The organism is Gilliamella sp. N-G2, from assembly GCF_002142215.1.
Classification (GTDB): Bacteria; Pseudomonadota; Gammaproteobacteria; order Enterobacterales; family Orbaceae; genus Gilliamella.
Genome location: NZ_NAST01000001.1, coordinates 1 through 57671, shown reverse-complemented (window position 1 = coordinate 57671; position 57671 = coordinate 1). Strand labels below are relative to the sequence as shown.

54 protein-coding genes and 1 tRNA gene (1 of these 55 running past the window's edge) are annotated in these 57671 nt (G+C 33.7%); 35 read left to right on the top strand and 20 right to left on the bottom strand.

Translation table 11 applies throughout. The features are described from left to right. Positions 1-205: the 5' portion of a fluoride efflux transporter CrcB gene (gene crcB / locus B6C99_RS00275; RefSeq protein ID WP_086357986.1), read on the bottom strand. It extends 173 nt beyond the left edge of the window; the window shows 205 of its 378 coding nt (coding positions 1-205); the start codon lies at positions 203-205; its stop codon lies off the left edge, out of view. Positions 206-399: 194 nt separating this feature from the next. Between crcB and B6C99_RS00270 the strand changes: the two genes are divergently transcribed. The 10 genes from B6C99_RS00270 (at position 400) to hxlB (ending at position 8624) form a co-directional block, all read left to right on the top strand. Beyond that, positions 400-1008, top strand: coding sequence for a riboflavin synthase subunit alpha (locus tag B6C99_RS00270; RefSeq protein ID WP_086357985.1), 609 nt, complete (start codon positions 400-402; stop codon positions 1006-1008). A gap of 101 nt (positions 1009-1109) precedes the next feature. After that, a complete protein-coding gene (locus B6C99_RS00265; protein ID WP_086357984.1) occupies positions 1110-1664 on the top strand; it encodes a YbhB/YbcL family Raf kinase inhibitor-like protein in 555 nt (184 codons plus the stop codon). Between the two features lie 25 nt (positions 1665-1689). Further along, positions 1690-2490 carry an AraC family transcriptional regulator gene (locus B6C99_RS00260; RefSeq protein WP_086357983.1) on the top strand — a complete coding sequence of 267 codons (801 nt, stop codon included), beginning with the start codon at positions 1690-1692 and terminating at the stop codon, positions 2488-2490. A gap of 226 nt (positions 2491-2716) precedes the next feature. After that, positions 2717-4693 (top strand): transcription antiterminator, encoded by a 1977-nt coding sequence (locus B6C99_RS00255; RefSeq protein ID WP_086357982.1) that lies wholly within the window; start codon positions 2717-2719, stop codon positions 4691-4693. Next, positions 4683-5138, top strand: a complete 456-nt coding sequence (locus tag B6C99_RS00250) for a PTS sugar transporter subunit IIA (RefSeq protein WP_086357981.1) — start codon at positions 4683-4685, stop codon at positions 5136-5138. Before B6C99_RS00255 ends, B6C99_RS00250 begins: the two co-directional genes overlap by 11 nt. A 29-nt stretch (positions 5139-5167) precedes the next feature. Further along, entirely contained in the window at positions 5168-6505 is a 1338-nt protein-coding gene (locus B6C99_RS00245) for a PTS galactitol transporter subunit IIC (RefSeq protein ID WP_034883654.1), read from the top strand. 14 nt (positions 6506-6519) lie between these two features. Further along, positions 6520-6804, top strand: coding sequence for a PTS sugar transporter subunit IIB (locus tag B6C99_RS00240; RefSeq protein WP_034901958.1), 285 nt, complete (start codon positions 6520-6522; stop codon positions 6802-6804). Positions 6805-6895: 91 nt separating this feature from the next. Continuing rightward, the gene (locus B6C99_RS00235; protein ID WP_086357980.1) at positions 6896-7411 is read left to right on the top strand and encodes a YjbQ family protein; all 516 of its coding nucleotides are present in this window, start codon (positions 6896-6898) and stop codon (positions 7409-7411) included. 15 nt (positions 7412-7426) lie between these two features. Further along, a complete protein-coding gene (locus B6C99_RS00230; RefSeq protein ID WP_216819321.1) occupies positions 7427-8077 on the top strand; it encodes a ribulose-phosphate 3-epimerase in 651 nt (216 codons plus the stop codon). Between the two features lie 10 nt (positions 8078-8087). Then, entirely contained in the window at positions 8088-8624 is a 537-nt protein-coding gene (hxlB, locus tag B6C99_RS00225; protein ID WP_065613021.1) for a 6-phospho-3-hexuloisomerase, read from the top strand. 268 nt (positions 8625-8892) lie between these two features. Here hxlB and mmuM read toward each other — a convergent pair whose 3' ends face one another. From mmuM to mfd, 5 genes are all read right to left on the bottom strand, one after another. Continuing rightward, positions 8893-9837 carry a homocysteine S-methyltransferase gene (mmuM, locus tag B6C99_RS00220; protein ID WP_086357978.1) on the bottom strand — a complete coding sequence of 315 codons (945 nt, stop codon included), beginning with the start codon at positions 9835-9837 and terminating at the stop codon, positions 8893-8895. Beyond that, positions 9837-11228, bottom strand: coding sequence for an S-methylmethionine permease (gene mmuP / locus B6C99_RS00215; RefSeq protein ID WP_086357977.1), 1392 nt, complete (start codon positions 11226-11228; stop codon positions 9837-9839). Before mmuP ends, mmuM begins: the two co-directional genes overlap by 1 nt. Positions 11229-11295: 67 nt before the next feature. Continuing rightward, complete coding sequence (locus B6C99_RS00210) at positions 11296-12681, bottom strand: YdgA family protein (RefSeq protein WP_086357976.1); 1386 nt, start codon at positions 12679-12681, stop codon at positions 11296-11298. Positions 12682-12775: 94 nt separating this feature from the next. Then, positions 12776-14302, bottom strand: a complete 1527-nt coding sequence (locus B6C99_RS00205; protein WP_086357975.1) for a DUF945 family protein — start codon at positions 14300-14302, stop codon at positions 12776-12778. Between the two features lie 32 nt (positions 14303-14334). Then, positions 14335-17796 carry a transcription-repair coupling factor gene (gene mfd, locus B6C99_RS00200; RefSeq protein ID WP_086357974.1) on the bottom strand — a complete coding sequence of 1154 codons (3462 nt, stop codon included), beginning with the start codon at positions 17794-17796 and terminating at the stop codon, positions 14335-14337. Positions 17797-17955: 159 nt separating this feature from the next. On the opposite strand from mfd, the gene lolC reads away from it, so the two are divergent. The 3 genes from lolC to lolE are packed head-to-tail and all read left to right on the top strand — an operon-like array spanning position 17956 to position 21108. Further along, positions 17956-19158 (top strand): lipoprotein-releasing ABC transporter permease subunit LolC, encoded by a 1203-nt coding sequence (gene lolC / locus B6C99_RS00195; protein ID WP_086358136.1) that lies wholly within the window; start codon positions 17956-17958, stop codon positions 19156-19158. Then, entirely contained in the window at positions 19151-19849 is a 699-nt protein-coding gene (gene lolD / locus B6C99_RS00190) for a lipoprotein-releasing ABC transporter ATP-binding protein LolD (protein ID WP_086357973.1), read from the top strand. Before lolC ends, lolD begins: the two co-directional genes overlap by 8 nt. Positions 19850-19869: 20 nt before the next feature. Further along, complete coding sequence (gene lolE / locus B6C99_RS00185) at positions 19870-21108, top strand: lipoprotein-releasing ABC transporter permease subunit LolE (RefSeq protein WP_086357972.1); 1239 nt, start codon at positions 19870-19872, stop codon at positions 21106-21108. Positions 21109-21150: 42 nt separating this feature from the next. Here the strand turns inward: lolE and B6C99_RS00180 are convergent, their stop codons facing one another. The 6 genes from B6C99_RS00180 to yihU form a co-directional block, all read right to left on the bottom strand. Further along, positions 21151-21879 (bottom strand): rhomboid family intramembrane serine protease, encoded by a 729-nt coding sequence (locus tag B6C99_RS00180; protein WP_086357971.1) that lies wholly within the window; start codon positions 21877-21879, stop codon positions 21151-21153. Between the two features lie 46 nt (positions 21880-21925). Further along, complete coding sequence (locus B6C99_RS00175; RefSeq protein WP_086357970.1) at positions 21926-22420, bottom strand: GNAT family N-acetyltransferase; 495 nt, start codon at positions 22418-22420, stop codon at positions 21926-21928. 240 nt (positions 22421-22660) lie between these two features. Further along, the gene (locus tag B6C99_RS00170; RefSeq protein ID WP_086357969.1) at positions 22661-23572 is read right to left on the bottom strand and encodes an aldose 1-epimerase; all 912 of its coding nucleotides are present in this window, start codon (positions 23570-23572) and stop codon (positions 22661-22663) included. A gap of 211 nt (positions 23573-23783) precedes the next feature. Beyond that, complete coding sequence (locus B6C99_RS00165) at positions 23784-25799, bottom strand: alpha-glucosidase (RefSeq protein ID WP_086357968.1); 2016 nt, start codon at positions 25797-25799, stop codon at positions 23784-23786. Positions 25800-25969: 170 nt separating this feature from the next. Next, positions 25970-26845, bottom strand: coding sequence for an aldolase (locus B6C99_RS00160; protein WP_086357967.1), 876 nt, complete (start codon positions 26843-26845; stop codon positions 25970-25972). Between the two features lie 19 nt (positions 26846-26864). Then, on the bottom strand, positions 26865-27749 hold the full coding sequence (gene yihU / locus B6C99_RS00155; protein ID WP_086357966.1) for a sulfolactaldehyde 3-reductase: 885 nt from the start codon (positions 27747-27749) through the stop codon (positions 26865-26867). Positions 27750-27899: 150 nt separating this feature from the next. Between yihU and B6C99_RS00150 the strand changes: the two genes are divergently transcribed. The 9 genes from B6C99_RS00150 to B6C99_RS00110 all read left to right on the top strand — a co-directional run bounded on the left by B6C99_RS00150 (position 27900) and on the right by B6C99_RS00110 (position 37466). Then, on the top strand, positions 27900-28799 hold the full coding sequence (locus B6C99_RS00150) for a sugar kinase (RefSeq protein ID WP_086357965.1): 900 nt from the start codon (positions 27900-27902) through the stop codon (positions 28797-28799). A gap of 24 nt (positions 28800-28823) precedes the next feature. Beyond that, entirely contained in the window at positions 28824-29603 is a 780-nt protein-coding gene (locus B6C99_RS00145; protein WP_086358135.1) for a DeoR/GlpR family DNA-binding transcription regulator, read from the top strand. Positions 29604-29944: 341 nt separating this feature from the next. Continuing rightward, entirely contained in the window at positions 29945-31087 is a 1143-nt protein-coding gene (locus B6C99_RS00140; protein WP_086357964.1) for a glycerol dehydrogenase, read from the top strand. An 11-nt stretch (positions 31088-31098) separates the two neighbouring features. Then, positions 31099-32088 carry a dihydroxyacetone kinase subunit DhaK gene (gene dhaK, locus B6C99_RS00135; protein WP_086357963.1) on the top strand — a complete coding sequence of 330 codons (990 nt, stop codon included), beginning with the start codon at positions 31099-31101 and terminating at the stop codon, positions 32086-32088. A gap of 12 nt (positions 32089-32100) precedes the next feature. After that, on the top strand, positions 32101-32679 hold the full coding sequence (gene dhaL / locus B6C99_RS00130; RefSeq protein WP_086357962.1) for a dihydroxyacetone kinase subunit DhaL: 579 nt from the start codon (positions 32101-32103) through the stop codon (positions 32677-32679). 15 nt (positions 32680-32694) lie between these two features. After that, positions 32695-33081: a dihydroxyacetone kinase phosphoryl donor subunit DhaM gene (gene dhaM / locus B6C99_RS00125; protein ID WP_086357961.1), complete on the top strand. Its 387-nt coding sequence runs from the start codon at positions 32695-32697 to the stop codon at positions 33079-33081. Between the two features lie 46 nt (positions 33082-33127). Further along, the gene (locus tag B6C99_RS00120) at positions 33128-34375 is read left to right on the top strand and encodes an AGE family epimerase/isomerase (RefSeq protein ID WP_086358134.1); all 1248 of its coding nucleotides are present in this window, start codon (positions 33128-33130) and stop codon (positions 34373-34375) included. A gap of 152 nt (positions 34376-34527) precedes the next feature. Continuing rightward, positions 34528-35985 carry an MFS transporter gene (locus tag B6C99_RS00115; RefSeq protein WP_086357960.1) on the top strand — a complete coding sequence of 486 codons (1458 nt, stop codon included), beginning with the start codon at positions 34528-34530 and terminating at the stop codon, positions 35983-35985. 83 nt (positions 35986-36068) lie between these two features. Continuing rightward, entirely contained in the window at positions 36069-37466 is a 1398-nt protein-coding gene (locus B6C99_RS00110; protein WP_086357959.1) for a glycoside-pentoside-hexuronide (GPH):cation symporter, read from the top strand. A 200-nt stretch (positions 37467-37666) separates the two neighbouring features. Here the strand turns inward: B6C99_RS00110 and B6C99_RS00105 are convergent, their stop codons facing one another. After that, a complete protein-coding gene (locus B6C99_RS00105; protein WP_158092407.1) occupies positions 37667-38560 on the bottom strand; it encodes a LysR family transcriptional regulator in 894 nt (297 codons plus the stop codon). Between the two features lie 225 nt (positions 38561-38785). On the opposite strand from B6C99_RS00105, the gene B6C99_RS00100 reads away from it, so the two are divergent. The 3 genes from B6C99_RS00100 to B6C99_RS00090 all read left to right on the top strand — a co-directional run bounded on the left by B6C99_RS00100 (position 38786) and on the right by B6C99_RS00090 (position 41657). Further along, positions 38786-39988: an MFS transporter gene (locus tag B6C99_RS00100; protein ID WP_086357957.1), complete on the top strand. Its 1203-nt coding sequence runs from the start codon at positions 38786-38788 to the stop codon at positions 39986-39988. 33 nt (positions 39989-40021) lie between these two features. Further along, positions 40022-40813 carry a hypothetical protein gene (locus tag B6C99_RS00095; protein WP_086357956.1) on the top strand — a complete coding sequence of 264 codons (792 nt, stop codon included), beginning with the start codon at positions 40022-40024 and terminating at the stop codon, positions 40811-40813. 193 nt (positions 40814-41006) lie between these two features. Beyond that, entirely contained in the window at positions 41007-41657 is a 651-nt protein-coding gene (locus tag B6C99_RS00090; protein WP_086357955.1) for a hypothetical protein, read from the top strand. 382 nt (positions 41658-42039) lie between these two features. On the opposite strand, the gene B6C99_RS00085 is transcribed toward B6C99_RS00090, so the two are convergent. Further along, the gene (locus tag B6C99_RS00085; protein WP_086357954.1) at positions 42040-42621 is read right to left on the bottom strand and encodes a YigZ family protein; all 582 of its coding nucleotides are present in this window, start codon (positions 42619-42621) and stop codon (positions 42040-42042) included. 60 nt (positions 42622-42681) lie between these two features. Here B6C99_RS00085 and nfi point away from each other — a divergent pair, with 60 nt between their 5' ends. Both nfi and B6C99_RS00075 read left to right on the top strand, forming a co-directional pair. Next, positions 42682-43347, top strand: coding sequence for a deoxyribonuclease V (gene nfi / locus B6C99_RS00080; protein WP_216819335.1), 666 nt, complete (start codon positions 42682-42684; stop codon positions 43345-43347). Further along, the gene (locus B6C99_RS00075) at positions 43337-44083 is read left to right on the top strand and encodes a tRNA1(Val) (adenine(37)-N6)-methyltransferase (RefSeq protein WP_086357952.1); all 747 of its coding nucleotides are present in this window, start codon (positions 43337-43339) and stop codon (positions 44081-44083) included. Before nfi ends, B6C99_RS00075 begins: the two co-directional genes overlap by 11 nt. Before the next feature lie 15 nt (positions 44084-44098). Here the strand turns inward: B6C99_RS00075 and B6C99_RS00070 are convergent, their stop codons facing one another. From B6C99_RS00070 to apt, 3 genes are all read right to left on the bottom strand, one after another. Next, positions 44099-45508: a basic amino acid/polyamine antiporter gene (locus B6C99_RS00070; protein WP_086357951.1), complete on the bottom strand. Its 1410-nt coding sequence runs from the start codon at positions 45506-45508 to the stop codon at positions 44099-44101. Between the two features lie 44 nt (positions 45509-45552). Then, a complete protein-coding gene (gene ddaH, locus B6C99_RS00065) occupies positions 45553-46323 on the bottom strand; it encodes a dimethylargininase (protein WP_086357950.1) in 771 nt (256 codons plus the stop codon). A 242-nt stretch (positions 46324-46565) separates the two neighbouring features. Further along, the gene (gene apt / locus B6C99_RS00060; RefSeq protein WP_086320681.1) at positions 46566-47111 is read right to left on the bottom strand and encodes an adenine phosphoribosyltransferase; all 546 of its coding nucleotides are present in this window, start codon (positions 47109-47111) and stop codon (positions 46566-46568) included. A gap of 270 nt (positions 47112-47381) precedes the next feature. Here apt and B6C99_RS00055 point away from each other — a divergent pair, with 270 nt between their 5' ends. Genes B6C99_RS00055 through B6C99_RS00045 form a run of 3 tightly spaced genes read left to right on the top strand, consistent with a single transcriptional unit; the run spans position 47382 to position 50861 of the window. Beyond that, the gene (locus B6C99_RS00055) at positions 47382-48728 is read left to right on the top strand and encodes a VWA domain-containing protein (protein WP_086357949.1); all 1347 of its coding nucleotides are present in this window, start codon (positions 47382-47384) and stop codon (positions 48726-48728) included. A gap of 2 nt (positions 48729-48730) precedes the next feature. After that, a complete protein-coding gene (locus B6C99_RS00050; RefSeq protein ID WP_143413899.1) occupies positions 48731-50173 on the top strand; it encodes a cell wall metabolism sensor histidine kinase WalK in 1443 nt (480 codons plus the stop codon). Between the two features lie 4 nt (positions 50174-50177). Further along, positions 50178-50861 (top strand): response regulator transcription factor, encoded by a 684-nt coding sequence (locus B6C99_RS00045; RefSeq protein WP_086357948.1) that lies wholly within the window; start codon positions 50178-50180, stop codon positions 50859-50861. Between the two features lie 196 nt (positions 50862-51057). Here B6C99_RS00045 and B6C99_RS00040 read toward each other — a convergent pair whose 3' ends face one another. Next, positions 51058-52119 carry a bifunctional transcriptional activator/DNA repair enzyme AdaA gene (locus tag B6C99_RS00040; protein ID WP_086357947.1) on the bottom strand — a complete coding sequence of 354 codons (1062 nt, stop codon included), beginning with the start codon at positions 52117-52119 and terminating at the stop codon, positions 51058-51060. Positions 52120-52454: 335 nt separating this feature from the next. Between B6C99_RS00040 and B6C99_RS00035 the strand changes: the two genes are divergently transcribed. Next, entirely contained in the window at positions 52455-53105 is a 651-nt protein-coding gene (locus tag B6C99_RS00035) for a DUF421 domain-containing protein (RefSeq protein ID WP_086357946.1), read from the top strand. An 82-nt stretch (positions 53106-53187) separates the two neighbouring features. Here the strand turns inward: B6C99_RS00035 and ispE are convergent, their stop codons facing one another. Then, positions 53188-54027, bottom strand: coding sequence for a 4-(cytidine 5'-diphospho)-2-C-methyl-D-erythritol kinase (gene ispE, locus B6C99_RS00030; RefSeq protein WP_254045938.1), 840 nt, complete (start codon positions 54025-54027; stop codon positions 53188-53190). 12 nt (positions 54028-54039) lie between these two features. Further along, positions 54040-54660 (bottom strand): lipoprotein insertase outer membrane protein LolB, encoded by a 621-nt coding sequence (gene lolB, locus B6C99_RS00025; protein WP_086357944.1) that lies wholly within the window; start codon positions 54658-54660, stop codon positions 54040-54042. 159 nt (positions 54661-54819) lie between these two features. Here lolB and hemA point away from each other — a divergent pair, with 159 nt between their 5' ends. The 4 genes from hemA to B6C99_RS00005 all read left to right on the top strand — a co-directional run bounded on the left by hemA (position 54820) and on the right by B6C99_RS00005 (position 56927). Beyond that, positions 54820-56091 (top strand): glutamyl-tRNA reductase, encoded by a 1272-nt coding sequence (gene hemA, locus B6C99_RS00020; RefSeq protein ID WP_086357943.1) that lies wholly within the window; start codon positions 54820-54822, stop codon positions 56089-56091. Positions 56092-56125: 34 nt separating this feature from the next. Beyond that, on the top strand, positions 56126-56380 hold the full coding sequence (locus tag B6C99_RS00015) for a DUF1289 domain-containing protein (protein ID WP_086357942.1): 255 nt from the start codon (positions 56126-56128) through the stop codon (positions 56378-56380). 118 nt (positions 56381-56498) lie between these two features. Next, positions 56499-56741, top strand: coding sequence for a zinc ribbon domain-containing protein (locus tag B6C99_RS00010; RefSeq protein WP_034902590.1), 243 nt, complete (start codon positions 56499-56501; stop codon positions 56739-56741). Positions 56742-56840: 99 nt separating this feature from the next. Then, a tRNA-Leu gene (locus B6C99_RS00005) sits at positions 56841-56927 on the top strand. Positions 56928-57671 lie beyond the last annotated feature (744 nt).

Genomic DNA, 57671 nt, shown 5'->3' with positions numbered 1-57671 from the left:
TTATTAACAATCTCCATTCAGAAGATAGGGTAGAGTGATTAAAAAAGGCAATGGCGAAACCAATAATATAACCAGCAATTAAATTAGCAACTAATGTCCCTAATGGAATAGTAAAAGCAATCACATTTAACTTTAACGATAAAAACCAGCGTAATAAACCACCAGCCACTGAACCGACCGAAATTGCTAAAATAAGTTTTAACATAAATGATAAACCTTTAAATCATTAATTAACCATGATCATATCAGTAGACTAATAAAATGGGTATCTTTTTGCTGAGTAAATTATTTCATTTATTAGCTAGGCTAACCAAAATCATTTGATTGTAATCATTATTATTTTTTATTGGTTTGCGTTAAAATAGCTGATAATAATGATGAATTATAAAGGTTAAAATAATGTTTACAGGAATCGTTCAAGGTGTTGGTCAAATTATTGATATCATCGATCAAGATAAATTACGTACTTATAAGGTAAAATTACCAGCAAAATTAACACAACATATCGAAATCGGTGCATCCATTGCTAACGATGGATGTTGTTTAACCGTGACCGATTTTAAAGATGATTGGGTTACTTTTGATATTATGCAAGAAACGTTATCCTTAACAACTCTCGGTAGTAAAAAGTTAAATGATTTGGTAAATATTGAACGAAGTGCAAAATATGGTGATGAAATTGGTGGCCATGTAATGTCAGGGCATGTCTCTTGCCGAGCCACCATTATTGACATCCAAAAAACAGCAACTAACTGTCAAATGACGTTAGCCATGCCAGAAAAATTTATGAAATATGTTTTATATAAAGGTTTTATTGGTATAGATGGTGCAAGTTTAACTGTAGGAGAAGTAAAAGATAATCAATTTAATATCCATCTAATTCCTGAAACATTAGCGATTACCTCTCTAGATAGTAAAAAAATTGGTGATGAAGTAAATATTGAAATTGACTCACAAACTCAAGCTATCGTTGATACGGTAGAAAGGGTATTAGCAACGAAAAAATAAAGTTAAGCTAATTTGTACCTAAATTGGCTGATAGTGTACTGATTGTTCGTTAATAATGGTTTATTGTTAAACATACATATGTTAATAAAAAAGGAAACAACATGTTTATTGCAAAACACTTTAAACCATTATTATTAAGCTTGGCGATGCTTGCACCTTTTAATTGTTTAGCCGATCAATTAAAATTAATCATTCCAGAATTAGCTAAAGATGGTTTTACTAGTAAATTTATTTCCAATCAATTTGGTTGTACTGGCGATAACATCTCACCGCAAATTGAATGGCAGAATGTTCCAACTAATGCTAAAAGTTTAGTATTGACCATGTATGATCCTGATGCACCGACGGGATCCGGTTGGTGGCATTGGCAGGTGGTAAATATTCCTGTGCAAAGCCAACTTATTACTGAATCAGCTGGTAATCAACCTAAATTATTACCTAAAGGTAGTCAATTAATTCGCAATGACTTTGGTACGATTAGTTATGGTGGTCCATGCCCACCGGAAAACAGCAATCACCGTTATCAGTTTACACTTTATGCTCTTGATATTGATCATATTGATGTGACAGATCAAACAACACCCGCGATGATAGGATTTATTGCAAATGCACATCAAATAGCCAAAACAAGTATCACTTATCATTACACTCGTTAGGCAATAATTAATAGGTAAGACTAAATTGGATTTTAAATTAATCGGGCAGATTATTCATATTACTCAACATTGTAACCATAAGTTAAAATATATTGAAAATAGTCAACCGTTACTGGTATATGTTATTAGTGGTGAAAAATTAGTTGAGTGGAATGGTGAAACACTTAGTGTTAAAGCTGGGCAGATTATTGCTATTCCTGCGAATACCATTTTGAATATGACTAATTTGTCGATTAATAATACACCTTACCAAGCAATATGTTTTAGTTGGTATGATGAATTACTAAATCAATTTGCATCTTCTAATAAACAAATTATTCCTAAACCCCTTAAAAAGATTAAAGTCGAAACTGATTTAAGAGATAATTTTATTAATCGTTTATCACAAATAGAATCTGAATTGATAAATAGCTCAGTGAACGATTCTGGGATGAGTTTGATGTTAGTTAAACATCTATTTTTAGAATTATTAATCAGGTTATCCTCAATAGGCATTGTTTTTAAAGCCAATAATAACACTAGCATCAGTTACCAGATAAGACAAATGATTAGCCAACAACCTGATAAAAAATGGAAACTAAGAGTTATCGCTGATCAATTTGCAATGAGCGAATCAACTTTAAGGCGTTATTTAGCTCGAGATGGGCAAAATTTATCACAAATTATTTTAGATGTTCGTTTAAATTATGGATTGGTCTTATTACAAACTACCCAAAAATCAATATTAACTATTGCTCAATCAGTTGGTTATGATAGTGGTTCTCGTTTTACCCACTATTTTAAAAAACGCTTTGGCATTTCACCTAAGATGTTACGTTCTGAATAAGTTTCTATTTCAATATCTACCAATTATTGGTTATCTACATTAAAACAAATACCCCATCTTAAGCTTGATATTCAGTCAATCTCATCATTTTACATTGATTAAGATCACATTCTATTCCAGATTAATCTGGAAAAAAATGTAATCGTCTTATTTATTTAACTAACTATACTTTAAATCATCAAGTTATGAATGTATTGCAACAACAATTAGAAAAAGGAGTTGAGTAATGGAAAGACAAATCAAATTACTTAAACTACTTTTTAGCCAATCGGAATTTAAACCGGCTGCTTTTTTTAGTTCAAAATTATCAATTTCAACTAAAACTGTATATTACGATATTGAAAAACTAAATGAACAGTTAATAACGGTACCGAATACGGATATTCGAATCGAAAAGTCTCCCCGTAAAGGGCTAATGCTAGTAGGTGAAAAAACGGATGTTGAGCCGATTATTAGCTATTTAGAACAAAAAAATAGTCATAGTTATTTCAATCAAAAATCACGACGCTTAAGCCCTGAATACCGTCGATTAGATATCGTCAAACGCTGTTTGCTTAAAAGCGAATCAGTATCATTGGAACAATTATCGGATGATTATTTAGTCAGTAAAACATCGTTACACAAAGATATTGAATTTATTAATCGGGCTCTTGAACAAGAAAATATTCTATTAAATGTCACTCATAAAGGAATTTGTATTGAAGGTAATGAAAATCAAATTCAACGAGCGATTAAACATTTCTTATCTTTGTATATTCATAAACAAGATAATTATTATCTTAATCAATTGATGAAATCATTTATTGGCGATAACTCTTTTGAACAGATAACTCAATTATTATTTGAACGTTTTGAATCAGTAGTCGTGCAATCTTCAGAGCATTATTTATCTTCATTACTTATATCCATCACCATTCAGCTAAAAAGATTGTGTTTAGGCTATTCAATTCCTGAAGAGAGTGATTTCTTATTTAATCATATCCGATATATGCAATCTTATTTGATTGCCTCGGAACTGGCTAAAACGTTAGAGTTAACTTTTACTGTGACGTTTTCGACCAATGATATTAAATACCTAAGTAAATTGTTTTTTGCTCATCGTATTATTGATGAAAATGTCATTGTTGATGATAGTTTTTATGAGCAAATTATTCGTAGAATTATCAAAAAAATAGGCGATATTGAAAGTGTCGATCTCTCTGGTGATGGAAAATTATTTCATTCATTATTGTCGCATTTCCCACCGATGATTACTCGTTTACAAAAGCAAATTCGTATTATTAATCCAATATTAGATGAAATAAAACAGGAATATTCGAAATTATTTAGTGTGTTATGGTATGCACTTTCAGACTTAGAACGTAAATTTGATATTCATTTAAATGATCATGAAATTTCATTTTTATTGATTCATTTCCAAATAGCCTTAGATAAAGCCGCTGATGCCAATAACATCGTTATTATTTGTCAATATGGATGTTCATCATCAAATTTAATCTTAAATAAAGTCCGCAAATTTTTGCCATCTAAAGATAATATTGAAGTGTATTCTGTGGCTAAACTGAATTCGACTAAGCTTAGTAATGTCGACTTGATCATCACCACTCTTGATATCAAAAATATTAATAAACCGATGGTCAAAATATCATCTTTATTGAACAAACAAGACTATCAAACTATTATTCAAGCTTACGCTAACTATGTCTTGAATAAGCAATCCGATTTTTCAGACAAAGGTAATTATTACCCATCTACCGCCAAATTTGTCAATGCGGATTTAATTGAATTAAATGTTGATATTCAACATAAAAGTGACTGCCTTAATTTGCTGATAAGTAAGTTAGAAGATAAAGGCTTAGTGACTAAAAACTATCGTGACTCAGTTTTATATCGAGAAGAAATCGGCGACACTTCAATCGAAAACGGTATTGCTTTACCGCATGGTTCGCCAATGTTTGTTATTAAATCGAGTATCTCAATTATGACCCTCAAACGACCAATAAAATGGGGCATGATCGATGTCAGTATTATTATTATGGTTAGTCTTTCCGAAGACAATATCAATAGCATTAATGACGTTTTTACCGAAATTTATGAAATTGTTTCAAATAAACAAGCAATTTCATCCTTAAAAAATCTCACAAATTTTAAACAACTTAAACAATTTTTGGATAATCAAAGAGGAATCAAGAATGTACTTTGATCAACATTTATGCCTATTTAACATTGAGGCAAAAACCAAAGAAGAGATCTTAACCACAATGGCACAAATGTTATTGTCACATGGCATTGTTAAACAAGATTATTTAACAGGTATTTTAGAAAGAGAACAGCAATACCCGACTGGTTTATTAGTTAATTCGACTGGTTTTGCAATTCCCCATACCGATTCCTCAAAAGTAAATCAATCGCAAATTTGTTTTGCATCACTAAAACATCCAGTGATTTTTTCTGGTATGACCGATGATAAAGAGCAAATACCGGTTAAATTTATTTTCATGTTAGCAATGAAGCAACCACATGAACAGGTTGAGAATTTACAAAATTTAATCGGCTTATTTCAAAATGAGGAGCAAATAAAATTATTAGAACAATGTCAATCAACTAACGAATTTATCTCTATTTTAAATAGCGCTGGTGTTAAATAGGATGGATTATTTTTATTAAGGAGTAACAAATGGATAGTGTCATTAATATTTTTCAATGGCTAATAAATTTAGGTGGGGTCGTTTTTTTACCTATCATCATTTTTATTATCGCCTTGTTTTTCAGAGTTAGCTTTTCCAAAGCGATAATGTCTGGTATTACCGTCGGTATTGGTATTGTCGGTCTTGGTTTAGTTATTGGTTTATTATCAGATACGTTAGGTGTTGCGATTCAAAAAATGGGTGAGCAATATGGAACGTCATTAAGCATCATGGATATTGGTTGTGGAGTAGGTGGTCCGTTAGCATTCTCAACTACATTGGGATTATTACTCATTCCTGCTTCATTAATTATCAACTTTTTATTTATTTCACTAGGTTGGACTAGAACGTTAAATGTCGATATTTGGAACTTCTGGTTTGCAATTTTCCTCGGCTTAGTAGCTTATTCAGTAACTGGTGAATATTGGGTTGGTATTATTGGTTGTATCACTGCAGTAATGTTGCAATGGTTTTTGGCTGATCTTTTACAAAAACCAATTAGTTCATTCTTTGGATACCCGGGTATTGCGGTTACTCACCTTATGGCATTATCAGGTGCAATTGTTGCAATCCCATTAAATTGGATATTTGACCGTATTCCAGGGCTAAACAAATTAAATGCTGATTCAGAAACATTAACCAAACGATTTGGGATTTTCGGTGATACAGTGGTAATTGGTTTAATCATCGGTATTGTTGTTGGTATCTTAGCTAATTACGATGTTCCACAAATTGGTAAATTAGCAATTTCAACAGCTGCAATCATGAAAATTATGCCGAAAATGGTGGCAATGTTTATGGAAGGCTTACTTCCCGTTGCTGATGCTGCTCGTGAATTTACTAGTAAAAAACTCAATGGCAAACAAGTTAACATCGGTATGGATGCTGCGTTAACTGTTGGTCATCCTGCGGTAATGGCAACTGCGTTAATTATGGTGCCAGTTTCATTATTATTAGCCTTAATTTTACCGGGTAATAAAGTGCTACCTTTTGGTGATTTAGCTTTCTATGCCTTTGGCATCTGTTTAATGGTACCGTTTTTCAAAGGGAATATTATTCGTTCAATTTTAGGTGGCACCATCTATTTGGTCGTCTGCTTATATATGGCAACATGGCTTGCACCAGTTATTACTGATGTATTCCATTTGGCTAATTACGATGTAGGTACTGCTGGTATTGTTACTGTCATTTTATGTGGATTATGGCCAGTAACCTTATTCGTACTGTTGTTAACTCATCTTGGTTTTATTGGTTTAATTGGTTTAGCGCTAGTTATTCTTTGCTTACTTATCTATATCAACAAAATCAAAAAAATTGAAATGTATTAAAAGGAAATAATCATATGAAGAATTTACTTATTATGTGTGGTGCAGGGCATGCAACTTCGACTATCGCAGTAAGCAAAGTGAATAAATGGCTTAGTGATGAAAAATTAACAGATCAGGTAAAAATTTATCAATCTAAGATTGCTGATGAACTTAATAAGATTGACTCTTATGATGTAGTTGTAAGCACAACTATTGTACCGGATTCAATTAAAGCGAAAGTAATTAATGGATTACCACTACTTACTGGTGTTGGATTAAATGAATTTTTTGCTGAATTGAAAAAGCGTTTAGCTATTTAAATTCAACTTTAAGTTTTGATAATGCTTGCCTCATTTATTTTGTGAAGCTTAACAACAAAGTAGATGGGGCTATAATAAGGAATAAACTATTATGAATATTATTCATCATGCCATTGAAATCAACACGGTTGCAGGTAGGCATTCATACCACGATATTACAGAGCAATTAAAACAGTTTGTAAAGCAATCCAATATCCAAAATGGTCAATTAACTATAGCTACTAGCCATACAACATGTTCACTTTTTTTTGAAGAATGTATGCATGATACGAATTTTTTTGGTGATGAATTTCTGCAAGTGGATATCAACAACACATTAGAAAAAATTGCTCCACGGATGACCAGCGAAAATCAATATAACTCACCGGGTCCAAAGCATGTTGAATTTGGTTTAAGCCTTAGTGATCCTAATTATCCAGCTGAAAAATGGGTTATGTTAAATACAGATGCTCATATCAAATCATCACTGTTTGGTCATTTTTCAATTGTATTAATTATTAAAGATGGCCAGCCGTTATTAGGGCAGTTAGGACGAATTTATTTTGTCGATTGGGATGCACTACGTGAAAGGAAACGTAATGTTAATTTTATGCTGATGGGTCGTTAATAAAAGGAGATAATCATGATACTGTCTCCATCGCTATTTAATTCTGATCTTTATCGGATCAAAGAGACTCTAGAAAGTCTACAAACTTTAGGTATTCGCCAACTACATATTGATGTAATGGATAATCATTATGTACCGAATCTAGGCTTTAATGCTAGCTTTGTTAAAAATCTAAAAGCGCATACTGATTTTATTTTAGATTGCCATCTAATGGTTGAAAGACCTGAATTAGCTATAGTTGATTTTATTGATGCTAAAGCTGATATTATTATCTTTCATTATGAAGCGACAGCGCATCATTCATATATTATTAATAAAATCAAAAATAGTAATATTAAAGTCGGTATAGCCATAAACCCTTGTACACCAGTTGAAAATCTGAAGCTCTTATTACCTCAGGTCGATCAGGTTTTAGTTATGACGGTCAATCCAGGCCAAAAAAATGAAAGTTTTTTACCTTTTACGCTACAAAAAATAGAACAATTAAAAAGTTTAAAGCAAATCGGTAATTACCATTACGATATTCAGGTTGATGGCAATATTAACGATCAAAACATATCTTTATGTGTTACAGCTGGCGCCAACAGTATCGTATCGGGTGGCTTTATCTTTAACAATAATCCGCTCGAAAGCAATATAGAAAGATTAAAAGCGGCAATCAAATAGGGAAATAATAATGGATACTAAAGATGTATTATCAAAAATATTAACTGAGATATCAGCACAAGTAAGCTCTATCAATGAGGAACAACTTAGCCAATTTAAAAATGCCATTATTGCTGCACAACATATCTTTCTTGCTGGAACAGGCCGCTCTGGATTAATGATTGGGGCATTTGCTAATCGATTAATGCATTTGGGCTTGAATGTTAGTTTGATAACTGAAATTAGTAAACCAAGAGCAAATGTTGGTGATTTATTAATTTTAGGATCGAGTTCCGGTGAAACCAAAAGCTTAATTGCTTATGCCAATCAAGCAAAAGCACTCGGTGTTAAAATAATATTATTTACTACCAATAGCAACTCTAGCTTAGCCAAATTAGCGGATAATATTGTGGCAATTCCAATAAAAGTGCTTGAACTAAATCAACCCATGGGTAGCACATTTGAACAACTATCATTACTCACTTATGACAGCATTGTTTACAGTCTAATGACAGAATTGCAACAGACGCCAGAATTAATGAAAAACCGTCATGCTAATATTGAATAGTATACAAACTAAACTAACAACCTTGAGATAAAATTCTACTTATTACAATAATTCCGATGCTCGATGGGACTGACGAATATTATGTTATTAAATATGGGTGAAAAATTTTGAGGAAAGCACTTTTTTGAAGCAAAAAATTTGAGGAGAGGGGTTTTTTAGGCTATAAAATTCCTAATTTTATAAAAAACACCGTTAATCAATCTTAGCGATTTAATTAACGGTGCTGATTTATTTGTCTATGGCTATAAATTTAATCTATCGATTATACTTAATTAGCTGCTTTTAAATAGTGAGCAATTTTTGCAATATCATTTGGAGTCGTTTGACAGCAGCCACCAATCAATTTTGCCCCTAACTTGATCCAAACTGGCAATTGATTATCAAAGGTACAATTATGTTGATGATCTTTGTGCCATTGTTTAGTGGTTGGATCATATTGCTCGCCCGAATTAGGATAAACAATTAAGGGTTTCGCTGTTAGTGCTTGTAATTTGGTTAATGCCAGAGAGACCTTTTCTAAAGCAATGCAATTAATACCGATACTAATTACCTGATCAATCTGATTTAGATAATCAATCACTTCGACAAGTGGAGTTCCATCACTAAGGTGATTTGCATCTTTTAATGTTAACGAAAACCATGCTGTCATTGTTGGATATTGTTGTAGCAATTTAGCTAACGCTTTTATTTCAACAAAGTTGGGTAGGGTTTCACAAGCTAAAATATCAACTTTTGCCTCAATGAGTGCTTGCATTCTGGCCTGATGAAAATCAATAAATTCATTTTCACTAAGTTGATAATTACCAGTATATTCTGAACCGTCTGCCAAATAGGCTCCATAGGGACCCACTGAACCAGCGATAACTAATAACTTATCTGACTTAATTTCGTCTAGATATTGTTGTTTGGCTTGTTGAGCTAGCGTTACACTTTGTTTAATCAAATTTATTGATTCGGCAAGTGATATCCCTTTTGGGGCAAAACCTGATGGTGTTGCTTGATAGCTAGCGGTAATAGCACAATCAGCGCCGGCATTAAAATAATCATAATGAACTTGTCTAATAAGATCGGGTTGTTCAATTAATACTTTAGCTGACCATAAACTATCATTAAGATCACAACCACGGCGCTGTAGCTCACTTGCTAAAGCACCATCAATAATTACGTAGTTATTTTGGTTTAATAACTGCGATATAGGATTTTCTTTTGACATTATCGATTTACTCGTTGTTGATAAGCTCGGGTAACATGATAGGCGATATAGCAAACCACTACAAATGGAATACCACAATAAAGGGCAATTCGTTGTTCAGGATCGAAAGCTAGTCCAATACAAGCAATTAAACATAATATAAACCCTAAAATTGGCACTAATGGATAAAGTGGTGCTTTATATTTTAGCGATTGTATTTCAGAGGTTGAGAGTTGTTTTCTAAAAAAGTAATGTGATGCACAAATACTTAACCAAACAGCAACGACGGCAAATCCTGAAATTGCCGTTAAGCCTACAAACACAGTATCGGGAGCAATAACACTGGAGAACAAAGCTAATAATCCTCCAATCATACTAACGGCAATAGCAGTAGTTGGTATACCTTTTGGATTTAATTTACCAAAGCATTTTGGCAATGTACCTTGATTAGATAGCGACCATAACATGCGACCAGATGCATATAATCCAGAGTTAGCTGCGGATAAAATGGCCGTTAAAATGACAAAATTCATAATGTCAGCAGCATAAGGAATACCGATACTTTCAAATACTTCAACAAATGGGCTTTTAATAACGCCAGCTTGTTTCATTGGTAATAGGGAAGCTAATACAAAAATGGTACCAACAAAAAAGATAATCAATCGTAGAATAGTCGTTTTGATGGCTAGTGGAATGGTTTTTTCCGGTTGATGGGTTTCGCCAGCAGCTATACCGATAAGTTCTGTTCCTGAAAATGCAAAATTCACTGATACCATAGTCATAACAATTGGAATAATACCGTTAGGAAACCAGCCATGTTCAGTAATATTATGCAAAAATGGGGCAGGTAGGTTATTTTTCATTGGAATAAACCCAAAGATAGCCGCACTACCAGCGATGATAAATACAATAATGGTAATCACTTTAATAATGGAAAACCAAAATTCACTTTCGGCAAAAAATTGTGCGGTAATAATATTTAACAAGAAAATGACTACACAAAAAACTAAGCACCAAATCCAAACTGATACTTGAGGAAACCAGTATTGCATACATAAACCGGCCGCAGTAAAACTTGAGCCTAATGCCACAGTCCAGGTTAACCAATAGAGCCAAGCAACAGTATAGCCCGTTGCAGGACTAATAAATTTTGATGCATAAGTATGAAATGCGCCCGTTTCAGGCATCGCAACAGCTAGCTCACCCAAGCAAAGCATAACTAAATAGACAACAATTGCACCAATTAAATAAGCAATAATAGCACCAATAGCACCAGCAGTAGCAATGATATAACCAGTATTAAAAAATAATCCAGTTCCTATAACACCACCTAGTGATAACATGATTAAGTGGCGAGTCTTCATTGATCGTTTAAATTGATTTTCAGGCACAGCAGAAGAGTTAGTGTTCATATAAATATTGACTCATTAAATTGTTTTTAAGTGAAATTCCGCCTGATGATAGGCGGAATTTTTTAGATTAGAAGTTTAAATTGTTAAGAAATTCTTGTTTGCTAATTTTATTGCCATTGATGGTTACTTGATCTTTTGATTTTGAGTAATCAAGTTCGCTAAATATACCAGAGGTATTACCTTTTTTAAAGGTGACTAATGGCGATCTGCTCAGTGCCATTTGTGCCATTAATTGTAAATTATTGCTTGCTCTTTGTAGCTGATTATCGGTTATTTGTTCTGACTCAGGAGCTTCTATTTGTGACATGAATCTCGCTATTACAGCAAATGGTGCTTCAAGATTTATTGAAAGTTGGTTAATTTTGTCAATGTCTCTATCATTAATTGTCATTTGATTAAGGTAAGAAATATCAACTAATGCACTAAAATTGAAATCACCAGAAGCATTGTGCCAATGAAATTTTTTAATGTCTATTTTAGTATTGGTGATGTTTGAGTTATTAGTTGAATCTAATAACCAAGATATTTGCTCAAATTTGTCAAAAAATAATTTATCTAACCCTTGAACATTAAGTTCAAAAGTACCATTTCCCATTTGTTGCTTGCCGTAATTAAAAGCTTCAATTGCAATATCCATATTACCTTCAAGACCAGTTGTTTTATTGGCAAATTTATAGTCCATTGCAAAATTTTTAAGTGCAATTGTTGGTTTATCGGTATTAGCCTTTAAATTAACAAATAAATCATCAACACTATTTTGTGCTTCGATGAAATAATTTTTATAATCAATTTTATTATCAACTTTTAAATTTTTTAGTTTAATCTCATCACCATCGTGTCTTTTATAATTTAAATTATCAATAACCAATGAAAAAGAAGGTGTTTCAAATCCTAGGTTACCAGACACACTATAATCAATTTGGCCTAGTTCGAGTTTACCTTCAAGAAATTGATAATTAGGATCTTGATCACTCAAAACAATCGGTTGTGTTGTCAGGTTAATGGTTAGATTATCAGAATAAGATAAATTGATATGCCCTTTTGCAAATGGTTTGTTACCAGCAAGTTTCCATAAAATTGGGTTAGATTTTTCTGTACCTTGATACTCAAGCCAAGCCATTTGTGGCGAAAAAGTACCTTGTTTCAAGGCGGCTAGCGGGAATGGTCCATGATGGATGATAATATCTTCATCATATAGCGTGATAGTCGAGGATGCACTTGCAGATTCAGCGATAATTTTTATATGTGTTTTAGTTGAAAAAATACCCTTTTCATCATTGGAATGGGTGATTTGTACTTCAACCTCATTTTGTAAACTATTAACTTTTTTTGTTAGATTTTTTAATGTGTTATCTAACTCAGCTTCAATTACATTGCCTGTATGCCAAGCTATACCAATATAACCAAGGCCTAATATTGCAATAACGCCAATTGCCAGTGTACTTTTCTTCATGTTTACTCTCTCAATTTTTCTACTTTTAATTATTTTTTAATATAACTTACTTTCATGATTTTTGATTAAAAAATGATGTATCGTCTTTTGTTGATTATTCAAAAAGATCTAAAACCTCACTTTTGTTATAAATTTGACCATTAATATTAGCCTCGTTACTGTCTTTAAGTATATCAATATCGATAAATAAACCTTGTTCTTCACCTTTGCTAAATTTAAATATCGCAGAATCATCGAACATATATACCAAGTTTTTTTGGACCGTTTTTTTCGATTCGTTAAACTGTTCCTCAGTGAGCTCACTATGGTGAGGATCATTATATTGGGCATAGCTGTAAGCAATTACATTAAGGGGGGCATTAACATGCAATGAAAGATTATTAATGCTATCTAAAGGATTATTTTGGTTATAAATATCTTCAAGCTTTGCGATATCAAGTGTTCCTTTAATATTCACATCACCATTAACATTACGCCAGTTTAAATTTTTAAGCTCAAATTTACTGTTAATGGTTTGATCATATTGAGTTTCTTCATCGATAAATTCTTCGCCAAATATCTCTTTATCTAAACCTTGATAATCAATATCTATTTCTGCATTACCTAAATTTTGTTGTCCATATAAGATTGAATCAACACTGCTAATGAATGAGCCATTAAGAACTCGAGTATCACTTAAATCAGTTTTTTGTTTGATAGATAGTTTGTTTAATATGATGAAGGGTCGTTCATCATCTGACTCAGGAATTAAGGTAAATTTATCAAGATTAGCATTTAAGGTAATATTTTGATTGTTGGAATCAATAGTTCCATTTGCTCTTAAATTCTCGATTGAAAAGGTGTCATTATCAGTTTCGGCATAGTCATAATCATCTAGATAATATAAATAAATATCTCTTAAATTTGTTTTTAAAGAATCTAAATGCAAATTATAACCAATCATAGTTGACTGTTTTTCGCCATCAAGATCAATGTGAAGCTTATCTAACGTAAGATAGTAAACGGTTTTTTGAGTATGAAATTTATCTAAATCTAGTGTTATCGAAGGGATAGCTGAGTCCATATTACTAGTAAATGTAAAACTACCTTTGCCTAATTGGTATTCAAATTTAACATTATCTTCAATTTCTCTATAATGACTGATTTCCTTGCTAAAAAGCTTTACAATCATACTTTCACTATAATCCAAACTAATATAGCCGGTAATAAAGGGTTGATTATCATTAGTCTTCCATGCGGAAGGATTGGATTCTTTGCTAGTTTCAAATTCCACCCAAGCCATTTGTGGTGAAAAAATACCTTGCTTTAAAGCGGCAAGTGGGAAAGGGCCATGATGAATAGTGAAATCCTTATCAGCTAGTGTAAATACCTCAGCAAAACTACCATCTTTAGAGGATAAGGTCATATTAATATGGGTTTTGGTTGAAAATAGCTGTTTTTTATCATTAGAATGGCTAATATTGATTTTAAAAACATTTTGGCTATTGTTGAACTGTTCAGCTGCTAGTGTTAACGATTTATCTAGATCATTTTCAATCACGTTGCCAGTATGCCAGGCAATACCAACATAACTTAAACCTAATACAGCAATAAAGCCTAAAGCCAGTGTCGTCTTTTTCATTTTTACTCTTTATATTCCGTTATATTTTTTAGTTATTTTTCTTGATGATCTGCAAAATCTGCTAATAAATCTTTAATATAATCAATGCGATCAACTCGTTGTAAATCAGATTTTAGTAATTTTAATCGATTTGTCCCTTCTAAGCGATAATTTTTTGGTGATTTTTGAATTGTTTCGATTAAATAATCGATCGCAATTTTGTTGTTAGAACCGAATTCTATAAAACCACCTTTTTCACCGTATTCAATTTTTGTGATACCCAATTTACTTGCTTGATAGCGTATTTTAGTGGTTTCTAATAAAAATAGCACCGGATCGGGTAATTGACCAAAACGGTCACGCATTTCAACTTTTATATCGGTGAGTTCATCTAGATTTTCAATACTAGCAATTCGTTTATATAGTGATAATCGGGTATTAACATCTGGGATAAAATCATCTGGAATTAGAGTTGGTAACCGTAATTCAACTTCAGTTTGTTGATTATTAAGTAATGATTCAAGGGTTGGCTCTTTACCTTCTTTAAGCGATTTAACTGCATCATCAAGTAATTCAATGTACAGGTTAAAACCTATTGTTTCAATTTGACCACTTTGATCACTACCGAGTAATTCACCTGCACCCCGTATTTCAAGATCATGTGTGGCTAAAGCAAATCCAGCACCCAAATCTTCTAAAGTAGCAATAGCATCAAGGCGTTTTTTAGCATCTTTAGTTAGTAATTTCGGATGTGGTGTCAATAAATAAGCATAGGCTTGGTGATATGATCGTCCAACTCGACCTCGCAGTTGGTGTAACTGAGCAAGACCAAATTTATCAGCACGATCGATAATAATGGTATTGGCATTGGGAATGTCAATTCCAGTTTCGACAATAGTGGTACACACTAATAAATTGAATCGTTGGTGATGAAAATCATTCATAACTCTCTCAAGATCACGTTCATGCATCTGACCATGACCTATAGCAACACGAGCTTCAGGTACCAGTTCAGTTAGTTTTTCTGCCACTTTTTCAATATCCGAGACATCATTGTGTAGATAATAAATCTGACCACCACGCAAAATTTCCCGTAGAATGGCTTCACGAATGACTAAATCATCAGATTCTCGAACAAAGGTTTTTACAGCTAATCGACGCGCAGGTGGTGTAGCAATAATTGATAAATCACGCATACCACTCATTGCCATATTTAGAGTACGTGGAATAGGGGTGGCGGTCAAAGTAAGTATATCGATATTGGTTCGCATTGCTTTGATTCGTTCTTTTTGACGAACACCAAAGCGGTGTTCTTCATCGACAATTAATAAACCTAAATCTTTCCATTTTACATCTTCTTGTAATAATTTATGGGTACCGATGACAATATCGATTTTACCTTCAGCAAGTTCTTGAATAATGGCTTGCTGCTGTTTAGCGGTTTTAAATCGAGACAAACTTTCGATTCGGATTGGCCAATTGGCAAATCTATCACAAAAACTCTCATAATGTTGCTGGGCAAGTAATGTGGTTGGTACTAATACTGCGGTCTGTTTATGATTGATCACCGCTAAAAATGCGGCACGAATAGCCACTTCGGTTTTACCAAAACCAACATCACCACAGACTAATCGATCCATTGCATAAGGTGAACACATATCACCAATGACTGCACCAATGGCATTTTGTTGGTCGTCGGTTTCTTGATACGGGAAAGCTTGGCAAAACAGCTCATATTGTTCACGATCTTGTTTAAATTCAAAACCGGGTTTACTTTCTCGTTCAGCATAAATATCAAGTAATTCAGCGGCAACATCACGTACTTTTTCGGCTGCCTTTTGTCTTGCCTTACTCCAGACATCAGTGCCTAACTTGTTTAGTGGGGCATTATCTTCATCACCGCCAGAATAACGGCTAATTAAATTTAGTGATGAAACAGGTACATAGAGCTTAGTATCATTTGCATAGAGCAGTATAAGGTACTCGGCAGTGATACCACCAGTTTCTAATGTCGTTAAACCCGCATAACGACCAACACCATGCTCTAAATGTACCACTGGTTTACCGGGTGTTAATTCGGCTAAGCTACGAATTAAACTATCGGTATTGATTGCCTGTTTGCTCTCTTTTTTTCGACGAATAACCCGACGACCCAATAGTTCGTTTTCAGTGATAAACGCGAAATTTTGTTGCTCATCGATAAAACCTTGTTCGCTTGCACCTATCATTAAAAAGTAGCGATTTTCGGCATTGGCTAATTGATCAAGTTGTGAGATGGATGTCGGATGTATTCGCATTCGGCCTAAGATTTCTTGCAATGCATCTTTACGGCCTTCTGATTCAACAGAAAAGATAATTTTACCTTGGAAATCTTGAGTGAATTGCTCAAAATGTAAATAAGGTTGTTTTTGCTGAATTTGTATCGCAATCTCTGGCAATAAACTAAACGGTAAATTAATGCTTTTGTTCGAATCACTAATTTCAGAATGTGATACAGTGATTCGAGGGTATTGTTTAAAATGGGCAAAGATTTCATCGGTTTTTGACCAAATTACCGCTGGCGTTAACAATGGTCGCATCGGATCGACTTTGCGACTTTCATAACGTTGCGTAATATCTTGCCAATATTTATTAGCAAATTGTTCAATATTTGCTGTGTTAATGATCAACGTATTGGATAAAAAGTAAGAAAATAACGGAGTAAGTGGCTCGTTAAAAAATAGTGCCTGCCAATATTCGATACCTGTAGGTAAAATATTTTTACTGACTTGTTGATAGATACTTTCAGGATCAAGTCTTACTTCAAATTGCTCTCGCCATTGACTACGAAATAATTCGATGGATGTTTTATCGAATGGAAACTCATGGGCTGGAAGAAGTTGAATTTCATTAATTTCATCGAGTGTTCTCTGACTTTCAACATCAAAAGTGCGAATACTATCAATTTCGTCATCAAAAAAGTCGATACGATATGGCTTCTCACTACCCATCGGGTAGATATCAAATAGCGCACCGCGAGTAGCATATTCACCATGCTCCATAACTTGACTGACTGAACGATAACCGGCATTTTCAAGTTGTGATCGCAGACTTTCACGACTTATGGCTAAGCCTTTCTTCATCATAAATACATGCCCACCTAAGTAGTTTTGTGGACACACTTTTTGCATAAGCGTATTAATTGGTAGGATTAAGGCACCCTTAGTTAAATGGCCTAGCTGATAAAGACAAGATAGTCGCTCGGAAACAATATCTTGATGCGGCGAAAAACTATCATAAGGTAGTGTTTCCCAATCGGGAAAAAAAATCGATGGGAAAGTTGAAAATTGTTTCAACTCTTCATGAAGACGAGTTGTTTGTTGCATGTCATCTGTAACAATCACCACTAAACCATCGTGCGCAGCAATAGCCTGTGCACAAAATTGGGATAAGGAAGAACCAACAAGTTGACCGACTTGTTTTACTTCACCTGATTTTTTAGGAATGATGTTAGAAATATTGTATGTTTTTGACATGTTAGAGTAATAGATAATTGCGACAAAGTTAGCCTAAGATTATAACGTAATTATATGGTTGTTTTCTATAACTGTTTAATCCTGTATGATAAGCAGTTAAAATTTAACTGGTTAAACTTAATTGAAAACTTTAGGTACTTTATAACTATTATGTCAAAAATATTTCGTCCATTAGTATTTTATATAGGTTTACGCTATGTATACGGGCAAAAAACCGATGGGTTTGGTCGCTTTGTTTCTTGGTTATCTATGATAGGCATCATGCTCGGTTCTATCGGTTTGATTGTGGTTTTGTCGGTAATGAATGGATTGGAAGATCAGATGCAAAATAGTATCTTAAAGTTTTTCCCCCAAGCACAAATTACTTCAAAAACCGGAAGAATCGATACAACTGTCATTCATTCGAAACAATTTGAAAATATCCCAGGAGTTGAACGAATTACGCCAATAATTACCGGTGATGTGGTATTACAAAGTCAGCAAAGTATTACGGTTAGTACCTTAATGGGTATCACCGCAGAGGATCATGATCCAATAGAAAATTATGTTTATACAGGTTCAATCGATTCATTACAAGCAGGTAGCTATAATGTGATACTGGGACAGACATTGGCTAATCAACTCGGTGTTTTGGTTGGTGACAAAATTCGCTTAATGGTCACCGATGCTAGCCAGATAACGCCAGTTGGACGCATTCCTTCACAACGTTTATTTACTATAAGTGGTTTATTTTCGGTCAATCATGATATTAACCAAGCGTTAATCTATATCAATCAATCTGATGCCAAAAATTTATTACGGTATCCAGCGAATAATATTAGTGGCTGGCGATTATTTTTAACACATCCACTGGAAATCGCATCAGTAACTAACCATTCGTTACCCGATGATTTAGTTTTTACTGATTGGCGAGCTAAACGTGGTGAATTGTTTCAAGCAATCAAAATGGAAAAAAATGTAATGGGCTTATTAATTAGTTTGATTGTGATTGTGGCAGCTTTTAACATTATTACTTCATTAAGTTTGTTGGTTATGGAAAAACAAGGGGAAGTAGCGATTTTAAAAACGCAAGGCTTGTCACGTTTTAAAATTATGCTGATTTTTATTATTCAAGGTGCGAGTTCTGGTGTCATTGGTACCTTACTCGGTAGTGCCATAGGGCTGTTACTTGCTTCATATCTCAATGAATTGATGTCAGTGCTTGGATTATCCTTTGCTGGTATTGAATTACCTAGTTTGGTTGAGCCTTCACAGATAGTATTTATTATTTTCGGATTACTTATGTTATCACTAATTTCCACACTTTATCCTGCGTATCGTGCAGCCAATATTCAACCAGCGGAGGCTTTACGTTATGAATAATTTACAGCCACTTCTTTCAGCTAAAAATCTTTATAAAACCTATAAAGAAGGCAAAATGGTTACTGAAGTACTAAAAAATGTTTCATTTGATATTTATCCGCAATCATTACTCGCTATTATTGGTAGCTCAGGATCAGGAAAAAGTACTTTATTGCATCTATTAGGTGGATTAGACAAACCAACTTCAGGTGAAATTATATTTAAATCACAACAGCTTAATCGGTTATCAGAACAAGAAAAAGCACATTTACGTAATCAAGAAATTGGTTTCGTATATCAGTTTCATCATCTTCTTCCTGACTTTACCGCATTGGAAAATGTGGCGATGCCGTTATTAATTGCGGGTACTTCACCAAATGAGGCTAAAAAACGGGCTATGGCAATGTTAGATTCGGTGAATTTAGTTAAACGAGCTAATCACCGCCCAGCAGAGTTATCTGGTGGTGAACGTCAACGAGTGGCAATAGGCAGGGCTTTAATTAATAATCCTGCTTTAGTGATGGCCGATGAACCAACTGGTAACTTAGATAAATCGACCGCTGATGCCATTTTTGATCTGTTAATTAGACTTAATCGAGAACATGGCACGGCATTTTTAGTTGTTACCCATGATTTAGTATTAGCGAATAAACTTGATCAACAATTGATTATGAGTGATGGCCAGTTGTCTACCAGTAATTCTGTGAAATAAAGCTGAACGGATAATTAAATATGAATTTATCATTAATTACAGCCATTAAATTTCGTAAAGGTCGACGTAAAAGTGGCATGGTTTCGTTGATATCAATTATTTCAACCTTGAGCATTGCTATTGGTATTGCTGCATTGATTATTGGTTTAAGCGCTATGAATGGTTTTGAACGAGAACTCAACGATCGGGTGTTATCGGTAGTACCTCATGGTCAAATTTATTCACAATATGGCAACTTAGATAATTGGCAGCATGTTCAAACCGAGTTACAAGAGAACAAAAATATCTTATCGGTGACGCCTTATGTTAGTTTTACAGGATTGATTGAAAATGGAAGTAAGCTTGGTGCTGTTGAAGTACAAGGATTTGATCCAGAACAAGAACAGAAAATCAGTTCATTACCCAACTATGTCCTTAATAATAGATGGCAAGATTTTAAGGCTGACAGCCAGCAAATCATTTTAGGAGCAGGATTAGCTAAATCATTAGCGGTTAATGAAGGGCAGTGGGTTACCTTACTTATTCCTGTATCAAACAATCCTGAGCAACTTAAGCCCCCTCGGCGTGTTCGTTTGCAAGTACACGGTATTTTAGATCTAAGTGGTACGTTAAGTAACAATGTTGCTTTATTGCCATTAGCTGATTCACAACAGTTACTTGCTATTGGTGACAGCGTCACTGGGTTGATGATTAATGTTGATAATGTCTATCAAGCTACTGCTATTATTGGTCATGCAACATTAAATCTTGAAGAAGATCTTAGTTTTAATAGTTGGGAACATACCTTTGGCTTCATGTATCGTGATATTCAAATGATTAGACAAATTATGTATTTAGCGATGATTGTGGTTATTGGTGTGGCTTGCTTCAATATTGTGTCGACGTTGGTTATTGCGGTAAAAGATAAACAACGTGATATTGCTATCCTTAAAACACTTGGGGCGACTAATCGCTTAATAAAACGTATTTTTATTTGGTATGGTGTACTTTCAGGATTAATTGGTAGTGTGATTGGTGTATTGCTTGGATCTATATTGGCATGGCAACTTTCTAATATTATGGCAGCGGTTGAATCAATGATAGGGCATAAGTTTTTAAACAGTAATATCTATTTTGTTGATTTTTTACCATCAGAAATTCATCTTTTGGATGTCATCATGGTATTTATTACGGCCATGCTGCTAAGTTTGATTGCCAGTTATTATCCAGCGCAAAGAGCTTGTAAAATCGATCCGGCTCGAGTACTAAGTAGCTATTAATGAAATATAAACAAGGCGCAATATCTGATTTGCGCCTTATTTTTAATAATATTGATAGCCACTTATCAATTGATAATGCTGATAGCCCCAATATAAAAGTAAAGATGAAATTATTAATATTGTGATAATTAATATTGTGCAGATCTGTTTTTGATAGTGGAATTTTTCTAAACAAACACTGATTAGTCCACCTAAAATAAGACCAGTGATTGCTCCACCAATATGTGCCATATTATCAATAGAAGGTAGCAATCCTAACCCAAAGGTCAGTAATAAACTGACTACGATTGATTTGATTGGCATCTCTTGTAAGTCAGTACGATTAATTAAACAATACGCAAGTAATGCCGTAATAATTCCTAAAATTGCACCTGATGCGCCACAACTAATGACATCATGATTAATAGTGGCAACATCACTGGCTAAACTACCAAATAATCCTGATAATAGATAAATGCCAATAAAGGCTAATGGTGGTAGTAAGCGTTCTAGAATAATGCCAATACTCCATAATGCTAACATATTCATGGCAAGATGGGTTAAGCTAACATGCATAAAAATATTAGTAAATAAGCGCCAATATTGACCTGAAAAAGTTAACTGAGCAACATCAGCACCCCAATCAATCAGGAATCTATTTTGACTAAATGTTGAGAATCCTCGCTCATCGAGTAGTCTAGAAATAAAAAAATATGCAATATTAATCAGTATCAAAATACTGGTAATTTTCGCTTGATTATAGATCGGTTGAACATTTTTTAAGATAGACATATGCTAAAGTTTCCGTTGAAAACGCACATTAAATTGGATGATTAGTTTAATCAAATCGTTTACCTAAAATAACTAAATCACGTTTAACGCCATCAAGTTCAGCAACTTTTGGCAGTAATGCCCATTGATTATAATGCATTTTTTCGAAAAGATTTAAGCTAGCAATATTATGTCCAAAAATATAGCTGAGTATGGCTTCAATACCAGCTTGTTTAGCAAATGATTCCATCTTAGCCACTGTGGTTTGACCGATTTTTTTGCCCCGGAAATCTTGATGAATATATAGGCTTATCTCAACTGTTTTATCGTAAGCTGGACGACCATAAAAAGATGACAAACTAACCCAGCCACAAGGTTGATTTTGATATTTGATTAACCAAAGTGGACGCTTCTGCGGATTATGCTGTTCAAACCACGCAAAACGGCTTTCAACCGACACCGGCTGCAAATCTGCCGTTACCTGACGACAGGCAATAGTCGAATTATAAACCTCCACGATAAATGGTAAATCATCTAAGGTCGCATCTGTATAGGTAATCATAACGATAAAAAAGATAGTGGTTAATTGACTTTCATTGTAATGATTTTACCACTGGCAAGCAATATTTGTTAAAGACGATTTGATAACCTAAAAGCACAAAATCACTGCAATAATTGTTCCCCCAAAAACATTCCTTAATATTTTTTGTTCAATCATTTAAATAAATAATCTGCCTAAAAAGTAAGGAACGAAGTTTTTGGCGGGAACTAACTTTTTATGATTTAAGTTCTATTTAAATAATCAATTTATTTCATCAAGTTGCATTTGCATCTCACCCGTTAGGGTTTGATTACTTGCTATCACTTGGATTCCATTATGCAATGGTGTATTACTGTTGATGGCGTTATTAATATGGCTCACCGGTTCAACAGCAAAAAAGGTATTCATTGGTGCAGAAGGGGTCATGACAACTAAGTAGGTTAATGGTGTTGTAGCAGTTAATGTTAACGATAATTTTTTAGTCGGCCATTGTATTATTGCTTTTCTGTTCCAATTAACGAAGCAATTATCCAGATTTGGTTCACCTAATTGTTTCAGTTTATGGTAATTCCAATCATTAGGTATATCGATGATTTTTTCAGGTAACATATTATCATTATTGATAACCACTTGTTCTGCATCAAATTGCAATAATACATCATCATGTCGAGGAAAAAATGGATGCCAACCAAATCCCACAGGTATATCGCAACTGTCACTGTTGGTTATATCCATCTTGACTAGTAAGCTATTTTCAAAAATCTCTACTGTTTGTATAACTGAAAATGAAAATGGCCAACCTTCAATCCCGTCAATATCGGGGCGATGTTGATAACCTAAAATAATTTTATCTTGCAAATGTTCAATGATTTCCCAAGGTTTTTGCCATGCTATGCCATGAATTGTGTGAGGATGATCAGCAAAATTTTTCGCCAGTTGATAGGATCTACCCGCAAACGAAAATTGACCATTGGCAATTCGATTTGAAAACGGAACAAGGGGATAACAGCAAGTTCGTCTAGGTGTAAATTCTCCAGTCCATGCTCGCATGAAGTCAAGATTTTTATATTTGGCAAATGCGATAGTGCCGCCTAATTCAGGAAGTAATCCTATTTCTATATCTCCCTTTTTAATAAATACTATATTGAGATGGGTTACGTTATTCTCTTTCATGAGCAAACCTTAATAATAGTTAGCTAAATTGTGTTACTCAAAGAAGATATAGACCAAGAAGTTCAATTTCTATTTAATAAGTTTTCTTAGTTCTCTGATGTTAATTAATTTAATCTTTAAGTAATTGACAATTTTGATTATGAGTTTTAGTTTGAAGAGCGAATAAGTTTTAACTATCGCTCTTTGTTATCACTATCTATAGCGTTTTTGACTATTTGATATCAGCAATTTCTGCAAATAGGTCAGTCCATTTGCTGGTTTTGCGATAAAATACCGGCGGTTGACCGATAGGAGCAGCGACCGTGATAAATTGACCGCCTTGTACCTGCTGTTTACTCCAAACATTAATCCATGTTTCATCGGCAGGTAAATAAACTTTCCACTCTGTTACACCTTGCTGATGAACGGGAGCAACAAGTAAGTCCTTGCCGTACATATATTGATCTTGAATATCATAAGTATTGATATCCTGCTCAAAATGGACAAACAAAGGACGCTGTAATGGATAACCTTTTTCGCTAGCTTCATCAGCTAATGCTTTAACATAAGGTACTAAATGACGATATATGTTAGTCATTTTAGCCAAATGGGCAATTGTTGAAGGATCATGATCGAATTGGAAATTTTCATCAGGTCTATTACATTCGTGAGTTCGCATAACAGGTGTGAATGCGGCCATCTCAGCCCAACGTTCAAAAAGTTCTTTGCTACGCCGATTGTTAAATAAACTCGTATAACCACCTATATCACTATGATGATAAGCATTACCCATCAATCCCGAGGAAAGCGCTGCACAAATCACCGTATTTAATCCATCATGACGTGAAAAATCGACAGATTGGTCTCCAGCCCATAGTAATGGACAATATTTTTGCACACCGGTATAACCAGCTCGCATAAAAAAGGTTACATCATCGGTTTTACCCGCTTCAGCGATAGCTTCTGCATTGACCTTTGCCCATAATGTTGGCCACGCATTATGCATTAGCTTGGCCTCAACGCCATTTGCCAGATAGATATTGTCCGTCGGTAGATATTCTCCAAAATCGGCCATCCATCCAGAAATATCGAGATCTAAGCAGTTCTTTTTGATTATTTCTTCTTTATACCATTCACATGCTTTAGGATTGGTAAAATCAACCACACCACAATAGAATTCACCAAAATCAACTAAAGCAACATCACCATCTTTATTTAATGCAAAATATCCTTTTTGTTTGGCGATTGGAAATAATTCACCATCATTACATAAATAGGGATTGAGATAACTCATAAAACGAATATTTCTTTGTTTTAACTCTTTTATTTTTTGCTCTAAATTAGGATAACGTTTTCGACTCCATTTCCAATCCCAAAATAACCGTTTACCAAACGAAGTAATACGTAAACCAACCCAATCTTCACTCCATACAGCTGCAACCGGTACGCCTTTTTTGATCGCATTTTCCATTCTGGAAAATGTATTTTCTTCGCCACCTTTTAAACCTAAAATAATTCCGTTATAAACCCATTCTGGTAATTTGGGTTGTCGACCAAAGCGTAAACTCAATTTTTCGACAATATCTAAGTAGGTTTGGGCACTATAAAGTTCAATTGATTGTGGAATTTCCCAAATTTGTAATTCATGAAAATCATTATTCCTAAAATCAAAATCAGCATAAGCGGTGGTATTGATATGACATGCATAATGATTGGATGAAATAAAAGTTGGTTGTGGGTAATTGGTATGATAATAGTCTCCTCCTGCTTTATTATATTTATCTGAGAGGAAGGTTATTTCAGTCGTTTTATCACGTCCGACACCAGGCTCTGATGTCCAGAGTGGAAAATGGCGTCCGCGCATATTCAAATATGACATCTGTTCACCACATCCCCATACTTTCTCATTTTGTGTGGCGGATAGTCGAATCCAAAAACGATTTAAATGTTGGTTTTGACTTTCAAATGATAATAAGGCGTCTAAATTATTTTGATGTGTTATTTTCATTGTTATTTGTACGGGACTATCCTTTCCACATGAAAATTCAACAATATTGTCAGTAATTTTCGCGAAACGAAGTGGAATACGCTCTTCTATATAATCGTGAATATCAAAATTGCCACGATAAATTTCCATTTTTTCTTGGCCAACACCGACAAATATTGCAGGGTTTTCAGTTGTGTGTACCAATAATTGTTTTTCGTTTTGGGTTATTTCAAATCCATTATTGATAAGGCTTATTTTCATGGTGCCATCCTCTATAACTTAAATAATACGGTTAATCGCTTTGTAACAAAGCTAATAAACCATATGATCAATTCCTTATTATCATTAGACTTATCTTTAAATACATCTAAATGAGGTTTATGCATGACTTATTGTCATGCAATTACTTTATACATATTGATGTATTAGATTTACCGAGAAGACATCATCTCATCAACAATTGTGCCTAAATGTTGTAATCTTGGTGCAGAAATATCTTTAAGCATTAATTCTGTATCAGGTAATCCAATAACAGATGCCCATACTGCTCGTCCGGCAAGAAAACCTGATGCACCTGCACGCATCGCAATACGCACAGATCTGGCAAATAAATTTGCATCAACCCCAGAAGATAAAATTACCCATGGCATATTGATATGTTCATTTAGTTTTTGCGATGCTTTGAGTAAATCATTAGATTGACCTTTACCAAAAAGTGGCATTTCAACTTTATACAAATCCGCGCCAGAATCACCCAACTCTTTTGCAGCATCGATAATTGCTTTTTCACGGTCAAATTTGTCACCTGTTCTTGGTGGTCGAACAACAGGTTCAATAATACTAACTAGGCCGGCATCATGGCAGATTTTGTTAAATTCTTTAACCATGTCTAATCTTTCGTTAGGATCTTCATCTTGTCGCCAAAGTACCAATAATTTCAGTGCTTTAGCTCCATCTTTTTTTACTTGAGCAGCATTGACATTTTTATCAATACGCACCTTATCAACGGGGATACCATTACCGGGAATAAAATCATCTGCGGCAACAATTAGTGCACAATTTTTATCAACCGCTTTTTGTTTGATAATTTCGTCGTAACAAAATTGTTGATCTACTAATACACCTGAAGCATAAGGTGTTAAAATTTTTGCTGCATTAACTTTAAAATCAGTTAATACCTCATCTTTTATAGGGGTAGACATGCCTGCCGCGGCAAACATTAATCGCATTGCTTCTCGTTGATCTACCGCCAACATCGCAAACCCGCCTGAATTTCTGGCGATATCTTTTACTGTATATTTAGTCATTTTTTTCTCCTATAATTTATTATTTTTTCAAACCTGAACAAAAACGACAATGTTCAAGAATTGCTGTCCAGTCTTGTTTGCCTCGTCCCATTGCCCTTGCTTGACTATAAACTTCACGTGATGCTGCTCCCATAGGTAATGGCACATGGAGTTGGTTAGCTACATCAAGCGCTATCCCCAAATCTTTATGAGCAAGATCAATCATGAATGCTGGTGTTAAATCACCTTTTAAAACTTTGTTTGGCCAAGTTGTAGTGAAATGTCCTTTACTGGCCGGCGTGCCACTCATCACTTTCATCGCAACATCAAATGGTAACTCTAATGCATCACAAAGTGTGGCGGCTTCAGCGGATAATGCGTTTAATGCAATACTCATGAAATTATTGATAAGTTTTACTCTTATTCCTCTGCCTGGACCTCCGGTATTGATAATTTCAGATCCCATACAAAGTAATATTTCCGAAGCTCTATCGATTTGACTTTGGCTACCACCAGCTAAAATCAGTAATGTTCCATCAATAGCATTGGTGGATGTTCGCCCGACAGGAACATCCATAAATTCTATATTTATTGCGGCAAGTCGATTGCGAATTGAATCACTCTCTAATGGATGGATTGTTGACATATCTATAAGTAGAGCATTACTACTTATAGTTTCTTTTATTCCGTTTTCAGCAAAAATAACTTGTTCGACTAATTTACCATTAGGCAGCATGGTGATAATAAATTCATTATTTTTCGCTGCCTTGGCTGGTGAGTCTGCCGCAATAGCTCCTACTGAAGTTAATTCGTTAACTGCCTGTTTATTAATATCATATACTACGACTTGATGCCCTTTTTTAATTAGGTTTTTAGCCATAGGACTGCCCATTTGACCAAGACCAATGAAACCAATATTTGCCATTTTAAACCTCTTTTATGTTCGTTTTAATTCCTTTATTATCATATTTGTAATTTTTATTTAGTAAAGTGATTTTGATCACTTTTTTAAAAAATTATTTAAATTAAAATTAAACGAATATTTAAGAATATAAACGAACAAAAGGAGTGTTTTATGATTAAAATTGCATGCGTGGGAATAGCAGTACAAGATCGGATTTATTATGTTAATGATATCCCAAAAGTTAATGGTAAATTTGTAGCAAATGATTATAAAGAAATAGGGGGAGGACCGGCTGCAACAGCAGCTGTTGCCATTGCTAAGCTGGGTGCTAAAGTTGATTTTATAGGTCGAGTTGGCGATGATGGCGCAGGTCAAGTCATATTGTCAGAGCTAGCAAATTATGGTGTCAATACCTCTTTGATAAAAGTATATGCTAATGCAAGGTCATCGCAATCAGCTATTTTGGTTGATAAACACGGCGAGCGTCTAATTATTAATTATCCAAGTCCTGATTTATTAAGCGATACAAAGTGGTTAGATGATATTGATTTTTCGAGTTACGATGTCATTTTAGCTGATGTTCGCTGGCCAGAAGGTACCGAATATTGTTTTAAAAAAGCAAAACAGTTAAATATTCCTACCGTGTTAGATGCTGACGTTACCCCGCAAGATATTAAACCGTTAATTAGTTTATCTAGTCATGCTGCTTTTTCTGAACCCGGATTATTAAAAATGACGGCTCAGGACGAAGTAGCAGTAGCCTTAAAACAAGCACAAAAATCTACAGAAGGGCAAGTATATGTCACTTTGGGGGATAAAGGTTGTTTATGGTTAGAAGAAGCAAATCAGTATTGGCATAAAGGATTTAAAGTTGACGTGGTAGATACTACTGGCGCGGGAGATGTTTTCCATGGTGCATTTGCTTTTGCGCTAGCTAATGGATATTCCATTAATAAAGTAGTAGAATTTGCATGTGCTGTTGCAGCATTAAAATGTACTAAAGCTGGTGGCCGCGCAGGAATACCATCAATAAAACAAGTAAATGAATTTTTAACTGAACGTCAAAAATAAATATAAGATGAGGAGTAATTTGTGGTGGAATATGTAGAGTTAACTGGAAATCCAAGGCATGATAAATTGATATCTCTTGTTATGTCAAATGGATATATCAGTAATGAAGAACTAGCTAAAATTCTAAATGTTACACCACAAACCATCCGACGAGATATTCGTCAATTAAATGATGCTGGTTTAATTTCTCGACATCATGGTGGAGCAGGAAGAATTTCAAGTATTATGAATACAGAATTTTCTAAACGCGAAACAGCCTATATTGAAGAGAAAACCACTATTGCCAATGAAGTTGCCAATTTTATCCCTGATGGTGCTACGTTATTTATTACAATAGGTACTACCGTTGAGTTTGTTGCGAAGGCTTTAAAAAATAAAAATAACTTGCGGATAATCACCAATAGCATAAGAGTTGCTAATATTCTATATCAAAATAAAGGATTCGAAGTAATAACGCTAGGTGGTATTTTACGTTCGCATAATGGTGGCATTGTGGGGCCAAGTGCACTTTCATTAGTGAGTGGATTTCGTGCTGATTATCTTATCACCAGTTTAGGAGCTATTGACCCCGATGGTGTTTTATTAGATTTTGATATAAATGAAGTTGCCGTAGTTAAAGCGATGATTGAACATTCTCGAAATTTTATTTTAATTGGTGATCATACAAAATTTCATGCATCAGCGGCAATTGAAATCGGTAACTTGAAGCAAGTTTCAACCTTTATCACTGACAGCAAACCACCTGCCAATATCATTAATATCCTAAAAGAAAATAAAGTTGAATTAAGAATCGCTAAAAAATAGCGATTTTTATTTTTAATCAATAACAATATCGTTTTTTCGATATAATTTCATTCGTTCTTACTATGAGTTAGTAGAGAGATTAGTAAACTCATCCTTTCATCTAACTAAATTTTAAGTTATTTTTTTCTTTATTGTTTATTATTGTTCAATTTTCTTTTTTTTACACCGTTTTTTCCCTTTCAAAAACAATTTCAACCACTAAAATCATTCTTTTTTGATTAAAAGTTTGCGCTAAATCACAAAATTGGCACAATTATGTTGCGTTTATTTTCGTTTTTGTCATTAATATAGTTGTTTTATGATCTTATTTGTTTGATATGGTTCGTTGTGTGAGGGAAGTTATGAGAAAAGCATTTATATCTCCGTCTAAATATGTTCAAGGAGAAAATGAATTATTAAATTTAGGGTATTTTGTCGCAAGTTTTGGAAAAAAAGCTTTATTAATTGGTAATCAATCAGATATTGAACGAGTTCGTAAGCAACTTGATTATACGGCAGAAAAATATAATTGCGTGTTTATTACCGCTGACTTTAATGGTGAATGTTCACGTATCGAAGTAGAGCGTCTGAAAAAATTAGCAATAATTGAACAGTGTGATTGCACGATAGGTTTAGGTGGCGGGAAAGCTATTGATACAGCTAAATGTGTGGCAGAAGGTGATGCGGTTATTATTGCACCAACGATAGCAGCCACTGATGCTCCAACAAGCCATTCGGCAGTTTTATATACCCCAGATGGTGCGTTTGATGATTATGCCTATTTCAAACAAAGTCCAAGTGTTGTACTTATTGACACTAACATCATCGCTCAAGCACCTGTTCGGTTTTTAGTAGCCGGAATGGGGGATGCACTTTCAACCTATTTTGAAGCCAGAGCAAATCAAAAATCTTATGCCAATATTAATGCCGGATTACCATGTGGAGTAAGAGAACAATTATGCGAAGGAGCAAAGCCAACGTTAGCAGCTTATGCTCTTGCAACATTATGCTATCAGACTTTATTAAAAGACGGTAAGAAAGCTAAGGCTTCTTGTATCGATAAAGTAGTTACACCTGCATTGGAAAATGTTATAGAAGCGAATATTTTGCTTTCAGGACTTGGTTTCGAAAGCGGTGGTTTAGCTGGGGCTCATGCTATTCATGATGGATTAACTATTCTTGAAGAGACACATCATTATTATCATGGCGAAAAGGTTGCCTTCGGTACTTTAGTACAACTTATATTAGAAAATTCACCAGAAGAAGAACTTAAAGAAGTATTAGATTTTTGTTTATCAGTGAATCTACCAATTTGTCTTGAGGATATTGGTGTAAAAACCATTTCAGACCAACAACTCACAGAAGTGGCAGAAAAAACCATTATTCCCGAAGAATCAATTCATTCTATGCCATTTCCTATTACTGTCGAAGGAATTAAAGCTGCAATTTTGTTGGCCGATAGTATTGGTAAAAACTACAAAACAACTGGCAAATTTACAAAATAGGAGCTAATGCAATGAAAAAATTGATTAATAGCCCATCAGATATTGTTAATGAAATGATTGACGGTTTAATCGCTAGTAGTCCGACTTTATTGGAAAGAGTTGCTGATTCTCAAATAGTCATTAGAAAAAATTTAGGATCCAATAAAGTGGCAGTTATCAGTGGCGGTGGAAGTGGTCATGAACCAGCTCATGCTGGTTATGTTGGTCAAGGAATGTTAACTGCCGCTGTTTGTGGCCAAGTATTTACCTCACCAACACCAGATCAAATTTTTAACGCTATTAAAGCCGCGGATTCTGGTCAAGGCGTATTTTTAGTAATTAAGAATTACTCCGGTGACATTATGAATTTTGAAATGGCTAAAGATATGGCTGAAATGGAGGGTATCAAAGTTGATACCTGTATCGTTGATGATGATATTGCTGTTGAAAATAGTACTTATACTCAAGGTAAACGCGGGGTTGCTGGAACGATTTTAGTTCATAAGATCTTGGGGGCCGCTAGTGAACAAGGTGCTAGTTTAGCTGAAATCAAACAACTTTCAGCAAAAATTATTCCAAACATTAAAACAATTGGCGTGGCATTTTCTGGCGCTACTGTTCCGGAAGTAGGTAAACCTGGGTTTGTTCTTGCTGAAGACGAAATTGAATATGGTGTTGGCATCCATGGTGAACCGGGATATAGGCGAGAAAAATTACAATCATCCAAATTTTTAGCACAAGAGCTAATTAGTAAATTAAAAGCCGCATTTCCATTTCAAAAAAATGAACAATATGCCGTTTTGATTAATGGGCTAGGCGCAACGCCATTAATGGAACAATATGTATTTGCTAATGACGTGTTGCATCAATTAGAGACAGAAAACCTCAATGTAGTCTTTACCAAAGTTGGTAACTATATGACAGCAATTGATATGGCTGGGGTGTCATTAACACTGATGAAGATAGTAGATAACAATTGGCTCGAAAAGCTTAACTATTCTGTAACGACACTAGCTTGGTAAAAAGGAAAAATCATGCTTGATACAAAAAACGTTTTAAATTGGCTAAATGATTTTGCTGATGTAATTCAAAAAAATAAGACTTACCTAAGTGAACTTGATACACCAATTGGTGATGGTGATCATGGGAACAATATGAATCGAGGTGTTATTGCCATGCAAACGGAATTTGCTAAAACGTCACCTAATACAATTTCTGATGTTTTTAGGATTACCGCGATGGCTCTTATGGGGAATATTGGTGGAGCCTCAGGTCCACTATATGGTTCGGCTTTTATGGAAATGGCAAAAGCAGCTAAAGAAACCAATGAGTTACCTACCATTATTCAAGCAGGGCTTAATGGCATCATTAAACGAGGAAAGGCTGTTTGTGGTGAAAAAACTATGGTTGATGTGTGGGCGCCGGTTAGTAAAAGTTTGTTAGAAAATCAGTTAACACAACAAGTAATTGATAGCGCTGTTGAGTCAACAAAACCAATGATGGCAACCAAGGGGCGAGCTTCTTATTTGGCACAACGTTCAATTGATCATCTAGATCCAGGTTCGGTTTCAAGCGGTTTTTTGTTCACAGCGATGCTAAGAAATATTTTATAAAAAAGGAAATTAATAGTGATAAGTTTCATTCTCGTATCTCATAGTAAGAAGATAACCGACGGTTTGAAAGAGATGATTGATGAAATGGCATTGAATCAAGAAAACGTAACTACTTTTTCTCTCGGTGGAACATCTGATGGCAATTTAGGCACAGATCCAATTGCAATATATGAAATTATTCAAAAACGCCAATCGGATGAAGCCATTCTTGTTTTCACTGATATAGGCAGTGCCGTAATGAGTTCAGAAACAGCAGTGGATATGCTTGATGAAGATATTAAACAAAAAGTTTATATCGTTAATTGCCCATTGATTGAAGGTGCATTTATGGCTGCTGTTCAAATTGAAAGTATTGATAGTCTTGAATCAATTTTTGAAGAATTAAAATCAATGAGTAAATAGTTATAACGTGATTGGATAAAAATTTAATTAGAGGTAAATCAGAATGATGAGTTGGATTAATACAAAAGCACACAATCGTTGGTTGGAAAATGAAACTGACCGTATTTTTGAATTTGGTCGAAAAGCCGTTGTACCAACCGGTTTCGGCTGGATCGGCAATAATGGTAATGTTCGACAAGAGATGGGAACTCAGCTTTGGATCACCGCACGCATGATTCATGTGTATTCAGTAGCCGCCTTGATGGGACGACCAGGCGCTTATGAATTAGTTGAACATGGTATTAATGCATTAAATGGGCCATTAAAAGATAAGGTAAATGGTGGGTGGTATGCCAATATTGATATCAATAGTGGCAAAGTTATTGATCCTTCGAAACAAGGTTATCAACATTTCTTTGTTTTATTAGGTGCAGCAAGTGCAGTAACAACCGGTCATCCTAAAGCTAAAGCATTATTAATTGAAGCAATAGAAATCATTGAAAAATATTTCTGGAGTGAAAAAGAACAGATGTGTTTAGAGTCTTGGGATGAAACATTTACAAAGACAGAAGATTATCGTGGTGGTAATGCAAACATGCACGCCGTAGAAGCTTTCCTTATTGTTTATGATGTAACTAAAGATAAAAAGTGGCTGGATCGGGCAATTCGCATTGCTTCAGTCATTATTCATGATGTAGCGAGAAATAACCATTATCGAGTTAATGAACATTTTGATTCTAATTGGAAACCTATTCTTGACTATAACAAGGAAAATCCTGCAAGTCATTTTCGTGCATACGGCGGAACACCGGGACATTGGGTTGAGTGGGGACGTTTGATGTTACATCTTCGCGCCACCTTATTAGACAATAAAATGCCAACACCTGACTGGCTCTTGGATAATGCCAAAAATCTATTTGCTGCAGGTGTTAGAGATGCATGGTCAGTTGATGGTGCTCCAGGTTTTGTTTATAGCGTTGATTGGGATGGTAAACCAGTTGTAAGAGAGAGGATTCGCTGGGTTATTGTTGAGGCAATGGGAACCGCTTATGCACTTTTTGATGTTACTAAGGATCCTCAATATGAAGAATATTACCAACGCTTCTGGGATTACTGCAGAACTTATTTAATGGACTATGAAACAGGTTCTTGGTGGCAAGAGCTCGACACCAATAATCATGTATCTAATAAAGTATGGGATGGTAAACAAGATATTTATCATCTACTGCATTGTTTAGTGATACCTAGATTACCTTTAACTCCGGGACTTGCTCCTGCATTAGCGGCAGGGTTATTGGATAAAAACGTTCAGTAAATTTTATAACATGAGGGATAAAACTAATTATCCCTCAAATGATGAATTATTACTGACGTAAAGTTCAATTAATTAATACAAACAACTTAAAAACTGTATAGATGCAATTTATACAGCAGGTATCTATTTGCCTAAAATTTATAGAGGTAATCATGGCGGATTTTAAACAATCTGATGAATCTAAAAGCTTTTTTAATGTCAACAGTACACAAGATGTCATTGATATAATTAATGAACATGCTCCCAATAATAAGCGACATTTTTTTATCTTTTTTCTTGCGCTTAGTGGGGTTTTTCTTGACGCATATCAAGTTGTGATTATGGCTTTTGCTAATAAATATATAGCAGAAGAATTTACCGTTTCACCAACCTTTAGTGCCACCGTTAATTCCGTTTTTTTCATCGGTCTGATGATAGGGGGGCTAGTTGCTCAGTCGACCGTTGATAAAATTGGCCAAAAACGGGCTTTCTTATTATCGGTAGGCTTGTGGATTATTGGTGCCTTAATTTTACCTGTTGTCACTAATATTTGGGTTTTACTTTTTGTTTTTTTAATGATGGGTATAGGGTTAGGTATTGATTTTCCATTATCAACCAGTGCCGTTGCTGAATTAGCAGGGACAAAATCCAAAAAATCAGGTGGTTCAGTAAACCTTTGGCAAGTAGTTTGGTTTTTAACGACTACATTTGTCTATTTAGTCCTCTTTATTTTATTCAAATTTGGAATTAGTGAAATAAAACTTTGGCGAGTTGCATTTTTTATCGGTGCAATCTTTGCCATAAGTATCATCATTTTACGCTATCGTCTGATTGGTGAATCAGCAATTTGGCTTGCTAGAGTTAAACGTACCACAGAGTTATATCAAGTTATAAAAAAGCGCTATCAAATTGAGATTAATATTACTTCTGAATTTGCGACTATAGCAAATCTCAACAATGACTTAAAACAAGAAAAAATCAGTAAACTAGCCCAATATAAAATTTTATTTTCCAAAAAATATTTAAAAAGAACAATTCTTTCTTGTGTTATTGCCACAATGCAATCATGGCAATACAACGCGGTTGGTGCATATCTGCCGGTTATCTTAATTAGTATGCTGGCTGGCGACTTATCGGCTACTTTATTAGGTACAGCATCGGTCAACATGTTAGCCGGGTTAACTGGCGCGATTATTGGCTCCTTACTCATTGCTCACTTAGGAACAAGACGACAGAGCATGTTAGGTTTTATTTTCGTCATGTTCTCTCTATTAGCCTTAGGTTTTATTGGTCAATCAAGCACTTTTCTCACCTTATTGTTTCTTATGACATTGATTTTTTCTCATGCGGCAGGTCCAGCAGGTTTAGGCATCACCATTGCCACATTATCTTATCCACCTAGTATTCGTGCAGCTGGAGTCGGTTTTACCAATGCAGTTTTAAGAATGGGGGGGATAGCAGGTGTAATTTTTTGGCCATTGATTTGGTACAAATTTGGCATAACCGCATTTTATCTTTTAGCAATCGTTCCGCTAATAGGTTTTTGCACATGTTACTTAATTAAATGGGAACCGCTAAACAATCCAGTTGATAAAGAAGACGAAGAGGTAATTGCAAGACTAAAAAGTTAATTTTTAAAGGAAACTTGGAGGAACACGAAAATTCCTCCCATTAGGATTAAATGTTTTAAATTAGTCAAATTATGGAGGCTTTTATGCCAAAAAATATAGCCGTTTCACAAGGACATGATTCATCTTTAACACCGGTGAAAACAAATGTCAGACAACGTATTTTTTATGGATTAGGAGATACTGGATATAATTTTCTGTTTGATATGGGGCAACTCTATCTTCTAAAATATTTTACCGACCATTTAGGACTACCAAGTGTTTGGGCTGGTTCAGTGTTTCTAGTTGCAAAAGTATGGGATGCTTTTGCTGATATTTCTGTTGGTACTTGGATCGATAACCGCATGAATATTGGTCCCAAAGGTAAGTTTAGACCATTCATTTTTTATTCTGCCATTCCATTAGCATTACTTTTAGTTGCTACCTTTTCAATACCAAATTTCTCATTAACTTGGAAAATTATTCTTGCTTATCTAAGTTATATGATTTTTGGTACTGTTTATTCGATTGGTAATATAGCTTATGGTTCGATTGTACCAGCAATGACTAAAAATTCTCAAGAAAGAACTATATTGGCTTCTTTCCGACAAGCTGGTGGAACACTAGGGTTACTTATTGCTACCGTAGCATTTATGCCTATTGTATGGTTATTTGATAATGAATCGACAGGGTATCTTGCCGCAGTAACAATATTTGGTATTGCTGGTGCCAGTTTAGTTATGCTTTCAGCCAAGAATGTTGAAGAACATTACGTCATCAAACCGAAAGAAAAATTATCTAAAGCAGTTCTTAAAAAATCTTATGGTGCATTACTAAAAAATAGACCATTATTGATTCTTTGTGTAGTTAATGTTTTTACCTTCTCGGCCTACAATGTAAAATTGGCAATTCAGATCTTTTTTGCCCAATACACTTTACATGATACTTCTATCATTCCTTATATGGGATTCTTCTCAATTGGTTCAGTATTTATTGGTACAATTATTGTCCCGAATCTAGTCAAATATATTGATAAAGTTTGGTTATATATTATTGGATGCGTAATTTGGGCTGCGGCTGATTTAACAGCTTTCTTTGTGGTCGATTCTCCTTTTGCCTTTGTTGCTTTTGCATCTTTAGCTTTCTTAGGTAGTTCATTCATAAATACTCTTAATTGGGCCTTAATATCCGATGCTGTTGAATATGGTGAATGGAAAACAGGCATTCGCGCTGAAGGGTTAGTTTATTCATCTTATACATTTTTCCGTAAATTGTCCCAAGCAATAGCTGGTTTTGTTCCTGGAATTGTATTAGCGTTTGTTGGATACGTACCGAATGCTGAACAAAGTGAAAATGCACTATTTGGTATTCGTAGTCTTATCTATATTTATCCGGGAGCATTGGCTATTCTAACAATAGTCTTTATGTATTTCTTCTATCCTCTTTGGAATGATAAATATAAACAGATTATTGGTGAATTGTCTAAAAGGAATGCCGAAAAGTAATATTTTTTATGATGAATGATATTTAAGTAAAAGCAGGATGATCTTTTAACCACGCCTGCTTTTAATTTTAATATTCCCCGAAAATGGAAGAAAGCGGTTTTGCCGATTTGATTTTAATTTTTTATACTTTTATGTTTTATGTTTTATGTTTTATGTTTTATGTTTTATGTTTTATGTTTTATGTTTCTGTTTTTTATGTTTTAGTTTTGATGAAAATAATTAATTATTGTATGGTTAATCGCCGTCATTTTTAAGTTTTTACGCCATATAAGATAGATATTTATTTTTAATTTTTTATCTTGATTGCTAATCAGTTTTTTATAGGTAACTCCTTCAACTTTAGCTTGTGCCATAGATTGTGGTAAAAGCATCATTGCTTTCCCTAATGCAACTTCGAGTAGCATCGATAAATTATCTGCGAGTTCAGTACGACGTTGTAATGGATAGTTTAAGCTATTAAAAACCTGTTCACATTGGTCGTAAAAAAGCGGATTTGAGTGTTGTTTAAACCAAAATAGTGGTAAATCAAGTACATCATTTAGGTTTACTTTGTCTTGTTTGCTGCATGGATGATTAGCGGGTAAAACCAAGGTTACTGGTTCTTGATAGATTAGCAATGAGTTTTCAGTAAAATCTCTGGCGTCAGAAACAATTGCAAAATCGATATTGCCTTTTTGTAATTCAAGCTGCAACTCTTTAGATGTGTAGTTGTGCTTATATATTTCAGTTTCATCAGCAAACTCCGTTAAAAACGTTTTGAAATAAGGAATATAGTCAAAGCTTAAAGTTTTAGTTGTGCCTATAAGCACCTTTTCATCATTGCTAGTTGATTTAACTATAGAACAAAGATCATTTAATAGTTGTTTTGCTTTTAGTTTTAATATTTCACCTTCGTTGGTTAATACAATGTTATGCGTATTTCTTAAAAATAGCGGGCTTTGCAGGGTTTCTTCCAAATTTTTAATTTGCGTTGAAAGAGGAGGTTGGCTAATACCAAGTTTTTTAGCTGCACCAGTAAAACTAAGCTCGTCACAAACTGCAACAAAATATTGTAATTGTTTAATCGTTGGTAATCTTTTGCTATAGATGTCCATAAATTTTACTATCCTTAATAAACTATTTCGCTGAGTTGTAAGTGGTTGTGTCATTTATATATCTAAATTAGATTATTATTATGAATGAGAACTTTGCTTTTTGCATTTGTTTATATGATTTTTTCTGCGATACGAATTTCGTATAACAAAATATGTATTTCTATATTGCTGTATTGTTAGATAACCTCTCTCAAGTTTAATCAATTAGCAATTGGTATTTTGTTCATGGAATCCATCTCTACAGAAGAGCTAATACAGACAAAACCGCGTTTAGTGCTGTCAGCATTATTAATCGTGCTGTTAGTCGGATCGGTTTATATAAGTCAACTTATCTTTCAAGAGATCTCTCAAACTTATGATATCGATATTTTAGCCGCCAGAAATGTATTCAGCTTATCGTGTTTTTTTTATGCTATCTCGTTTTTTATTTATGGCCCTTTATCGGATAAAGTTTCAACCAAGTTGTTAGTTTTGTTTGGCAGTATTGGAACTGTTTGTTGCCTAGAGTTATCTGTGATTGTAGATAGTTTCAATTTATATTTGGTGGTTATGTCATTGATCGGATTTTTTGCAGCAGCGGTTCCGGCAGCATTGTTTGCTTATACAGCTAAAAACACGCCTAATCATAAGTTACCGCAAGCAATGGGTATTATGATTTCAGCTTCAATTATAGGTTTTATTTTTAGTCGAAGTTTGGTTGCTATGTTAACTGATTTTTGGTCTTGGCAAGTTGCCTTTGCCATATATGCCGGTTTGATAACGATCGCATGTCTTTTTGTTCCTTTCGCGATAAAACAATCAAGCCATCAATCTTCAACCATCAGTGTACTTGGTACATATTTGACGGCAATTAAAATATTATTTGATAAAACAGTGATAATATTTCTATCTGTTGGTTTTCTACTCTTCTTTGTTTACTTAGGATTATCTTCATTACTCACTTTTTATCTAAAAAATGCACCTTTTTCTTTATCTGCAACAGTTTTGGGATGGCTTAATTTTGCTGGGCTTAGTGCGATTATAGGCACCATAATTACGAGTAAATTATTACGGGTTATAAATGAACGCTATCTTTTAATCATTTATTTGTTAGCTGTATGTGTAACGGTTGTGACTATTGGTTATAGCTCAAGGTTATATGTTATTGGGTTAGGGATTTTTAGTCTGTTTTTGTTTGTATTTGGTATTCAACCATTAGTTATTGCCATGCTTAATAAAAATGTACCCATTAATTCACGCGGAGCTATTTCATCCTTATATTTACTTTCTTGTTTAGCAGGAGGCAGTATTGGTACCTATTTATTAGGTATCGTTTATCAAAATATGGCTTGGAATGGCGTGATAGCTATTTGTGTCTTATTGACAATTGTTAATCTAGTTTTAGCGTTAGTTGGTATTCAACTTATCAAAAGTAATCATAGAAAATAAAATTGTAGGTATTAATTATTAAGGAGACTCATCATGAAAAAAAGATTGTTACAATTTTCACTATTTATATTTTGTTGTTTTTATGGAGCATTCTGTATGGCTGATTTAACTAAAATTTCTTCAAGCTTTAGTGCACCAACAGGCATTGCGTTTGATAGTAAGGGATTAATGTATGTAACCAATTGGTCAGGTAACTCAGTTACGAGAGTCAAATCAAATGGTGAAACAGAGACTTTTTATTCAGGTATATCTTCACCAGCTGGTATCGTTATTGATGCAGAAGATAATGTTTATGTTTCATCATATGGCGATGATTATATTGTAAAAATTGATAGTAATGGTAAATCAGAAAAAATATCTGATGGTTATCATACTCCTACTGGTATCGCTTTTTCTAATCAAGGCCAATTACTCATTACTAATCGTTCAACTGGTGAGATAGTTTCTCTTGATCTTAAAACTAAGAAAAAAAGCATTATTGCTCGTGGATTGACCACACCAGTTGGTGTAACTCAATTAGCTGATAACAGTTTAGTTGTTTCACAATACAGTGGTCGTTTAACCATGATCAGCCCAAATGGCTCTAAAACTGAGCTAGGTTCGGATTTTAATCGCCCAGGTGTTGGTATTGTTACAGTTGCACCAAATGTTGCCGCCGTTATTGATAATGGTGCTGGAATGGTTCGACAAATTGATGTAAAAACTAAAAAAGTATCGACCTTAGTTGGCAATTTATCTGGAGCAGTAGCGTTAGCTTATCATAATGGTAGCTATTATATTGGTACTTGGGGTGACGGTACTGTATATGAATTGAAAGATAAATAAAATTATCTTCAATATTTTAATAAGTTTTACAAAGATATTAGCTAACAATAAATATTAATAGGAGAATTAACTACATAAAATTATAAGGGAATTTCTATATGCGATAGAAAAGTGAAAGAGGTAATTTACAACTAATCGTGATGTTCTATAATAATTCTGTTTATCATTAAAAGAAATCTTATTAGGAATATCAATGAAACAACGAGTAAAAGAACCTTATTATGCTTTCGATCCTAAAGAGGCGCATTTTTTGTTTGAGCGTACAATTAGATTTGAATCACGAGCAGAGATTTTGGCAAAAATTTCCCGAATAATACATCGTATGTATTTTCCTAAAAAGGCAATAATCACTTTTTTTGCTGTGATTGTTGCCTTTATCCTCGCCATTATAGTAACTTATATAATTAATTTATTCTCACCTTCTTTTGCCAACAAAGTTGGAAAGTATTTGACTGTAATTCCTTTAATTGACATAGGAATTTTAGTCTATCTTGTAAATCATTATTTCAATATATATTTAGAAATACGTTCAGTTAAGAAGCTTTATAAAAAAAATCTTGAATGGCCTGTTGAATGTTATTGTGCTTATTTCCAAGAAGGTATCTACATAAAATCGATCGATATGGAAGGTATTTTTTATTGGGACGATTTTATGGCTATGGGTTGTAGCAAGGATGCACTTGTTTTCCATTTTTGTCCGGCAAGAACCCCAAGTGGAAAATTTTTCAAGCAATATTATCCTCGATTAGATAATGTTTATATCTTTATTGATGGTGATGAACAAGTTAGGTCGTTAATAACTGCTGTAAATAAACATTATAAAGATTTAGTAACGTTTAAATAATCAAAGCGAAGATTTAACTCTCTTTTAGCAAGTTTTTGACCAGTAATATTGAGTTTTGCTGGTCAAAAATAATTGAATTTTACGCGAAAACAAACCAAAAATAATTCCAGCGCTTCCTATCATATTCATCTATTTTTAATCTATCTTTATATTGATAGGGAAAACTAAGTATACACAAATCCCAACTTTTATATGGGCGATTTAACCCTATGCATATAGGAAACACTTTTTTATAAAATGTATGTCATCCCAATGATACGGTTTATCCCTATGTGTATAGGGAACACTCTAATTATAACCATTTGTTTTATAATTAAAATACTCAGTCTACAATTTCTACCAATTTTTTTGTCATATTTGACTGTGTGTTTATACAGGTATTTTAAGTCTTGATAATCACTCTACCGCGAGTAATATCGCTAATATTTTTTTTGAGTATAGCTAGATTATCTAGTGTGATAGCAATACTGACAGTTACGCCTTCAGCATCAAAATCTTGTTGTTCAATGAGTGCATCCAGTTCTTTTAAACGGTTTTCGATAATTGGCCATTCATTGTAATAGCAGTGAAATTGCAAAGAAATTCTAGTGATAAGTTCAATTAATTCTGCTTGTTGTAAACAATGACTAGCCGAACCACCGTAAGCCCGAATGAGTCCACCTGTACCTAATTTGATACCACCAAAATAACGTGTAACTACCACTACCACCTGATCACAATCTTGACCTTCGATGGCAGATAAAATAGGGCGGCCTGCGGTACTGGTTGGTTCTCCATCATCATTAAAGCGATATTGTTGACCAATTTTCCATGCCCAACAATTATGTGTTGCATTTGGATCACTGACGCTGTCGATAAACTCGGCTGCCTGTTGAGCATTAATAATTGGAGCCGCATTGACAATAAAGCGGCTTTTTTTTATCTCTTCGATTAATTGGCTAGGATTTGTTAATGTATAAGACATACTAATTCTGGTAAAATCGTTTTATTGCAACTCATAATACTCAGCAGAATTGAAATGTCTATCAATTTAGCACAATTAAAACATTCACAACAACAACTAGCCGAACAGGTGAGGCTGGTTGATGAATTTAATCCAGCAATCAAATTAATTGCTGGTACAGATGTTGGTTTTGAGCAAGATGGAACAGTAACTAGAGCTGCGATAGTGACATTGACTTTCCCTGATTTTGATTTGGTTGAGTATCATATTGCTCGATTAGCGACAAGTTTTCCCTATATTCCGGGATATCTATCTTTTCGAGAATACCCAGCATTGTTAAATGCATGGCAACAGCTTAAACATAAACCTGATTTACTATTAGTTGATGGTCAGGGGATAGCGCATCCAAGACGTTTAGGAATTGCTAGTCATCTCGGTTTATTGTTAGATATGCCAACTATAGGTGTCGCAAAAAGCAAATTATGTGGGCAATATCAAGAGCAAGCAAAACAAGCGGGTAATGTAACCCCTTTGCTAGATAAACATGAGCAAATTGGTTGGGTATTGCAGAGTAAAAATAATTGTAATCCGTTATTTATTTCAGCAGGACACAAAATTAGTCAAACTAGTGCATTACATTGGGTAAAACAGTGTTTACGAGGTTATCGATTGCCTGAACCAACTCGCTGGGCTGACGCAATTGCATCGAATAAACCATTATTTAGAAAATTTAAGCATGGCAAATAATCAATTACCATTAAAACAAGGTGGTTTTACCTTTAAACGTTTTTTTGTTGCTCACGACAAAAGTCCAATGAAGGTGACAACTGATAGTTGTTTATTAGGTGCATGGGTACCAATTAAAGATGATGTACAACATGTTTTAGATATCGGTACTGGATGTGGTGTAATTGCCTTAATGTTAGCTCAACGTTTAGAACACCAAGCATGTCAAATTGATGCAATTGATATCGATATGCAAGCGGTATTGCAATGTCGAGAGAATAGCTTAAATGCAGGCTTTAAAAATATTAAGCCATTAAATATCGATGTGAATCAATTTAGGACCACTGAGCAAAGATGTTATGATTTAATTGTCACTAATCCTCCTTATTTTCAGTCTGCTGTAGAGTGTCGTAGTACAGAACGGCAATTAGCCCGTTATACTGAAAGTCTCAACTATCAGCAACTTATTGATGTAGTAAAACGATTATTAAATCCGCAAGGGTTGTTTTGTTTAGTTTTACCTTATCATCTTGCTGAGCAATTTAAGCAATTAACTGGGTTAAATCAGTTATATTTGTGTCATGAACTGCAAGTTAAATATACAGCGAATAAAGATTATTCATTAGTACTGATGGCATTTTCATTTAATCAGCATGCTAGTATTGAACGTCAATCACTGGATATGCGAGATGAAGAAGGGCGTTATTCCCAACAATTTAGACAACTGTTGACCGATTTTTATTTATTTCGTAAATAACGCCTTATTTATTGATTAATGAGGAATGATATAAAAATAAACAATGGCAATAATGGCAAGTACCACTATAGCTATGGCATAAATTTTATCATGTAAATAGCTAAACGCTGACAGTTGCCTTTGCTTTCTGGCATAAAGATAGAATAATAGTCCAACACTATATAAAATCATTGATAGTAGTAAATATGATACGCCGCCAGCATAGATTAACCAAAGTCCATATAGCGAGCCAAATGCGCCAATGAAAATTAGGTATTTTCTAGGTTGATGTATTGCTAATTTAAACATAAACAGTGCTGAAAGTAGATAGGGGATAAGCACCATAGATGTTGATAATTGAATCAGCGTGTTATAACCAGATTCATAAAAATGAGCAAGTATAATCAACAAGCTAATTAAGCTGGTTGTTAACCATAAAGCATTAGCTGGCGTGCTGTTTTTATTAAGTTTACCAAAGCAGCTAGGAACAGTATGTTGTTTACCTTGACCGGCTAAAAATAACATTTCTGCAGCTAACATTAACCATGATAATAATCCACCAGTTACTGAAACTATCAAACCAAAATTAATAAATGTGGCCCCCCAACTACCAACGACATGTTCAATTACAAGTGCCATTGACGGATTTTTCATTTGTGCGAGTTCATGTTGTGGCACAATGCCTAATGAAAGAACGGAAACACAAACTAATAAAAGACTTGTAATGGCAAAACCAAAAAAGGTGGCTCGACTTATACTGATTATATTTTTCGCTCGTGCAGCATAGACAGTAGCACTTTCAATCCCCAAATAAACCCATACTGTATATAGCATAGTATATTTTACCTGATCAATGATTGACCCTAATTGTGGTGTTCCCCAAAAATCAGTGTTAAAAGTTGAAACTTTAAAGGCTAAAACAACACAAACGATAAATAAACCGATAGGTACAATTTTAGCTAGCGTTACTAGGCAATTAAGTAAAAATGCTTGGTAAATTCCGTTAATGACAAAAAAGTGCATAATCCATAAAAGGATAAGTCCGGCAATAACGGCAGGAATTGTCGTACCATTACCAAAAAATGCGAAACAATCAAAAGAGCCTAATGCACTAAATAAGATAACTAAATAGCTAGTACAAGACATCCAAGCTGATATCCAATAACCCCACGCGGCATTAAAACCGATATAATCCCCAAATCCTTCACGAACATAACCATATAAACCTTCATTAATTTTATAAAACCGAATAGAAAGATATTGAAATATTCGTGTCAGCATAAACATGCCGAATAATGTTACGGCCCATGCGATAAGTATCGCACCAGCACCGGCGCCTTCAGCCATATTTTGTGGTAGGCTAAAAATACCACTACCGACAATACTTCCCACCACCAGTAATGTGAGAGGAAGTATGCCAAGCTTTTTTCTTACTGGTGTATTCATATTGTTTTCTTATTTAGTTGGTTTAATTTTTGTGGTTTTTTAAATTAAAATCGCAATGACATACAGCTTACTCCACCATCAATTTTGCGATATTCTGAAGTATCAACTTCAATGACCTGATAACCGAGTGCTTCAATTCTGGCTTTAGTAATAGGATAACCAGCCGGCATTATCACTCGTTCATTGACCCATATACAGTTAGCGGCATAACTTTCTTGTTCAGGGATTTCAATGATATTGAGATGTTGAAATTCTGGCTTAGTAATAAATTCACCTGCAGCTAATAAGTTATTGTGTTCCAAATAAGCAAGTTCCGTTTTTAAGTGTAATACTTTTTCTAAAGTGACGACCGAACCAGTTAAACCGTATTTTTCTAATATTGCAATCATTTGGTTTGCACCTTCTTGATTGGTTCGAGCGGAAAGACCAATGTAAAAGTGATTTTCAACCATCATGATGTCACCCGCTTCTACGGTGCCTGGTGCCTTAATATATTCAACTTTATTTGGATAAAAACGACTAACTGCCTCAGTAATTAGTTCTGTTTCAGCTCGACGAGATTCGGCTCCTGGTCTAGTAATGATTATGCAATGAGGTGTACAAAGGGCAACATCTTCAACAAAAACTGAATCAGGAAATTCTTCACTGGCTGGCAGAATGGTGATATCGACATCACATTGTTGTAATGCTCGAATGTAGCTGTTATGTTGATCGAGCGCTTTTTGATAGTCAGGTTTGCCTAGATTAGCTGACGTTAAGCCATTAATTAATGATTTCGCCGGTGTTCTAGCAATGATATGACTAAATTTTTTCATCTTATAAATTCCTTGTAATAATTATGCAGTAATTTTGAATAATAATTCATTAAAAAAACAAAATCAAGCTTTTTTATTAGCTTATAGGTTTGTAATATGCATTTTTATGCTATTCTGTTGATCAGAAATATTGAGAGGAATTTATAAATGGTGAGCAACAACAATTAATTGTTTATATTTAAAATAAGCATCGCTAATATGAGATTAGAAGTAGGGCGAATTATCGCCCAATAATATAAAGATTATTCACCAGCAAAATCGACTAACGTATAGCAGTTGATTCCCATAGCGGTTAATTTGGTTTTACCCTGTAAATCAGGTAAATTGATGACAAAAGCGGCATCTTCAGCGATCCCTCCCGCTTTTTGAATTAATTTAGCGGTTGCTGCAACGGTCCCTCCTGTTGCTAGTAGATCGTCAATAATCAATACTCGCTCATTAGGTTTTATGGCATCACAATGCATTTCTAAAGTGTCGGTACCATATTCGAGTTGATATTCTTCTCTATAAACGTGACGCGGTAACTTATTCGGTTTTCTAACAGGCACAAAACCAACACCTAAGGCTAAAGCAAGAGGGGCGGCAAAAATAAAACCACGCGCTTCGGTACCAACAACTTTATCGATTTTTTTATCTTTATAATGCTCAATTAAAAGATCGATTGATGTTCTGAAGGCGATTGGGTCTTCTAATAAACTGGTAATATCCCGAAATAAAATCCCTTGTTTAGGATAATTAGGTATAGTAATAATACTATTTCTGATAAGTTCAAGTTTTGATTGAGTCATATTAAATGTTCTCTAACTATTCTCTTTAAGAGCAAATAATATTTTATTATATACCTATGCGGTTTTGACTGGCAATAAACAAACAGTTAACACACCGTAAAATCTAGAGATTGGTTAGTTTAAGTACGAATAGACATATTTTTAAACGATAATTTTATCTCGGTTATGATTTTACTTTTTACAAATTTTTACAATTAAATACATTAATTAGACAGTTTATTTGGCAATTGGTGAATAATTGAATAAACTTTATACAGGAAGGGAAACACTATGAAATTTATTAAAATATTTGCCATGTTGGGGCTTTCTATTTGTAGCTTATTAAGCTATGCAGAACAAAATAGTGAGGTTAAACAAATTCAAGTTCGTTCAGAATTGTCTTCACCAGTTATAATGGAAGGCCATCCAGAAAAAAATTACTTAAAAGTCTCATTATCAGGCCAAAAAATTGATACCAATAAACGCGTTCCTATTAATTTAGCGATTGTTATTGACAAATCAGGTTCAATGGGTGGGGAGCGCATCGAAAAAGCGAGAGAAGCAGCTATTTTTGCGGTTAATTTATTGAACGAAGAAGATACGCTATCTATTGTTGCTTATGATAATGAAGCAAAAGTGATTGTGCCTGCAACCAAAGTAAAAAATAAACAAAAAATTATACAATTAATTAATAAAAATGTTTTTGCCGGTGGAGGAACAGCTTTATTTGCTGGCTTAAGTAAAGGTATTAAGCAAGTTGAAAACCAACTGACAAAAGATAAAGTTAATCGTATTATTTTGCTATCTGATGGTCAAGCTAACGTTGGTCCAAGCTCAGTAAATGAGCTATCTGAATTGGCTATTATTGCCGCGAAAAAGAATATTGCTATTACCACTATGGGGATTGGTTCTGATTATAATGAATTATTAATGTCATCGATCGCAAGTTATAGTGATGGAAATCATGTATTTGTAAATAATTCTGCCGATCTCGAAAATGTGTTTGTTCACGAATTTACTGATGTAATGTCAACTATTGCTCAAGACGTTGTGATTACTATTCAATTGAAAGATGGTGTTAAACCTGTGCGTTTACTCGGTCGAGATGGCGTGATCAAAGAGAATCAAATCACGGTTAAAATGAATCAATTGTTTTCAAACCAAGAAAAGTATGTATTGTTAGAAGTGATACCTGATGAAGGTAAAGTGGGTCAAAATAAAACTTTAGCTCAAGTTGATTTGAAGTATGATAATTTATTGGTAAATAAGATTGAACATCAAACGCAATCGGTTAACATTGCGTATACCAATAATCAAAAATTGGTCGAGGATTCAATAATCCAAGATGTCTTAGCAGAGTCAGAAATTCAAAAAGTGACAATTGCGAATGAAAAAGCATTAGAGCTCTATGATCAAGGTATGCAAGAGCAAGCAGAAATGATGCTTATAGAAAATAGCAGTAGACTTGCATCATTTTCAGACATAATCGTATCACCTTCGTCAAAAGCGAGATTAGATGGCCAAATTGAGAAAAATAATATTATGGCCGATGCTGTTAAAAATCAGAATAGAAATGTTTCTCGTAAAATAATAACTCAACAACAGTTTGAGTCAAAAAGTAATGTAATTAAAAAATAGTTATGAAGAAATTAACAACGATTTTATCTTTATTGATATTAATGACATTTATAAGTTATTTAGGTTGGCGAAGCGTTGAACATGAGGTTTTATTACGAGAAAATAATGAAACCTTACTCGCTAAAAGTCATATGAATAATATCAAATTATCGATTGAATCGTTGTTGAATCAACGTCTATCTTATCTTAATAGTTTGGCATTACAAATTGATAATGACTATGGTAAAGCTGAGGATTTATTAGAAACGGAAACGGATTTTAAGAATATTTTTATCATCAACAAAAATAGGATTTTATTTTTAAGTGATTCTGATGATTCTCAATGGCACAATCTGGTTGAATCAATTGCATTAGATAATTCTGTTTTGATCAATCAACAAGATTATTCAGAACAATCTCAACCAAGCTCTGGTTGGTATCAAATATATAACCACCTAATTTATTGGACAATTCAATCGGATAATATTATAGGTTTTGAATTTTCCAATATAAAGTTTTCATTTGATGTTATTAGTTTATTAGATACATATGATTCTGATGATAATTTTAGATTATCCGATGGCGATAAACAGATATATAGTAATGGTGAAAAATTCGATAATGAAATCTCTCTAAGGCTTAATTATCCCCTACAAAATTGGCATTTAACCTATTATTATTCTTCACCAAACTTAGTTAATTTATATTTATTAGGTTCAGGCGTTATTGGATTATTTTTTATCGTTTTGCTTGGGCTTATTGGTTACGGTTATCGAGAATATACCCGAACACTTCGTTTAGCAAAACAACAAGTAAGTTTTGTTGGGCAGGTTTCGCATGAGTTTAAAACGCCTTTAACCAATATATCTCTTTATTCAGAAATGTTATCTGAATATTTAGAAGATGAGCCAGCGCCTGTTCCTGATTATCTGCATATAATTAATGCAGAAAGTAAACGACTTACGCGATTGGTGCAAAATGTTTTAACTTTTAATAAGCCAAGTCGTTTAAATATAAAACAAGTAAATTTAACCATACTAATTAAACAGATATATCAAACTTTTAAACCTATTTTAGAGGCTAAATCATTACAACTGAACATCACTACTCTTGAAAATGATTGTATAGTTGATACTGATGAAGATAGTGTCATGCAAATTCTCAATAACTTTTTGAGCAATGCCGAGAAATATGCTTTTAATGGTAAACGAATTGATTTATCTTTGACCAGAAAAGGAAAACTGGTAACAATTACTGTTCGTGATTATGGAGATGGTATTGCCAGCCATCTATTAAAACAGATTTTTGAACCATTTTATCGAGTCAATTCATCGATAACTGAAGGAGTTTCGGGTACAGGAATCGGTTTGACGATTGCCAAGCAGTTAGCTAGTCAGATCCACGGAGAGATTAAAGTTATGAATCATAATCCAGGAATGGCATTTTCACTGATATTAATGGAGTAGTAGAATGAAAATTTTAATTGCTGAAGATGATAAGCACATTCTTAATGGCATGTCAGATTTGTTAGAAAAAGAGGGTTACATTATTATTAAAGCTGTTAATGGTAAAGTTGCGCTGGAACTATTCAATCAATACCAACCCGATTTTATTATTTTAGATATTATGATGCCCGATCTTGATGGCTATTCTGTTTGCCGTGCAATCCGTAAATTAAATGAAGATGTGCCAATTTTATTTTTATCCGCTAAAGATGAAGAAATCGATCGGGTTATTGGTTTAGAACTAGGTGCTGACGATTATATGAATAAACCTTTTGGTATTCATGAGCTTAGAGCAAGAATTAAGGCTATTGCTAAACGTTATTTAAAATCTAAACATCGAAATCTTTCTAAAGAAGATTATTTTCAATTTGGCGATTTAAATGTATATCCTACCGAATTATACGCTAAAAGAAATGATCAGATTATTGAATTAACTTTACGAGAAATTAAGATTTTAGAATGTTTATATCAATATAAAAATCAAGTTGTTACTCGAGATATGCTTTTTGATTATGTATGGGGATATGATTTTTTACCTAATAGTCGAACTCTTGATCAACATATTTCAAAATTGAGAAAACAAATAGAAATTAACCCAAGCATACCAACTTTAATAAAAACGGTACATGGAATTGGTTATAGACATTAAATTTGCTATACACTCTATTGAGCTGATTTTTCAGTATTTTAAGTAATCATCTCAAAAAGAGATGACGTTATATTGAGCAATTATTTCTGATTAGATGAGACTTGACATAAGGTATCACAGCAATTTTTTTCTATAGCTTTTACAATATCATCTAATTGAGATTTGCATATTGATTTATAATTATAATTTTTGATAATTATCGATGGTTACGATTTTTATTTTCATGTTCAATTAACCATTTTTTTCTTTCTAATCCACCGCCATAACCAATTAGTTCTCCATTCGATCCTATTACTCGATGACAAGGGACAATAATCGCCACTCTATTATAACCATTGGCATTGGCGACAGCTCGAATTGCTTGTGGATTATTAATTCTTTGTGCTTGCTGTTTATAAGTGGTTAATTCTCCATAGGGAATGTGTTTTAAGCAATCCCAAACGGTTTGTTGAAATAGGGTGCCAGGTGTATGTAAGGCAACGGTAAAGTTTGTTCTTGTTCCTGCAAAATATTCGGCAATTTCAACCTTAGCTTGTTTGATATGTTCATTTTCGCCAAAAATAATCTTCATTTTAAGTAGGCTTTGTAGTTGTTCAAATTCTGTTTCTAACATTCTTCTATCTACAAACTCTAATAAACAAATTCCTTGATTTGTTGCACAAATAAACATAGGACCTAAAGGGGAGGTTAATCTATCGATTAAAATAACGTCTTGCTGTTGGTTTGCTGAAGGTGACTTTTTCATGATTTTTTTATAAGTATAACCAAAACCACTTAAGGAATTGTAACCAGTATCAAAGGCAGTATTAATAACATTTTTTCCTGATTTTAATTCTTGAAAAGCACTGTTAATTCGATACATTCGTTGATAAGCATGAAAAGTAATTCCGTAATGTTTTTTAAACCAACGGCGAAGAGTTTCAGGACTTAGTTTATTTTGTCTGAGCTGATAATCAGTGATCTTTTGTTTAGGATTATTATTAATTAATGCTAGGGCTTTAATTATTTCATCTGGTGCTTGATTAGCATTTTCGGTTGGTTTGCATATTTTGCAAGGTCGATAACCGGCATCAAGTGCTGATTTGAATGAATCGAAAAATTCAACATTGGCAAATTTTGGTTTTCTTGCTCGGCAAGTTGCAATACAAAATACCGAAGTGGTTTTGACTCCGACATAAAAGATCCCAATATAGCTATGATCTCTTTCAAGTAAAGCTCGGTAATAAGTCTCTTTTTGATTAGGGTTAGTTATTAGCATTTTATTCTATCTTGTCTAAATTTCGGTAATTTATGAACTAAGCTTATTAAAAATGCTATTCGTTGCGCAACCGAAAAATTGACAACTATTTTTATTCACTTTCTTCGTAAATTTTTTAGCTGTTTAATAAAAATAAATTGCTAAAATGACCATTATCAATCTAATATTGATACATCACTTGTTATCACTCAAGATTTTTATTATTTAATAGTCATTCCTTCGTTCATTGTTGTTAATATTTTTTGTAAATACCTAATATTTAAATCTATTTTTATGACCAATTTTAGTACTAATTGCTTCTATTACCTTAGGCATTTATTATTTTGGAGAGTACTATGCTTAGTTATCTTGATTTCCTTATTATTGCTTTAAAGTTGTTGGTTGTATTTATCTGTATTGTGTTATTTTTAAAAATAACCGGCAAGACTTCACTGTCACAAATGTCGAGCATTGATTTTATCGGTAATATGATTTTAGGTGGAATTGCTGGCGGGATTATTTATAACCCTAAATTAACCATATATGATTTTATTATCGTTTTGTTGATGTGGACAGCTATCATGTATAGCTCTAATTATTTAAAAAAACGCAGTCAAAATGCTAAGGCATTTATTGTCGGTAATCCGATTATATTGATGGATCAAGGTAAATTAAAATTGGACGCTTTCACCTCAATTAATTTAGATCTAGCTAGTTTTGCTGTATTGCTTAGAATGAAAAATGTTTTTACTATTCATGATGTTGAAAAAGCAATTTTGGAACCGAATGGGCAATTATCTATTGTAAAAAAAGGTGACAAAGATATATCGGTTATTGTATTAGAAAATGAACAACCAGTAGATGATGTTTTAAAACAAATTGGTAAAGATGAAAAATGGTTAAAATCAAACTTAGCAAAACAAGGTTATAAGAGTTTTGAAGGGCTTTATTGTGTGGAATATTATGATCATCGACTTTTTGTAATACCTAATGATGCAGTAAAATGAGTTTAAGTTTTTATAGCTAGTAATTGGCCATATAAATTTAAATTATTTATATGGCCAATGATTATTGCTTTAAGAAAATTATTTAATTAGCGTAAAGTGGTGATATGTTTAATGATTTAGCAATAAAGCTTTTTACGGAGCTGGATTTAAGTTCACTCTGTATTGATAACGCATGTTGTTCAGACTCACAACGTGTAAATACACAAGCGCCGGTGCCAGTTAATCTGGTTGGCGCATATCGCGATAACTTTTGAATAAGGTTATCAATTTCAGGGTAACGCTGACGCACTACGGTTTCACAATCATTACTAAAATCATCAACAGAAATAGACATCAGTTGTTCAATACTACGCTTAGGTGTATTTCGTGGCAAATTTGGATCATTAAACACCGTAACCGTTGAAATTTCTATATTAGGGTAGCTGACTAAATACCAATATAGAGGTATATAAACTTGTTGCAACTGATCACCAATACCTTCTGCAAAAGCAGACTGACCATAAATAAAAATAGGTACATCGGCACCTATTGCGCTACCAATTTCCATCAAAGTAGTTTGCGACAGATGTAACCCCCATAATTGATTTAACGCAACCAGTACTGTCGCTGCATTTGACGAAGCACCACCAAGTCCACCACCCATGGGGATCATTTTATCTATAGCAATATCTGCGCCAAGCTTATTATTGTTTACATAAGATTTTAAACGCTTAGCGGCTATAATAATTAGATTTTTATCTGCTGGAATATTATCAAATTGCGTTAATAGATTAATTTGCCCATCATCACGAGTCGTAATGGTCAATTTGTCGCAAATATCAATAAATTGAAACAAAGTTTGTAAATCATGATAATTATCTGGACGTCGTCCAGTTATATATAAAAATAGATTTAATTTAGCTGGTGATAACCATTGAGTCATATTCATTATCCGTTATCGTAATATCCAATTGCTAATTTTCAAACGAATTAACTCATCATCATGAGAAAGTTCAATAATAGCAGGTAAATCAATTTTTTTATTTTTATAGGTATAAGTAGCGTAGCTGCTAATCTTTAGTGACCATTTATTGTTATTTTGCATAAATGAGGTGGAGGATAATCTACCTGAGCTGTCAATTTTATCAGCTTGGCTATCATCAGAAAAACCTTTCAACCAGTTATGTAACGAATTGAGTGGGATATTAACATTGGATATTTTCTTCATTAATAGTTCCACATTAACATCATGGTAGCGAACGCCGTTGTTATCAATTAATTCGGCGTAATTAGGTTCGGATTTTAAGATTAAAATATTTGTACCCACTGGCGTAGTTAATTTTACGTCATAATAATTTTCAGATTGCTGTGTAATAAGAAAACGACCATAACTTTTAGTTTTCGTTCCTATATGAGCAATACTACCATTAACTTGAAATGAATTAATTTGTGCAAGAACTTGTTTATGGTTTTGCCATTGCTGTTCTACAGATACATTTGTTTGATATTTAGTTGTTTGGCACGCACTAAGTATAAACGGCAGAATGAATACGAACAAATATTTAATTTTAGACATAAATTAACTCTTTAGTTGTGTATGGTCAAAAGTAAGGCGTATTATAGCTGATAATTGGTTGAATAAGAAAAGGTAACTGAAATTAACCTTTATTATTTTTTTTAGGTATAATGAGTTCTTAATAAAAACTTTACAAACTATTATAAAAGAATCAATGCAATGTCTATTACTGTATTAGGTGTCAATCACAAAACAGCTCCCGTTTCTTTAAGAGAAAAACTGGCTTTTTCTACTGAGGTTATTGATAAAGCATTATATAGTTTATATCAGCACCCTTTAATTGCTGGTTGTGCCATCCTATCAACTTGTAATCGAACCGAAATTTACTTAAGTTATGATCATGAAAGTGATTTTCTGCGGGTAAGGCAATCGGTTGAAAATTGGTTAGCACAATATCATAGTATTGATTTGGCTTTATTTAAATCATCTCTTTACTGTTATGATGGTCGGCAAGCAGTTGAACATCTTATGTCGGTAGCTTGTGGCATTGATTCATTAATTATTGGTGAACCGCAAATTTTAGGTCAAGTTAAACAAGCATATAGTTTTTCACAACAAAACAATTGTTTATCAACGGAATTGGAAAAACTTTTTCAATCCATTTTTCATGTAGCTAAAATTGTTCGTACTGAAACGAATATTGGCGCCAATACTGCATCGGTTGCTTATGCTGCCTGCCTAGTGGCGCGTGATGTTTTTACTGATACGTCTGCATTAAGTGTGATGTTAGTTGGAGCTGGTGAAACAATTGAACTAATTTCACGTTATCTCAAACCTCATGGTTTTAAACATGTCATTGTTGCCAATCGAACTCGAGACAAAGCATTAAAATTAGCTTCATCTATTGAGGCTGAAATCATTTCATTACCGGATATAGCTAATCGGCTGAAAGATGTTGATATTGTTATTAGCTCAACTGCTAGCCCATTACCTATCATTGGTAAGGGGATGGTAGAGCGAACTTTACATGAGCGAAATCACAAAAAGATGTTATTTATTGATTTAGCTGTACCTCGAGACGTTGAATCAGAAATTAGCCAATTGGAAGATGTGCATCTATTTACTGTCGATGATCTACAACAAACGGTACAAAATAATCTTGAGCAACGTGTAATTGCAGCCAATGAAGCCAAGTACATAATTCAAGAACAAGCAGAGCAATATCTTGATTGGTTAAAAACACGCCATGCGGTAGAGTATGTTAAACAGTACCGTAATAACGCTCAAACTATCAAACGTCAATTAGAATTAAAAGCATTAAATGCGATTAAACAAGGTGCCAATATTGATGATGTTATTTTTGAATTTTCGCATAAATTAACAAATAAATTAATCCACGCACCAACTCAAACATTGCTTGATGCTGCAATCCATGATTGTGATGATTGTTTTAAAATCTTAAGTAAAGGATTAGGCTTAGAAGACAATTAATCTTTTATTGAATATACAAAGGATGATGTAGTTATTGGACCAAATTGAATTTTTTGACATACCAAGCCCTTGCCAAAGAGTATGTCAAATGGATGGGCAAGGGTATTGTATAAAATGCTATCGTTCTCGAGACGAAAGATTTAATTGGCTAAATTATTCTAATCATCAAAAACAAGAAGTTTTGCGGTTATGTAAACAACGGGCCATAAGACGTTATTATCAATTTTTACAACAGCAACGACAACAAAATAACCAAAGTACCTCTTCACAAATCGATTTTAATTTTTGATATTTAAACATCTATTTTTTTCATAACTTGTAATTCAGCTCAACTCGGAGTAGCATTTTTAGGTATATTATTCTGGTTTTGTATTAATTACCTTAGCTAATTAATGGGGATAGAAAATATGAAAATGTGTATTGCATGTGGTATGCCCATGACGGCTATTGCTGATTATCCTCTGCATGATATGTCAAAAAACTACTGTAAACATTGTGCTCATAACGATGGAACAATGAAATCATTTGACGAAAAATGGCACGAGGTAACACTTAAGTATGCCAATAATCATAATATTGATTATTCTGTTGCCAAAGAGACCGCTTATACAATTTTAAAAAAATTACCAGCATGGAAACGCAGATGGTAGTAGAATTTTTAGGCAACCAACTGCATTTAGAATAATATCTGTTGCAGATATTGCAAAGCTTAGTATAATTGCCAACGTTTACTTTTTTACACTTCTAATGCCAGTGTGGCGAAATTGGTAGACGCAGCGGATTCAAAATCCGCCGCCCTTAAAAGCGTGTCGGTTCGAGTCCGACCACTGGCACCAAATCAATCAACTTTAACTCTCTTCTAAATTCTTTAAATTAAATAATAATTAATTATTGAAAGGCTAAAATTCATCATTCTTATCATAATAATATACCAACTAAATACCTTTAAAGCTTTTTTTATTTATATGAATAATTAAGTTCATACGAAAGTTTAAAAATTGTATCTTTAAGCAAGTTGTAAGAAGCCATAAATAGTTATATTTCAAAAAAGATTACTAGTTATTAATTCGATAAAGATTAATTTGAAACAATAACGTACCAAATGTTTAATTAATTATTGCTAGACTTTTAATAAAGTTTTAGTGTATTTAGCTTTTAGTTAGTGTTCAATGCTCCGTAGAACGAGTATGAAAGTTAATTAAGACCTCTTACATATCAAATTACATGAAATGAATTCAATTCAAAACACCTTTGTAAATAAGAACCAATTATTTTCAATGAAATAAATTAATAATTTTATAAATTCAAAACAAGGAAATTATCTGGGAAAAATTATTTTTTAAAATAATAAGCATTAAAAATTACATATATTTTAAGTTAATTTCATAAATTAAAGTGCTTGAATTTTATATATGAAAATAAATATGTGATATTAATCACATTAATTAATATTAAATTTGTTGGCACTAATTTTAAGATGTATTATTCAAGAAAAATTAATTTTTTTTCTAAATAAGGTGAATCGATTCACCATACTGATAAATGAAATTCAAGGAGGAAATTTAGGAATAATATTAAAT

Bases quoted from the DNA above. Each gene is read 5' to 3' on its own strand.
- B6C99_RS00110 (WP_086357959.1), top strand. From the start codon at position 36,069: ATGCCAAAAAATATAGCCGTTTCACAAGGACATGATTCATCTTTAACA.
- B6C99_RS00070 (WP_086357951.1), bottom strand. From the start codon at position 45,508: ATGAATACACCAGTAAGAAAAAAGCTTGGCATACTTCCTCTCACATTA.
- ispE (WP_254045938.1), bottom strand. From the start codon at position 54,027: ATGACTCAATGGTTATCACCAGCTAAATTAAATCTATTTTTATATATA.
- B6C99_RS00095 (WP_086357956.1), top strand. From the start codon at position 40,022: ATGAAAAAAAGATTGTTACAATTTTCACTATTTATATTTTGTTGTTTT.
- B6C99_RS00120 (WP_086358134.1), top strand. From the start codon at position 33,128: ATGAGTTGGATTAATACAAAAGCACACAATCGTTGGTTGGAAAATGAA.
- B6C99_RS00175 (WP_086357970.1), bottom strand. From the start codon at position 22,420: ATGATTACCTATACAGATGCGACCTTAGATGATTTACCATTTATCGTG.
- dhaL (WP_086357962.1), top strand. From the start codon at position 32,101: ATGCTTGATACAAAAAACGTTTTAAATTGGCTAAATGATTTTGCTGAT.
- B6C99_RS00250 (WP_086357981.1), top strand. From the start codon at position 4,683: ATGTACTTTGATCAACATTTATGCCTATTTAACATTGAGGCAAAAACC.
- B6C99_RS00170 (WP_086357969.1), bottom strand. From the start codon at position 23,572: ATGAAAGAGAATAACGTAACCCATCTCAATATAGTATTTATTAAAAAG.
- B6C99_RS00105 (WP_158092407.1), bottom strand. From the start codon at position 38,560: ATGGACATCTATAGCAAAAGATTACCAACGATTAAACAATTACAATAT.
- hemA (WP_086357943.1), top strand. From the start codon at position 54,820: ATGTCTATTACTGTATTAGGTGTCAATCACAAAACAGCTCCCGTTTCT.
- ddaH (WP_086357950.1), bottom strand. From the start codon at position 46,323: ATGAAAAAATTTAGTCATATCATTGCTAGAACACCGGCGAAATCATTA.
- B6C99_RS00240 (WP_034901958.1), top strand. From the start codon at position 6,520: ATGAAGAATTTACTTATTATGTGTGGTGCAGGGCATGCAACTTCGACT.
- B6C99_RS00090 (WP_086357955.1), top strand. From the start codon at position 41,007: ATGAAACAACGAGTAAAAGAACCTTATTATGCTTTCGATCCTAAAGAG.
- B6C99_RS00150 (WP_086357965.1), top strand. From the start codon at position 27,900: ATGATTAAAATTGCATGCGTGGGAATAGCAGTACAAGATCGGATTTAT.
- B6C99_RS00085 (WP_086357954.1), bottom strand. From the start codon at position 42,621: ATGTCTTATACATTAACAAATCCTAGCCAATTAATCGAAGAGATAAAA.
- lolB (WP_086357944.1), bottom strand. From the start codon at position 54,660: ATGTCTAAAATTAAATATTTGTTCGTATTCATTCTGCCGTTTATACTT.
- B6C99_RS00180 (WP_086357971.1), bottom strand. From the start codon at position 21,879: ATGTCTATCTTAAAAAATGTTCAACCGATCTATAATCAAGCGAAAATT.
- lolE (WP_086357972.1), top strand. From the start codon at position 19,870: ATGAATTTATCATTAATTACAGCCATTAAATTTCGTAAAGGTCGACGT.
- dhaK (WP_086357963.1), top strand. From the start codon at position 31,099: ATGAAAAAATTGATTAATAGCCCATCAGATATTGTTAATGAAATGATT.
- B6C99_RS00100 (WP_086357957.1), top strand. From the start codon at position 38,786: ATGGAATCCATCTCTACAGAAGAGCTAATACAGACAAAACCGCGTTTA.
- B6C99_RS00115 (WP_086357960.1), top strand. From the start codon at position 34,528: ATGGCGGATTTTAAACAATCTGATGAATCTAAAAGCTTTTTTAATGTC.
- B6C99_RS00140 (WP_086357964.1), top strand. From the start codon at position 29,945: ATGAGAAAAGCATTTATATCTCCGTCTAAATATGTTCAAGGAGAAAAT.
- B6C99_RS00230 (WP_216819321.1), top strand. From the start codon at position 7,427: ATGATACTGTCTCCATCGCTATTTAATTCTGATCTTTATCGGATCAAA.
- B6C99_RS00035 (WP_086357946.1), top strand. From the start codon at position 52,455: ATGCTTAGTTATCTTGATTTCCTTATTATTGCTTTAAAGTTGTTGGTT.
- hxlB (WP_065613021.1), top strand. From the start codon at position 8,088: ATGGATACTAAAGATGTATTATCAAAAATATTAACTGAGATATCAGCA.
- B6C99_RS00265 (WP_086357984.1), top strand. From the start codon at position 1,110: ATGTTTATTGCAAAACACTTTAAACCATTATTATTAAGCTTGGCGATG.
- B6C99_RS00235 (WP_086357980.1), top strand. From the start codon at position 6,896: ATGAATATTATTCATCATGCCATTGAAATCAACACGGTTGCAGGTAGG.
- B6C99_RS00160 (WP_086357967.1), bottom strand. From the start codon at position 26,845: ATGACTAAATATACAGTAAAAGATATCGCCAGAAATTCAGGCGGGTTT.
- B6C99_RS00045 (WP_086357948.1), top strand. From the start codon at position 50,178: ATGAAAATTTTAATTGCTGAAGATGATAAGCACATTCTTAATGGCATG.
- B6C99_RS00255 (WP_086357982.1), top strand. From the start codon at position 2,717: ATGGAAAGACAAATCAAATTACTTAAACTACTTTTTAGCCAATCGGAA.
- yihU (WP_086357966.1), bottom strand. From the start codon at position 27,749: ATGGCAAATATTGGTTTCATTGGTCTTGGTCAAATGGGCAGTCCTATG.
- lolD (WP_086357973.1), top strand. From the start codon at position 19,151: ATGAATAATTTACAGCCACTTCTTTCAGCTAAAAATCTTTATAAAACC.
- apt (WP_086320681.1), bottom strand. From the start codon at position 47,111: ATGACTCAATCAAAACTTGAACTTATCAGAAATAGTATTATTACTATA.
- B6C99_RS00270 (WP_086357985.1), top strand. From the start codon at position 400: ATGTTTACAGGAATCGTTCAAGGTGTTGGTCAAATTATTGATATCATC.
- mfd (WP_086357974.1), bottom strand. From the start codon at position 17,796: ATGTCAAAAACATACAATATTTCTAACATCATTCCTAAAAAATCAGGT.
- B6C99_RS00165 (WP_086357968.1), bottom strand. From the start codon at position 25,799: ATGAAAATAAGCCTTATCAATAATGGATTTGAAATAACCCAAAACGAA.
- B6C99_RS00245 (WP_034883654.1), top strand. From the start codon at position 5,168: ATGGATAGTGTCATTAATATTTTTCAATGGCTAATAAATTTAGGTGGG.
- mmuP (WP_086357977.1), bottom strand. From the start codon at position 11,228: ATGAACACTAACTCTTCTGCTGTGCCTGAAAATCAATTTAAACGATCA.
- B6C99_RS00050 (WP_143413899.1), top strand. From the start codon at position 48,731: ATGAAGAAATTAACAACGATTTTATCTTTATTGATATTAATGACATTT.
- B6C99_RS00205 (WP_086357975.1), bottom strand. From the start codon at position 14,302: ATGAAAAAGACGACACTGGCTTTAGGCTTTATTGCTGTATTAGGTTTA.
- B6C99_RS00010 (WP_034902590.1), top strand. From the start codon at position 56,499: ATGAAAATGTGTATTGCATGTGGTATGCCCATGACGGCTATTGCTGAT.
- B6C99_RS00040 (WP_086357947.1), bottom strand. From the start codon at position 52,119: ATGCTAATAACTAACCCTAATCAAAAAGAGACTTATTACCGAGCTTTA.
- B6C99_RS00055 (WP_086357949.1), top strand. From the start codon at position 47,382: ATGAAATTTATTAAAATATTTGCCATGTTGGGGCTTTCTATTTGTAGC.
- B6C99_RS00075 (WP_086357952.1), top strand. From the start codon at position 43,337: ATGGCAAATAATCAATTACCATTAAAACAAGGTGGTTTTACCTTTAAA.
- B6C99_RS00210 (WP_086357976.1), bottom strand. From the start codon at position 12,681: ATGAAGAAAAGTACACTGGCAATTGGCGTTATTGCAATATTAGGCCTT.
- mmuM (WP_086357978.1), bottom strand. From the start codon at position 9,837: ATGTCAAAAGAAAATCCTATATCGCAGTTATTAAACCAAAATAACTAC.